General features: G+C 68.5%; 50 protein-coding genes, 1 tRNA gene, 1 other RNA gene and 1 pseudogene (2 of these 53 only partly in view). 24 read left to right on the top strand and 29 right to left on the bottom strand.

Annotated features, from left to right (window positions below; genetic code table 11):
• The 4 genes from KTR9_RS02795 to KTR9_RS02780 form a co-directional block, all read right to left on the bottom strand.
• Positions 1–620: the 5' portion of a hypothetical protein gene (locus KTR9_RS02795; protein ID WP_014925121.1), read on the bottom strand. Its footprint begins 85 nt before the window's first position; the window shows 620 of its 705 coding nt (coding positions 1–620); its start codon is at positions 618–620; its stop codon lies beyond the left edge, outside the window.
• 64 nt (positions 621–684) lie between these two features.
• The gene (locus tag KTR9_RS02790; RefSeq protein ID WP_193363222.1) at positions 685–1,974 is read right to left on the bottom strand and encodes a lipase family protein; all 1,290 of its coding nucleotides are present in this window, start codon (positions 1,972–1,974) and stop codon (positions 685–687) included.
• A 415-nt stretch (positions 1,975–2,389) separates the two neighbouring features.
• The gene (locus KTR9_RS02785; RefSeq protein WP_010844107.1) at positions 2,390–3,784 is read right to left on the bottom strand and encodes a GntP family permease; all 1,395 of its coding nucleotides are present in this window, start codon (positions 3,782–3,784) and stop codon (positions 2,390–2,392) included.
• A 2-nt stretch (positions 3,785–3,786) separates the two neighbouring features.
• The gene (locus KTR9_RS02780) at positions 3,787–4,320 is read right to left on the bottom strand and encodes a gluconokinase (RefSeq protein WP_014925119.1); all 534 of its coding nucleotides are present in this window, start codon (positions 4,318–4,320) and stop codon (positions 3,787–3,789) included.
• 124 nt (positions 4,321–4,444) lie between these two features.
• Between KTR9_RS02780 and KTR9_RS02775 the strand changes: the two genes are divergently transcribed.
• A complete protein-coding gene (locus KTR9_RS02775) occupies positions 4,445–5,167 on the top strand; it encodes a FadR/GntR family transcriptional regulator (RefSeq protein ID WP_014925118.1) in 723 nt (240 codons plus the stop codon).
• A gap of 6 nt (positions 5,168–5,173) precedes the next feature.
• Here KTR9_RS02775 and KTR9_RS02770 read toward each other — a convergent pair whose 3' ends face one another.
• A complete protein-coding gene (locus tag KTR9_RS02770; RefSeq protein WP_010844104.1) occupies positions 5,174–6,199 on the bottom strand; it encodes an aspartate-semialdehyde dehydrogenase in 1,026 nt (341 codons plus the stop codon).
• Between the two features lie 2 nt (positions 6,200–6,201).
• Positions 6,202–7,467, bottom strand: a complete 1,266-nt coding sequence (locus KTR9_RS02765; RefSeq protein ID WP_010844103.1) for an aspartate kinase — start codon at positions 7,465–7,467, stop codon at positions 6,202–6,204.
• A gap of 148 nt (positions 7,468–7,615) precedes the next feature.
• Here KTR9_RS02765 and KTR9_RS02760 point away from each other — a divergent pair, with 148 nt between their 5' ends.
• Positions 7,616–8,965 (top strand): membrane protein, encoded by a 1,350-nt coding sequence (locus KTR9_RS02760; protein WP_044505719.1) that lies wholly within the window; start codon positions 7,616–7,618, stop codon positions 8,963–8,965.
• A gap of 365 nt (positions 8,966–9,330) precedes the next feature.
• Here the strand turns inward: KTR9_RS02760 and KTR9_RS02755 are convergent, their stop codons facing one another.
• Positions 9,331–10,725 carry an IS1380 family transposase gene (locus tag KTR9_RS02755; RefSeq protein WP_014924917.1) on the bottom strand — a complete coding sequence of 465 codons (1,395 nt, stop codon included), beginning with the start codon at positions 10,723–10,725 and terminating at the stop codon, positions 9,331–9,333.
• 241 nt (positions 10,726–10,966) lie between these two features.
• Positions 10,967–11,629 (bottom strand): TetR/AcrR family transcriptional regulator, encoded by a 663-nt coding sequence (locus KTR9_RS02750; RefSeq protein ID WP_014925114.1) that lies wholly within the window; start codon positions 11,627–11,629, stop codon positions 10,967–10,969.
• Between the two features lie 121 nt (positions 11,630–11,750).
• On the opposite strand from KTR9_RS02750, the gene KTR9_RS02745 reads away from it, so the two are divergent.
• Genes KTR9_RS02745 through KTR9_RS02735 form a run of 3 tightly spaced genes read left to right on the top strand, consistent with a single transcriptional unit; the run spans position 11,751 to position 14,889 of the window.
• Positions 11,751–13,328 carry an MFS transporter gene (locus KTR9_RS02745; protein ID WP_014925113.1) on the top strand — a complete coding sequence of 526 codons (1,578 nt, stop codon included), beginning with the start codon at positions 11,751–11,753 and terminating at the stop codon, positions 13,326–13,328.
• A gap of 29 nt (positions 13,329–13,357) precedes the next feature.
• Positions 13,358–13,939, top strand: coding sequence for a nitroreductase family protein (locus KTR9_RS02740; RefSeq protein ID WP_014925112.1), 582 nt, complete (start codon positions 13,358–13,360; stop codon positions 13,937–13,939).
• Positions 13,940–13,998: 59 nt separating this feature from the next.
• Entirely contained in the window at positions 13,999–14,889 is an 891-nt protein-coding gene (locus tag KTR9_RS02735; protein ID WP_014925111.1) for a glycoside hydrolase family 16 protein, read from the top strand.
• A 169-nt stretch (positions 14,890–15,058) separates the two neighbouring features.
• On the opposite strand, the gene KTR9_RS02730 is transcribed toward KTR9_RS02735, so the two are convergent.
• Positions 15,059–16,462, bottom strand: a complete 1,404-nt coding sequence (locus KTR9_RS02730; RefSeq protein WP_044505716.1) for an MFS transporter — start codon at positions 16,460–16,462, stop codon at positions 15,059–15,061.
• A gap of 360 nt (positions 16,463–16,822) precedes the next feature.
• On the opposite strand from KTR9_RS02730, the gene leuA reads away from it, so the two are divergent.
• From leuA to KTR9_RS02700, 6 genes are all read left to right on the top strand, one after another.
• Entirely contained in the window at positions 16,823–18,673 is a 1,851-nt protein-coding gene (gene leuA / locus KTR9_RS02725) for a 2-isopropylmalate synthase (protein WP_014925109.1), read from the top strand.
• 105 nt (positions 18,674–18,778) lie between these two features.
• Positions 18,779–19,798 (top strand): LLM class flavin-dependent oxidoreductase, encoded by a 1,020-nt coding sequence (locus tag KTR9_RS02720; protein WP_010844095.1) that lies wholly within the window; start codon positions 18,779–18,781, stop codon positions 19,796–19,798.
• Positions 19,799–19,944: 146 nt separating this feature from the next.
• Positions 19,945–20,265: a putative quinol monooxygenase gene (locus KTR9_RS02715; RefSeq protein WP_010844094.1), complete on the top strand. Its 321-nt coding sequence runs from the start codon at positions 19,945–19,947 to the stop codon at positions 20,263–20,265.
• Positions 20,266–20,434: 169 nt separating this feature from the next.
• A complete protein-coding gene (locus KTR9_RS02710) occupies positions 20,435–21,628 on the top strand; it encodes a thiolase family protein (protein WP_014925108.1) in 1,194 nt (397 codons plus the stop codon).
• Positions 21,621–22,289, top strand: coding sequence for a TetR/AcrR family transcriptional regulator (locus KTR9_RS02705; protein WP_014925107.1), 669 nt, complete (start codon positions 21,621–21,623; stop codon positions 22,287–22,289). Before KTR9_RS02710 ends, KTR9_RS02705 begins: the two co-directional genes overlap by 8 nt.
• Before the next feature lie 47 nt (positions 22,290–22,336).
• Positions 22,337–23,488, top strand: a complete 1,152-nt coding sequence (locus KTR9_RS02700) for an acyl-CoA dehydrogenase family protein (RefSeq protein WP_014925106.1) — start codon at positions 22,337–22,339, stop codon at positions 23,486–23,488.
• Between the two features lie 99 nt (positions 23,489–23,587).
• On the opposite strand, the gene KTR9_RS02695 is transcribed toward KTR9_RS02700, so the two are convergent.
• On the bottom strand, positions 23,588–24,469 hold the full coding sequence (locus KTR9_RS02695) for a LysR family transcriptional regulator (protein WP_014925105.1): 882 nt from the start codon (positions 24,467–24,469) through the stop codon (positions 23,588–23,590).
• Positions 24,470–24,540: 71 nt separating this feature from the next.
• Here KTR9_RS02695 and trxA point away from each other — a divergent pair, with 71 nt between their 5' ends.
• Entirely contained in the window at positions 24,541–24,903 is a 363-nt protein-coding gene (trxA, locus tag KTR9_RS02690; RefSeq protein ID WP_010844089.1) for a thioredoxin, read from the top strand.
• An 83-nt stretch (positions 24,904–24,986) separates the two neighbouring features.
• Positions 24,987–25,982: an EamA family transporter gene (locus KTR9_RS02685; RefSeq protein WP_014925104.1), complete on the top strand. Its 996-nt coding sequence runs from the start codon at positions 24,987–24,989 to the stop codon at positions 25,980–25,982.
• Here the strand turns inward: KTR9_RS02685 and KTR9_RS02680 are convergent.
• Entirely contained in the window at positions 25,971–27,062 is a 1,092-nt protein-coding gene (locus tag KTR9_RS02680; RefSeq protein WP_014925103.1) for an alpha/beta hydrolase, read from the bottom strand. The two genes, KTR9_RS02685 and KTR9_RS02680, sit on opposite strands and share 12 nt — an antisense overlap.
• 75 nt (positions 27,063–27,137) lie before the next feature.
• On the opposite strand from KTR9_RS02680, the gene KTR9_RS02675 reads away from it, so the two are divergent.
• The 3 genes and pseudogenes from KTR9_RS02675 to KTR9_RS02665 form a co-directional block, all read left to right on the top strand.
• Entirely contained in the window at positions 27,138–28,439 is a 1,302-nt protein-coding gene (locus tag KTR9_RS02675; RefSeq protein WP_044507534.1) for a MurT ligase domain-containing protein, read from the top strand.
• Positions 28,436–29,158 (top strand): type 1 glutamine amidotransferase, encoded by a 723-nt coding sequence (locus KTR9_RS02670; RefSeq protein ID WP_010844085.1) that lies wholly within the window; start codon positions 28,436–28,438, stop codon positions 29,156–29,158. Before KTR9_RS02675 ends, KTR9_RS02670 begins: the two co-directional genes overlap by 4 nt.
• A 262-nt stretch (positions 29,159–29,420) precedes the next feature.
• Positions 29,421–30,572: pseudogene (locus KTR9_RS02665) on the top strand (IS1380 family transposase); the annotation flags it as partial.
• A gap of 180 nt (positions 30,573–30,752) precedes the next feature.
• Here the strand turns inward: KTR9_RS02665 and KTR9_RS02660 are convergent.
• The 8 genes from KTR9_RS02660 to KTR9_RS02625 all read right to left on the bottom strand — a co-directional run bounded on the left by KTR9_RS02660 (position 30,753) and on the right by KTR9_RS02625 (position 36,570).
• Positions 30,753–31,475, bottom strand: a complete 723-nt coding sequence (locus tag KTR9_RS02660) for a uracil-DNA glycosylase (RefSeq protein ID WP_014925100.1) — start codon at positions 31,473–31,475, stop codon at positions 30,753–30,755.
• Positions 31,476–31,488: 13 nt separating this feature from the next.
• Complete coding sequence (locus KTR9_RS02655; RefSeq protein ID WP_010844083.1) at positions 31,489–32,031, bottom strand: uridine kinase family protein; 543 nt, start codon at positions 32,029–32,031, stop codon at positions 31,489–31,491.
• Between the two features lie 14 nt (positions 32,032–32,045).
• Positions 32,046–33,599 carry an alpha/beta fold hydrolase gene (locus tag KTR9_RS02650; RefSeq protein ID WP_231632747.1) on the bottom strand — a complete coding sequence of 518 codons (1,554 nt, stop codon included), beginning with the start codon at positions 33,597–33,599 and terminating at the stop codon, positions 32,046–32,048.
• A 120-nt stretch (positions 33,600–33,719) separates the two neighbouring features.
• Positions 33,720–34,331 (bottom strand): recombination mediator RecR, encoded by a 612-nt coding sequence (recR, locus tag KTR9_RS02645; protein ID WP_010844081.1) that lies wholly within the window; start codon positions 34,329–34,331, stop codon positions 33,720–33,722.
• 67 nt (positions 34,332–34,398) lie between these two features.
• Positions 34,399–34,815, bottom strand: coding sequence for a YbaB/EbfC family nucleoid-associated protein (locus KTR9_RS02640; RefSeq protein WP_193363221.1), 417 nt, complete (start codon positions 34,813–34,815; stop codon positions 34,399–34,401).
• A complete protein-coding gene (locus KTR9_RS02635; RefSeq protein WP_010844079.1) occupies positions 34,793–35,122 on the bottom strand; it encodes a hypothetical protein in 330 nt (109 codons plus the stop codon). Before KTR9_RS02635 ends, KTR9_RS02640 begins: the two co-directional genes overlap by 23 nt.
• A gap of 26 nt (positions 35,123–35,148) precedes the next feature.
• Positions 35,149–36,114 carry a pseudouridine synthase gene (locus KTR9_RS02630; protein WP_238554016.1) on the bottom strand — a complete coding sequence of 322 codons (966 nt, stop codon included), beginning with the start codon at positions 36,112–36,114 and terminating at the stop codon, positions 35,149–35,151.
• Positions 36,115–36,132: 18 nt separating this feature from the next.
• Positions 36,133–36,570, bottom strand: a complete 438-nt coding sequence (locus tag KTR9_RS02625) for an SRPBCC family protein (protein ID WP_010844077.1) — start codon at positions 36,568–36,570, stop codon at positions 36,133–36,135.
• An 81-nt stretch (positions 36,571–36,651) separates the two neighbouring features.
• On the opposite strand from KTR9_RS02625, the gene KTR9_RS02620 reads away from it, so the two are divergent.
• Together KTR9_RS02620 and KTR9_RS02615 are read left to right on the top strand one after the other, a co-directional pair.
• A complete protein-coding gene (locus KTR9_RS02620; RefSeq protein ID WP_044507532.1) occupies positions 36,652–38,034 on the top strand; it encodes an FAD-binding oxidoreductase in 1,383 nt (460 codons plus the stop codon).
• Positions 38,031–39,353: a class I SAM-dependent methyltransferase gene (locus KTR9_RS02615; protein ID WP_014925095.1), complete on the top strand. Its 1,323-nt coding sequence runs from the start codon at positions 38,031–38,033 to the stop codon at positions 39,351–39,353. Before KTR9_RS02620 ends, KTR9_RS02615 begins: the two co-directional genes overlap by 4 nt.
• A gap of 344 nt (positions 39,354–39,697) precedes the next feature.
• On the opposite strand, the gene KTR9_RS02610 is transcribed toward KTR9_RS02615, so the two are convergent.
• The 6 genes from KTR9_RS02610 to KTR9_RS02590 form a co-directional block, all read right to left on the bottom strand.
• Positions 39,698–40,489: a M15 family metallopeptidase gene (locus KTR9_RS02610; RefSeq protein ID WP_014925094.1), complete on the bottom strand. Its 792-nt coding sequence runs from the start codon at positions 40,487–40,489 to the stop codon at positions 39,698–39,700.
• A gap of 54 nt (positions 40,490–40,543) precedes the next feature.
• Entirely contained in the window at positions 40,544–43,066 is a 2,523-nt protein-coding gene (locus KTR9_RS02605) for a DNA polymerase III subunit gamma and tau (RefSeq protein WP_014925093.1), read from the bottom strand.
• Between the two features lie 43 nt (positions 43,067–43,109).
• Positions 43,110–44,603 (bottom strand): glycosyltransferase 87 family protein, encoded by a 1,494-nt coding sequence (locus KTR9_RS02600; RefSeq protein ID WP_014925092.1) that lies wholly within the window; start codon positions 44,601–44,603, stop codon positions 43,110–43,112.
• A gap of 153 nt (positions 44,604–44,756) precedes the next feature.
• Entirely contained in the window at positions 44,757–46,031 is a 1,275-nt protein-coding gene (locus KTR9_RS02595; RefSeq protein ID WP_014925091.1) for an aminotransferase class I/II-fold pyridoxal phosphate-dependent enzyme, read from the bottom strand.
• A 70-nt stretch (positions 46,032–46,101) separates the two neighbouring features.
• Positions 46,102–46,196, bottom strand: an RNA gene (ffs, locus tag KTR9_RS26685) — signal recognition particle sRNA small type.
• 130 nt (positions 46,197–46,326) lie between these two features.
• Positions 46,327–46,415, bottom strand: a tRNA-Ser gene (locus KTR9_RS02590).
• 78 nt (positions 46,416–46,493) lie between these two features.
• Between KTR9_RS02590 and KTR9_RS02585 the strand changes: the two genes are divergently transcribed.
• A complete protein-coding gene (locus KTR9_RS02585; protein ID WP_044505709.1) occupies positions 46,494–47,342 on the top strand; it encodes an NmrA/HSCARG family protein in 849 nt (282 codons plus the stop codon).
• Positions 47,343–47,360: 18 nt separating this feature from the next.
• Here the strand turns inward: KTR9_RS02585 and KTR9_RS02580 are convergent, their stop codons facing one another.
• Together KTR9_RS02580 and KTR9_RS02575 are read right to left on the bottom strand one after the other, a co-directional pair.
• Positions 47,361–48,446, bottom strand: coding sequence for a DNA polymerase domain-containing protein (locus tag KTR9_RS02580; RefSeq protein ID WP_044505707.1), 1,086 nt, complete (start codon positions 48,444–48,446; stop codon positions 47,361–47,363).
• 2 nt (positions 48,447–48,448) lie between these two features.
• On the bottom strand, positions 48,449–49,501 hold the full coding sequence (locus KTR9_RS02575; protein ID WP_044507530.1) for an ATP-dependent DNA ligase: 1,053 nt from the start codon (positions 49,499–49,501) through the stop codon (positions 48,449–48,451).
• Between the two features lie 135 nt (positions 49,502–49,636).
• On the opposite strand from KTR9_RS02575, the gene gluQRS reads away from it, so the two are divergent.
• On the top strand, positions 49,637–50,545 hold the full coding sequence (gene gluQRS, locus KTR9_RS02570; RefSeq protein ID WP_014925087.1) for a tRNA glutamyl-Q(34) synthetase GluQRS: 909 nt from the start codon (positions 49,637–49,639) through the stop codon (positions 50,543–50,545).
• A 114-nt stretch (positions 50,546–50,659) separates the two neighbouring features.
• Here gluQRS and KTR9_RS02565 read toward each other — a convergent pair whose 3' ends face one another.
• Together KTR9_RS02565 and KTR9_RS02560 are read right to left on the bottom strand one after the other, a co-directional pair.
• Entirely contained in the window at positions 50,660–51,673 is a 1,014-nt protein-coding gene (locus KTR9_RS02565; protein ID WP_014925086.1) for a hemolysin family protein, read from the bottom strand.
• A complete protein-coding gene (locus KTR9_RS02560) occupies positions 51,666–53,114 on the bottom strand; it encodes a hemolysin family protein (RefSeq protein ID WP_010844765.1) in 1,449 nt (482 codons plus the stop codon). Before KTR9_RS02560 ends, KTR9_RS02565 begins: the two co-directional genes overlap by 8 nt.
• Positions 53,115–53,379: 265 nt before the next feature.
• Between KTR9_RS02560 and KTR9_RS02555 the strand changes: the two genes are divergently transcribed.
• The 4 genes from KTR9_RS02555 to KTR9_RS02540 form a co-directional block, all read left to right on the top strand.
• Entirely contained in the window at positions 53,380–54,039 is a 660-nt protein-coding gene (locus KTR9_RS02555; RefSeq protein ID WP_443134914.1) for a class II aldolase/adducin family protein, read from the top strand.
• Entirely contained in the window at positions 54,036–54,992 is a 957-nt protein-coding gene (locus KTR9_RS02550) for a carbohydrate kinase family protein (RefSeq protein ID WP_014925084.1), read from the top strand. Before KTR9_RS02555 ends, KTR9_RS02550 begins: the two co-directional genes overlap by 4 nt.
• Before the next feature lie 89 nt (positions 54,993–55,081).
• On the top strand, positions 55,082–55,999 hold the full coding sequence (locus KTR9_RS02545) for an SDR family NAD(P)-dependent oxidoreductase (RefSeq protein WP_014925083.1): 918 nt from the start codon (positions 55,082–55,084) through the stop codon (positions 55,997–55,999).
• Positions 56,000–56,128: 129 nt separating this feature from the next.
• On the top strand, positions 56,129–57,671 hold the 5' portion of the coding sequence (locus KTR9_RS02540) for an HNH endonuclease signature motif containing protein (protein WP_044505705.1). It continues 128 nt past the right edge of the window; 1,543 of the gene's 1,671 nt are visible here — the first part of the coding sequence; the start codon lies at positions 56,129–56,131; its stop codon lies beyond the right edge, outside the window.

Below are 57,671 nucleotides of genomic sequence, written 5' to 3'. Positions count from 1 at the left end.
GCAGCGACGACCAGGAGGCCGAACTGGACGTAGCTGAGGACGACCATGCTCGACGACACGTCCGGGTACCGGAACAGAAGGTCGACGCCTACGGGGATGCACAGCAGATGCACGACGACGGCTGCCAGGAAGAAGTTGCGGAGATGGCGGCTGTGCTGGGTCGCGGCGGCCACCAGACATGCGTACTCGATGGCCAGCACGACGACGATCATCGCCAGCATGAACGGCGGGAAGAATCCGGCGAGTGTGTCGACCTCGCTCTCCGGAGCGGAGTTCGCCGGATCTGCGACCACACCCTCGAGCAGCCGGCCACGCAGATCGTCGGTGATGGTCCCCAGGTTGAAGAAGCCGTAGATCGTCAGCACGAGCCCGATCACGGCAGCGCCCCACCACGCGAGACGCGCATGCACCGCGAGCGCGTCCGGCGGCGGTCCCGGATCACCCGGCCGTGCCGGGTAGAGCGCAGCCAGGTCCCGATCGCGCGAGGATCGTTCGAGGGCGGCCAGGTCCTCGGCGTCCAGCTCGGCCTGGGTCGGGACACGGTCGGGGTCAGGCCCGGCTGGGTCACGGCCGGCTGGGTCGCCGGACGCACCACCGGTCGGGTCCTGCGGATCCGTCATGCCCCGATCCTGCCACTCGCCCCGGCGGGCCTCCAGCGTCGACGACCGTGCGGCACCGTCCGGCCTATTTCCGGAACTCGGTCAGGACGAATTCCATGCCGGGAACGAACGTGCCGAGCATGGGCACGACATGGTTGACGATCGACTTCGTCAGGATGGGCGGGGTGGGATCGGTGACGAAGGTGACGTCGGCACCCTGTGCCCGCCAGTCCGCGGCGAGTTGCGCGACCTGGCCGTACGGGATCACGTCGTCGTGCAGTCCGCCTTCGACGAAGACGGGCGCATTCGGCTTGAGGCGCCCGATCCGCTGGTCCCGGACCACATCCTGCAGACCCGGGGACCGTGCGATGAGGGCCGACAGCGTCTCCCCGGTACGGGTCCACGTCTCGACGCGGCGGAAACCGAACGCCGGGATGATGTCGCCGATGCAGCTGGTCGAGATCTGCTTCAGAGCGGCCTTGCCGGTCGGGTTGGTCTCGCGTCGCACCACGTCGGCGACGTCCGGGTATCGCTCGGTCAATCCGTTGATGGCGAAACCGATCGCCCCGGCGATCGTGGTGCCGTCGATGGCCGGGATGACCTTCTCGAGGTCGGCGGGGGGCGCGCCGGCGTAGGTGGCCCGGACGTTCAGTTCGGGCGCATACGTCTCGGCGAGTTCTGCGGCCGACGCCGCGGCTCCCCCACCCTGCGAGTACCCAGCGAAGCCGACCGGCGCATCGGCGGGCGCACCCGAGATGTCGAGCGCGGCCCGCGCACCGTCGAGCATCGCCTGTCCGGATTCGGCCCGATTGACGTAGGTGTGCACGCCGGGCGTACCCATGCCGACATAGTCGGTGATGAAGACACGGACACCGTGGACGAGCATGTAGTACATCTCCGGCGCGGTGTAGTTCACCCCGATGCTCGGCTTCGTGAGGTCGACCCCCAGCGGCAGACCCATCAGCTTCGACGGAGCGCACTGGTCGCCCTGACCGATCGTCCCCGACCCGACGACCAGCGTCGGTCGCGGACCCTTGCCGCGCCACGGCGCCGTCGGCTCGACGACGGTGCCGGTGACCGGGGTGGGTGTCCCGTCCTGGAGACGCGAGGTGTACATCACCGTGCGGGCCGTCCCCGGCCATTGGCCGGTCATTCCGGGGATCTGGAGCAGCAGCGGACTCGGCTGGCTGCGGATGACCGAACCCGGCTCGGCCGCGAACCGGGCCGGCGGGGTGTAGAAGTTCCCCGCCGCCGCGGCACCGACCGCTGCCGGGATCAATGAGGCCGCGCAGGCCGCCACCAGCGCCCCGGCGATACCGACGATCCGTCTCGAAGTGCTGCGATGAGTCACGATTCTCCCCGACCTCCCGTTCATGGAACTGTAACCTACCGCACAGTAACTTGAGTCAGGTGACTGGCGTCGCCGGGGGGTCGCCGCCGGCCACTGAGCCGTCAACGGCCGACATCTCCGGCCCACCGATCGACGACCCGACACCCCCGTCGAGCCCGTCGGCCGCAACGTCCTCGGCTCCCTCCACGCCCTCGACCTCAGCCCCACCGGACCGCGATCCCGATGTGGGACAAGCCGACCCGGAGACCACGAGTTCGTCCGCGCCGTCGACGGCCGCGGGATACCGCTGAGTCGGTCAGCGGGGTGCCGGTCGGTCCGAGCCCGCGCAGAAATCCGCCCCTGAAATCCACCCTCCACAACCTGCTCGACGACGATATGTCGACGGCCTGGGTCCTGAGGGCGGTTGTCAGGGTCGGATTTCAGGCGCTGCCGCGCACGCTCAGATGACCAGGCCGAGGGCGAGCACCACGATCAGTCCGGACACCGAGAGGACCGTCTCCATCATCGACCAGGTCTTGAAGGTCTGTCCGACGGTCATCCCGAAGTACTCCTTCACCAGCCAGAAACCGGCGTCGTTGACGTGGGACAGGAACACCGAACCGGCGCCGATCGCCAGTACGACCAGTGAGAGCTCTCCCGAACCCATCCCATCGACCAGCCCCAGGATCAACGACGACGCGGTGATGGTCGCAACGGTCGCCGACCCGGTTGCCAGGCGGATCAGTGCCGCGAGGGTCCATGCGAGCAGGAGCACCGAGACGTTCGCGCCGGTCGCCCAGTCCGCCAGCAGTGTGCCGATCCCCGTGTCGACGAGAACCTCTTTGAAGCCGCCGCCCGCGGAGACGATGAGCAGGATTCCCGCGATGGCGGGCAGGGCCGCGCCCGTGCACTTCGAGATCGTCTCGCGGTCCATGCCGGAACCCCGTCCGAGAGTGAACATCGCGACGATGACGGCGATCAGAAGCGCGATGAGCGGCGTGCCGAGGATGTCGAGGACCTTGCGCACGGGCTGATCCTCGTCGGCGATGAAGATCTCGGCCAATGCTTTGCCCAGCATCAACACGACGGGCAGCAGGACGCTGAACATGGTGATCGCGAACGAGGGGCGCTTCGTCGTCGGACCGTCGGCCGGATCGACGTCGAAGGTCGTTGGTGCCTCGACCGTCACCCACCGGCCCGCGAGCACCCCGAACAGGGGCCCGGAGACGATGATGGTCGGAATGGCCACCAGCACACCGAGTCCGAGTGTCGTGCCCAGGTCCGCACCGAGGGCGTCGATCGCCACGAGCGGGCCCGGGTGCGGCGGGACGAAGCCGTGCATCGCCGAGAGACCGGCCAGCGCGGGTATGCCGATCGGGATCAGACCGAGACCCGAGCGCCGGGCCACCAGGTAGATCACCGGCATCAACAGCACGAGACCGATCTCGAAGAACATCGGCAGCCCGATGATGGCGCCGACGAGGGCCATCGCCCACGGCAGCATCCGGGGTGACGCATGACCGACGATCGTGTCGACGATCTCGTCGGCACCGCCCGAATCCGCGAGGAGTTTGGCGAACATGGCGCCGAGTGCGATCAGGATGCCGACACCTGCTGCGGTGGTGCCGAATCCGGCGGTGAACGACTCGAGGACGGTCGGGATGGACTCACCCGCGACGATGCCGACGGTCGCGCCGCCGCCAACCAGCGCGAGGAAGGGGTGGACCTTCGCGATCGTGATCGCGACGACGATGACGGCGATACCGGCCAGCGCCGCGACGATGAGTTGCCAGCCGGGGGCAACGGGTTCGGGTAGATCCGCGCCGGCGGCCAGGATCGTGGTGGTCGGCAACATCGTCAGTTCTCCTCGCCGTCAGGGTGCGGGTCGTTCGAGTTGGGATCGTCCGGGAGGGACGCGACCAGCTCGTCGACGATGGCGTCCACGCTCTGGTCCACGTCGACGGTCAGGCCTCGTTCGTCTCCGGTCAGCTGTTCCAGGGTCTCGAACTGCGACGCGAGGAGCGCCGGGGGCATGAAGTGCCCCGGCCGCGATGCCTGGCGTCGAGCGATGACGTCGACCGAGCCGGCCAGATGCGCGAACAGTGTCGTCGGCGCGTGCTCGCGGAGACGGTCACGGTAGTTCCGTTTGAGGGCGGAACAGCTCATGACCCCGCCGTCGCCGTGCTCGGCAAGCCACTCGCCGATCGATTCGAGCCAGGGTCGACGATCGTCGTCGTCGAGCGGCTGTCCCGCCGACATCTTGGCGATGTTCGCTGCGGGGTGGAAGTCGTCGGCGTCGGCGAACGGCACTCGCAGGCGCTGTGCCAGCGCGGCTCCGACCGTCGACTTCCCGGACCCCGACACCCCCATGACGACTACGGGCGATCGCATGTTCACTCCTCACGACACTGTGCTGCTGATCACGTAGGCTGCCTCAATGATCATACTTTTGCAAGCCCGGTCGTCATTAAGTACGCAGATTCAGCAAGACCTCGACGAATGAGAAGATGAAACAGTGAGTCAGGGCACACGGAACGCGGGCGAGCGGCACGATGGGATCCTCGCCGCCATCGGTAGACGCATCGTCTCGGGAGCACAGCCGGCCGGGAGCGTACTGACCCTCGAGTCCATCAGCGCCGAACACGGCGTCTCCCGGACGGTGTCACGCGAGGTGATCCGAGTTCTCGAGTCGATGGGGCTCGTCGAGTCCAGACGGCGCGTCGGCATCACCATCCAGCCGCGGGTCCGCTGGAGCGTGTTCGACCCCCGGCTGATCCGGTGGCGCCTCGACGGCGCCGACCGCGCCGAGTTCCTGGCGACCCTGTCGGAGTTGCGGCGAGGCTTCGAACCGGTGGCGGCGGCACTGGCGGCCGAACGGGCCGACGAACATCATTGCCGCATTCTCGCGGCGGCGGTGTCGGACATGTCGGTACACGGACGCGACGGCGACCTGGAGTCGTACCTGTTGGCCGACAAGGTCTTCCACCGAACGCTGCTCGAGGCGAGCGGCAACGAGATGTTCCGCTCACTCACAGGTGTGGTGAACGAGATCCTGGCCGGACGCACCCATCACGGGATGATGCCGGCGACCCCCAACCCGGCCGCCATCGCGCTGCACGACGACGTGGCCAGAGCAATACGCCTCCGCGACCCGGAGGTCGCGGAGGCGTCGATGCGAGCGATCATCACCGAGGCGGCGGCGGCCGTCTCCGAGGAGAACGGTCCGCCACCCGGCTGAGCTTCTCTAGACGAGCAGTTCGGCGATCTGGATCGTGTTGAGGGCGGCACCCTTTCGGAGGTTGTCCCCCGAGACGAACAGCGCGAGGCCGCGCCCCTCGGGAACACCCGGGTCCTGCCGGATCCGGCCGACCAGCGAGGCATCCCGGCCCGCTGCGGCGAGCGGCGTCGGCACGTCGGTGAGCTCCACACCGGCTGCCGCAGAGAGGATCTCCTGTGCCCGGGCCACCGACAGCGGGTTCGCGAACTCGGCGTTGATCGACAGGGAGTGACCCGTGAAGACCGGCACGCGCACGCAGGTTCCGCTGACGAGCAACTCGGGGAGACCGAGGATCTTGCGCGACTCGTTGCGCAGCTTCTGATCCTCGTCGGTCTCGCCCGACCCGTCGTCGACGAGCGACCCGGCGAGCGCGATGACGTTGAACGCGATCGGGGCGACGTACTTGTTCGGGGCGGGGAAGTCCACTGCCGAACCGTCGTGGACGAGCTTCTCGGCATCGTCGGCGACCGCCCGCACCTGGCCGGCGAGTTCCTCCACGCCGGCGAGCCCGCTGCCCGAGACGGCCTGGTAGCTGGAGACGATGAGGCGCTGCAGGCCGGCCTCGTCGTGCAGCGGCTTGAGCACCGGCATGGCGGCCATGGTGGTGCAGTTCGGGTTGGCGATGATGCCCTTCGGCGGGTTCTTCGCCAGCTCGCCGTTGACCTCCGAGACCACCAGTGGCACATCGGGGTCCTTACGCCACGCCGAGGAGTTGTCGATGACGGTCACGCCCGCCTCGGCGAACCGGGGTGCCTGCTCGCGCGACATCGTGGCGCCCGCCGAGAAGAGGGCGATGTCGAGCCCGGACGGGTCCGCCGTCGAGGCGTCCTCGACGACGATCTCGCCGTCGCCCCAGGGCAGCTTCTTGCCCGCCGAGCGCGACGATGCGAAGAACCGCACCTCGTCGGCGGGGAAGTTGCGCTCCGCCAACAGGGTTCGCATGACGGCGCCGACCTGACCGGTCGCACCCACGACTCCGATACGTACACCCATCCTCATCGCCCCGTTCCGGCGTAGACGACGGCTTCTTCTTCGCCGCCGAGATCGAAGGCGGCGTGCAGCGCGCGCACCGCGTCGTCGAGTTCGGTGTCGCGGCACAGCACCGAGATGCGGATCTCCGAGGTGGAGATCAGCTCGATGTTGACGCCGGCCTCGCTCAGGGCCTCACAGAACGTGGCCGTGACGCCGGGGTGCGACTTCATACCCGCGCCGACGAGCGACACCTTGCCGATGTGATCGTCGTAGAGCAGGTCGGTGAAGCCGATCTCCTCCTGGAGCTTGGTGAGCTTCTCCACCCCGAGCGGTCCGAGCTCACGCGGGAGGGTGAAGGTGATGTCGGTCTTGCCGGTGTCGACCTTCGAGACGTTCTGGAGCACCATGTCGATGTTGATCTCGGCGTCGGCGACGGCGCGGAACACCCGCGCCGCGTAACCGGGCTTGTCGTCGAGTCCGACGACGGTGATCTTGGCCTCGCTGCGGTCATGTGCGACGCCGGTGAGAATGGCTTCTTCCACGGGGATGTCCTCCATCGATCCGGTCACCACGGTGCCGGGTTTGGTCGAGTACGACGAGCGCACGTGAACGGGAACGTTGTAGCGGCGGGCGTATTCGACGCAGCGCAGCATCAGCACCTTGGCACCACAGGCGGCCAGTTCGAGCATCTCCTCGAAACTGACGGTGTCGAGGCGCCGGGCGTCGGGCACGATGCGCGGGTCCGCCGAGTAGACGCCGTCGACGTCGGTGTAGATCTCGCAGACGTCGGCCTCGAGCGCCGCCGCGAGCGCGACCGCGGTGGTGTCGGAGCCACCACGGCCCAGCGTCGTGACGTCCTTGGTGTCCTGCGAGACGCCCTGGAAGCCGGCGACCAGCACGATCTTGCCCTCGTCGAGGGCGCTGCGGACACGTCCGGGCGTGACGTCGATGATCTTGGCCTTGCCATGGCTGCTCGTCGTGATCACGCCGGCCTGGGAACCGGTGAACGACTGCGCCTGCGCGCCCATCGAGCTGATCGCCATGGCCACCAGTGAGTTCGAGATGCGCTCACCGGAGGTCAGCAGCATGTCCATCTCGCGGGCCGGTGGCGCCGGATTGACCTGCTGGGCGAGGTCGAGCAGTTCGTCGGTGGTGTCGCCCATCGCCGACACGACCACGACGACGTCGTTGCCCTGCTTCTTGGTCTCGACGATGCGCTCGGCGACGCGACGGATGCGTTCGGCCGTTGCGACCGAGGATCCGCCGTACTTCTGCACCACGAGGGCCACGTCGAGTTACCTCCCGCCGGCCAGAGTGCCGGTCGATAGACGTCAACTTGCCGGGACAACCTTACCGGGGAGTCTGAGGATGCCCTGACCTGGTCTCTGTCTGCCCCGTCCGGGCCGCGGCGATCCGATCCGCTCTAGGATCTCTCGCGTGGCCTCCCCTACCGACGTCGGCGATACCGGAGGCGGCGCCGATGGTCGGACCGGACGCCGCACCGACGACGACGTGGCGACAGCCGGAGGCGTGTCCGCCGGGACGGGTCGTCGGCTGAGGGCGGCGACCACCGCGTTCTTCGGTCCGCTGAGCTCGTCGCCCGCCGGACTCCGTAGCTATCGCTGGTGGCTCGACGCACTGGTCGTCTTCCTCGTCATCCGGGCCGTCGGCATCCTGGTCCTGGCCCGGTTCGCCGACCTCCGGGGCACCACGCTGGGCGATTCCCTGGCGGTGTGGGACGGGCAGTGGATGATCGCGATCGCGACCCACGGCTACGACGGCGTGCCCTACGCCCTGACGGACGCACGGGGTCTGCACACGGCCGACACCGCGTACGCGTTCTTTCCGGGCTACCCGTATCTGGTCGGTCTGATAGCGAAGTTGCCGGGCCTGAGCCCCTTCGGTGCCGCGGTCACGGTGAACCTGATCCTCGGGTGCGTGGCCGCGGTCGGCGCGGCACGCCTGGGCATGGTGTGCGCGCGGCTCATGGCGCGCCGGTCACCGATCGGCCCGGCGCCCGAGCGCGGAACCGGTTTGTTCCTGGTGGCGCTCTTCGCGGCGACGCCGATGTCGATCGTGCTGAACATGGCCTACACCGAGGCCCTGTTCTGTGCGCTCGCGGTGTGGGCGCTGGTCGGGGTGCTGGAGAAACGCTGGCTCCTCGCCGGCACCGTGGCGGCGATCTGCGGGCTGTGCCGGCCGACGGCAGCGGTCCTGATCGGGGTCGTGATGCTCGCGGCCGTGGTGTTCCTGTGGCAGGCACGCGGGACCGCCGTGCCGAGAGGCGTGCGGGTCCGCGCGATCGTCGCCATCGTGATCAGCCCACTCGGCTACCTCGCCTACCTGAGTGTGGTGTGGGCGCACACCGGATCACCGACCGGGTGGTTCCGGATCCAGACCGACGGTTGGGACACCCAATTCGACTGGGGCGCGGCCGCGTTCCACTTCGTCAACGAGATGCTCGTGCATTCGGCGGAGATCGCACCGGTGGCCACATCGTGGATCGTCCTGAGCACGCTGGTGATGCTGGGCGTCGCGGTGTGGTCTCGGATGCCGTGGCCGGTCCTGCTGTACGGTTCGCTGCTCGTCGCGCAGATCGTGCTGTCGAGCGGGCTGATGATGAGCCGGCCGCGACTGCTCCTACCCGCGTTCGTCTTGCTGATCCCACTGGCGATGGCGCTCGCCCGGATGCGACCGGTTGCCGCGGGCCTCGTCGTCGTGCCCATCGTGGTGGGTAGCTCGTGGTTCGGCGCGCACATGCTGACGGTCTTCCCGCATGCCATGTGACCCCTCTGCTCCCATACGTGCGCAGCGCCCCCCTGCCCCCTGAGGTGGGAGCGCCCCCCTGCTCCCTGAGGTGCGAGGAGCGATAGCGACGAGCCTCGAAGGGCCTGGTGAGATGCCTTGCGAGACCCTTCGAGGCTCGCTTCGCTCGCACCTCAGGGAGCAGGAGCCGACCCGCTTCGCTCGCACCTCAGGGAGCAGGAGCCGACCCGCTTCGCTCGCACCTCAGCCTGGATCTTTCACGTGAGGTTGGGGCGGGTGGGGTTGTGGTGTGGGCGTGCGGGGGTTCCGGCGTGTGGCCGGTTCTTCGGGTCCTGGGTTTGTCGGGTGTGGGGCTGCAGAGACTGAGTGCGTGGTCGTTGGGGTGCTCAGGTGGTGTGTAGTGCGGTCCAGCCGGTGGTGATGGTCTCCAGGTGGGGCCAGTTGGTCGGTAGTCGCAGGAGTTGGCGTCGTCCGGAGTGGATGATGCGCCCGGCCACGGCGAGGATGCGTAGGCGTAGTTGTTTGGGTTCCCATCGGCGGATTGTGGCGTGAGGGCCCCAACATAGGGTTTGGGTCCATACCAGTAGTTCTGTTGCCAGACAGACTATTTCCAGCCAGATCTGGTTCTTGGTGAACGCCTGGAACGGCAGGTTGGCCAGTCCGGTGTCTTTGAGGTTGCGGATGCGGTCCTCGGCGCGGGCGCGTTGGCGGTGGCGTAGTTCGAGGGTGGGTAGCGTCCAGCCGGTGCCGCGGGTGTTGGTGGCGAACACGGTGTAGCGGCGGCCATCGATATCGGTCAACCGTAGTTGGGCCCCGGAGTGGGGGTACTCGCGGCGGACGATGACGCGCATCCCTGCCGGCCATGAGGGGGCATCAGCGTTGGCCAGGGCGGGAATCGTGCTGGTCAGCTCGGCGACGTGGGCGTCGAGTCGAGGTTCACCGTGGGTGTCGATGGCTGGTTGCCAGGCCTGTTCGGGTAGTCGGGCCAGTGCGGTTTTGATGGTGTCGGAGACGATGTAGCCGATCGAGTACTGCAATCCGGCGTCGGTGATGTGGGCCAGGAACTCTTTGGAACATCCCGCGGCGTCGGTGCGGACGAGTACCTGGCCGCGTTCACCGGCCGGTAGCTGGTCCAACGCGGCGCTCAGCGTGGTGATGTGCAGGTCAGCGCCTTGGGGTGAGGCGCCGCCGCGGCGGAGGTCGCAGATGAGTGGTTCACCGGTGCCGTACTGGCCGTGATCGAGCAGTGCGCACATCGGGGCGTGGCCGTACTGGCGTTTGTAGTTGATTTCGGCGTGTTCTTTGTCCGAGTGCGCGGTCACGGTGGTGGCGTCGAGATCGATGATGACCTGCCCGCCGTCGAAGCTGCCCGGTCGTCCCTCCAGGGGCCGTCGCCGCGCCCACACGCGTTCTCGGCAGTGTGCGCGGGCCTGGCGGATGGCGGCCACGGCTGCGGTGGAGTCCTCGGCGAGTGTGTTGATCAGGCGAGAGGCTGTCGGGTCCGAGGCGACGGTGCCGAACAGGGCGGGTTGGGCGCGCACGATCGCCAGATCAGACACACAGTCACCGCCCACGGCGACCGCGGTCGCGAGGTCGAGCAGCACTTTGGCGGGGTGGTGCACGGTGCGCGAGGTTGTCCACGGCATCAATGCCGCGCTCAGGGCGGTATCGAGACCGGCGATCTGCATGGTCTTGCGTAGCAGGACCGCGCCGGTGGTGCTGGTCAGTGACTCACTGCGGTCGGTATCGACAACCAGATGTGGGTAGCGGTTATGCTTCACGTGCGAAGTGCCTCTCTGCGCCAGGATCATTGTCTTGTGGTGATTCAATAATCCACTGGCAGACAGGCACTTTCGCGTATTCACACGCCGACAACCCCACACGCCCATGAAAGATCCAGGCTCAGGGAGCAGGAGCCGACCCGCTTCGCTCGCACCTCAGGGAGCACGAGACGACCCGCTTCGCTCGCACCCCAGGGAGCACGAGACGACCCGCTTCGCGCGCACCCCAGGGGCGGTTGATTCACACCGCCGACGCCGCGAATCCCAGACAGAGATAATCGATTCCGGCGTCGAGCCGCGCGCGGGGATCGAGGAGCCGGCCGGCGTCGCGCCGGCCGGCCAGACGCGCGAGGTGCGACGGGACCTCGACCTCGGACTCGCCCGAGATCACGTCCGCGAGTCCGGCGGACGGCAGCAGCGAATCGTCGTGGAGCAGTTGATCGCTCACCGCGACGAGTGCGACACCGTGGACGAAACTCCAGACGGACAGCGCCATGTCGGTGGCTCGTTCGATGCCGACACCGAGTTCCAGGAACCCGGCGGCGAGCCAGTCGAGGCACGCCAGTGAATCCTCGCCGTAGCTGTGCCGTGGCGACGAGTAGGCCAGGACGACCCATGGGTGCCGGGTGTAGAGCTCCCAGTCGACGTCGACGGCGACCTGCACCCGGGCGCGCCATCCGGGCTGGGTGTCCACGGGATACGGGAACCGGCGTCCCACCTCGGTCGACATCGCCTGCAACAGGGCGTCCTTGTCCGCGACGTGGCGATACAGCGACATCGCCCCGACCCCCAGTTTCTCGGCGACCCGCCGCATCGACAGCGAGCCGATTCCGTCGTCGTCGGCGACGGCGATCGCGGCGTCCACGATCGTCGCGGTCGACAGTTTCGAGGTGTCGGACGTCACTGCGCGGTTCCTCCTGCTCAGAGCGGGAATAAAGCGATTGCGTACAGCGTACCCATCCCCGTACGCTGATCCGCGTACACCGTACGCGTAGGTAGCAGTCGTTACCGCGAAGGAGGCAATGATGTCCGCCCAGCTCGACCCGTCGAACCGGCTCCACCCGACCACCCCGGGTGCCGCCGACCGACGAACGTGGCTGGGACTGGCCGTGCTGACCCTCCCGGTGTTCCTGGTCTCGATGGACGTCTCGGTGCTGTACCTCGCGATCCCGTCGATCACCGACGCTCTCGCGCCGTCCGCGGCCCAGCAGTTGTGGATTCTCGACATCTACGGGTTCCTCATCGCCGGACTCCTCATCACGATGGGCAATGTCGGTGACCGCATCGGCCGTCGTCGAATCCTGCTCGCCGGCGCCGGCCTGTTCGGCGTCGCCTCGGTCATCGCCGCCTTCGCACCCACGGCCGGGATCCTGATCGCGGCGCGTGCCCTGATGGGCATCGGCGGGGCGACCCTGCTGCCGTCGAGCCTGTCGCTCATCGCCAACATGTTCTCCGACGCCCGTCAGCGCGGTCGCGCGATCGGCGTGTGGACCGCGGCGTTCGCCGGCGGCAGCGCGGTCGGCCCGGTCATCGGAGGCGTTCTGCTGCACCACTTCTGGTGGGGCGTCGTCTTCCTCATCAACGTGCCGGTACTCGTCCTGCTGTTCGTCTTCGGGCCGCGCCTGATCCCCGAGTACCGGGCCGCGACCAACGATCCCTTCGACGTCGTCGGCGTCGTGCTCTCGATGGCCGGAATCCTCCCGCTCGTCTACGCGATCAAGACGGTGGCGAGCGACGGTGCCACGACAGCCGTGGTCCTCGCCGGGGTGGTGGGCGCCGCGCTGCTCATCACGTTCCTGCTCCACCAGCGGCGAGTCGCGTCACCGCTGCTCGATCTCACCTTGTTCCGGAACGCGCAGTTCAGCAGCGCGGTCGCCGTCGCACTCATCGGGATGATGGCACTCGGCGGCATGTCCTACCTGACCGGCGTGTACCTCCAGTCGGTCATGGGCCACGACGTCCTGGCCGCGGCGATCGCCGGCCTCCCGATGGCCGTCGCGGTGGCGGTGTTCTCCATCGGGGCGACCAAGGTCGCCTCGTTCCTGGGCACCCGGCTGGCCTTCGTCGGTTCCGTCGGCCTCGCCGCCGCCGGCAACCTCGGCATGCTGACCCTCGGCACCTCGTCGCCGGTCTGGGTGTACGTGCTGTGCACGACGATCGCGGGCGTCGGCTACGGCATCCAGTTCAGCCTCGTGTCGGTCGTGGTCGTCGGCTCGGTGCCACCGGAACGGTCGGGTGCCGCGTCCGGCATCTCGGAGACGAGCTTCGAGCTCGGTACCGCGATGGGGCTGGCCCTGCTCGGATCGCTGGCCACCCTCGTCTTCCGGGACGGCGACCAGGGCTGGGCGTTCGGCGACACCCTCGGCGAGACGCTGCACCGCTCGACCGACATGGGCCCCGCCGGTGAGGGTCTTGCCGCCGCCGCGAAACAGTCGTTCGTCGACGGCATGCACGCCGCGTCGCTCGCGAGCGGTCTCGCACTCCTCGTCCTGGGTGCCATCCTGCTCGTCGTCATGCGCGACGAGCCCGCCGATCCGCAGGCCGAGGTCGCCGAGGTCCGGCTCCCCGACTCCGAGCTCTCGACGTCGGCACGCGCCGAGTAGGACCACGCGACACCGCTACCCTCGGGCGGATGCACGAACTGATCTCGGGGCGCTGGAGTGCCCGCGGCTACGACCCGTCCGCGACCGTCTCCGTCGAGGACATCACCACGATCGTCGACGCCGGACGCTGGGCGCCCACCTGGGGCCGGGTACAACCGGTGCGATTCATCGTGGGCCTGCGCGACGACCCGACCTTCGCAGCCCTCTGCGGCGTCCTGACCCGGGGGAACTCGGGGTGGGCGCCGCGCTCGGCGGCGCTCGTCCTGGTCTGCACCACCGATGATCCCGACGACGCGAAGGCCGACACCTACGGGGCGGTCGACTGCGGGCTCGCGGTGGCGCAGATGATCCTGCAGGCCGAGGCCCTCGGATTCAACGCGCACCCGATGGCCGGTTTCGACCCCGTGGCCGCCCGCGACAGCTTCGGCATCCCGGCGGACAAGCGGCCGCTGGTGTTGCTCGGCATCGGCGTACTCGCCGCCGACCCGACGTCCCTTCCCGAGGAGATCCGTGCCCGCGACGAAAAGCCCCGGTCACGGCTGCCGCTCGGCGAGGTGGCCTTCGCCGGCCACTGGGGACGTGCGGCGTTTTCCGAACCCCCGAAGGGTTGACCGGGGAATGTGACGAACGAGGCATATGAGGCAGAAGTTACTTGTGGTACTTCTTCTCCATGACTGTCTCACCTCCACGACGAGGATTCTTCCGTCGGCTGGGATCGCACGTCGCTCCCGTCGCCGCCGTCACGGCGCTGTCGGCCGCGGCAGCACTGTCCCTGCCGGCCACCGCCCACGCCGACGAGCCGTTCAGCCTCGAGTTCAACGGCGCGGCCGGCACGTTGCCGTCGGCACTGCAACACGAGACCGGCGCAGGCGGCTGGGGCAACAACGAGGTGCAGAACTACACCGCCGACCGTCTCAACTCGCGCCTGGACGGCAACGGCAACCTGCTCATCGAGGCTCGACGCGCCGCGACGGGCGGCTGGACATCGGCCCGGCTGACCACGAAGGACAGCTTCGAATTCACCTACGGGACGATCTCCGCGCGCATCTCCCTGCCGCAAGGCCGCGGGCTGCACCCGGCGTTCTGGTTGCTGGGGAGCGACATCGACTCCGTCGGTTATCCGGCGGCCGGTGAAGTCGACATCGCGGAGACGATCAACACCTCCGACTGGGTGCACGTGGGCGTACACGGGCCGACGGCCCTCGGAACCGCCACCGGCTCCCTCGACATCTCGCTGACCGACCTCCTCCCCGGGCTCCCGCTGCCGGGCCCCCTCGCCGGTCGCTGGGAGCGGGGCCACGATCTCACCGGCGTCGACCCCGGCGACTTCCACGAGTACGCGGTGACCAAGACGTCGTCGCAGATCCGCTTCACCATCGACGGCAACGCCGTCTACACGATCAACCGGTCCTCGCTCACCGGCGATGAACGATGGGTCTTCGACAAGCCGATGTACGCACTGCTCAACGTCGCCGTCGGTGGCCTCTGGCCCGGCCCGCCGTCGTCGACGACCCCGAGCCCGGCGACGATGACCGTCGACTGGCTGCGCTACACCCCGTGAGCCGCCGGCGCGCCTGATCCGAAGGGACCGCAGACCCACCGCTCCCTGAGGAGCGCCCGAAGCTTGCGGAGGGCGCGTCACGAAGGGTCCGGCCGCTGCGCCCATCCAACTCCGCCCCGAGCCGATTCGGCTCGGGGCGGAGTGGCGTGTGGGGTTGTGGGACAGTCGGTTACGCGACCAACACCTGCTCGTCATCGGTGGCCGACGCGCGCATCGTCTTGTCCTTGGTCTCGACGATCATGATCGTGCACACCACGCTGAGTGCCGACAGACCGGCGAGCAGGACACCGACCCAGATCGCACCGGGACCGGCGATCAGCGGGGCGGCGATCAGCGGCGGGATCGCCCCGCCGAGGATGCCGGCCAGGTTGTAGCCCATCCCCGCACCGGTGTAGCGGTACCGCGCCTCGAACAGCTCGGGCAGGAGCGCACCGGCGGGTCCGTAGGCGATGCCGAAGATGAGCAGCGTGCCGAGGAGCCCGATGACGAACGCGAGACCGCCGCCGATCTCGAGGATCGGGAACAGCACCAGCGACCACGGGATCGCGACGGCGCACGAGGTGAGGATGACGCGGCGACGCCCCACGCGGTCCGACCACACCGCCGACGCCGCGGTCGACAGTCCGAACACCACGGCCGCGCCCATGCCCGCGGTCAGCACGAAGGTCCGGGACAGCTCCAGCGACTTCGTGCCGTAGTTCGTGAGGAACGCCGTGCCCATGTAGAACAGCGAGAACAGGCTCGCCAGCGCGCCGCCGGCGATGAGGATCTCGCGCCACTGGTGGCGGAAGGCATCGAGGAACGGCAGGGCGGGGCCGTCGGCCGCGGCGTCGCCGGTCGCCTTGCGCTGCTGAGCCTCCCGGAACACCGGGGTCTCCGCGACGGCGAGTCGGACCCACAGCCCCACCGCGACCAGCGCGAAGGACAGGATGAACGGGATACGCCAGCCGAAGTCGAGGAATGCCGAACTGGTCTCGCCGAGGGTCAGGCTCGCGATGAGGAACGTGAGGCTCGACAGGAAGAAGGCGAAGGCGGGGCCGAGTTGCGGGAACATCGCGTAGAGCCCGCGCTTGCCGGGCGGGGCGTACTCGGCGGTGAGGAGTGTCGCGCCCGCCCACTCGCCGCCGACGGCGAAGCCCTGCAGGAACCGCAGGAACACCAGCGCGATCGGTGCGGCGATGCCGATACCGGATTCGGCGAAGCCGAACACGCCGGTCTCGTACCCGGGCAGGAGCCCGATCGCGACCGTCGCCAGCCCCATGATCAACAGGGTCCAGACCAGGGTGCGCTTGCGGCCGATCCGGTCACCGAAATGCCCGAAGAGCATCGCGCCGACCGGCCGTGCGAAGAAGGCCACGGCGAAGGTCGCGAAGGAGGCGATCGTCCCGGTGACCTCGTCGGCGGATGGGAAGAAGACCGTCGGGAAGACCAGGGCGGCGGCGGTGCCGTAGATGAAGAAGTCGTAGAACTCGATGGTCGTACCGATGGAACTCGCGGCGGCCACTCGTCGAAGGCTCGTACGCTTGCCCTCCGGCGGATCGGTCACCGGGGGCTCGGCGGGGATGGTCGTCACTGGCGTTCGTCCCTTTCTGCTGACGGCCGCGTCGGGGTGGGCGGCACGTATCCCGGACGGCGAGACCTCCGGGTCGCCCCTGTCGGCCGCCTGGATGAATTGGGTCACTCCGGCTGCCGACTGAGAGGCATGTCATAGTCTGGGACGTGGTCGGACGAGGCGGCACCCTCCGAAGAGGGGGAGCCGTTTTCCGTCTTCACCTGCAGCTTTGGCCGCTTCGTCGCCGGGGAGTACAGTCAAGCGCATGCAGCGCGCACTCCTCCTCGGTTGCCGCGGCGGGGTCTGAACCGACCGGCCCTCCGTCGCGGGGCCCGATCACGCGCCGGTCACTTTCCTTCCACACACGGAGAATGACCACCGATGGCACCAGCAGACACCTTCACATCCGGCGCGAGCCGAATCGTCGAGCCCGCGGGCCCGATTCCCGCCGGACAGCCCGTATGGAACCCGCAGCGCAGTTCGGCGATGCCGGTTCACCGTTACCGCCAGTTCGCCGACGAGGTCGAGACGATCTCGGTTCCCGACCGCACCTGGCCCGACAAGGTGATCACCACCGCCCCGATGTGGTGCGCGGTCGACCTGCGAGACGGTAACCAGGCACTGATCGACCCGATGAGCCCGGCTCGCAAGCGCCGCATGTTCGACCTCCTGGTCCGGATGGGCTACAAGGAGATCGAGGTCGGCTTCCCGTCGGCCAGTCAGACCGACTACGACTTCGTCCGCGAGATCATCGAGGACGGCGCCATCCCCGACGACGTGACGATCCAGGTGCTGACCCAGTGCCGCGACGAGCTGATCGAGCGCACCTTCGACGCCTGCCGCGGCGCGGCCAACGTCATCGTGCACTTCTACAACTCGACATCGGTCCTGCAGCGTCGGGTCGTGTTCCGCGCGGACAAGGCGGCCATCACCAAGATCGCCACCGACGCCGCGCGCAAGGTCCTCGAGGTACAGCAGAACTACCCCGACACCAACTGGCGCTACGAGTACTCCCCGGAGTCCTACACGGGCACCGAGCTGAGCTTCGCCAAGGAGGTGTGCGACGCGGTCACCGAGATCATCGCTCCCACGCCCGAACGGCCCATGATCCTCAACCTGCCGGCCACCGTCGAGATGGCCACCCCGAACGTCTACGCCGACTCGATCGAGTGGATGCACCGCAACCTGGCCCGCCGCGATTCGGTCATCCTGAGCCTGCATCCCCACAACGATCGCGGAACCGCCGTCGCGGCAGCCGAACTCGGCTATCAGGCGGGCGCCGACCGAATCGAGGGATGCCTGTTCGGCAACGGCGAGCGCACCGGCAACGTCTGTCTGGTGACCCTGGGCATGAACATGTTCAGCCGCGGCGTCGACCCCCAGATCAGCTTCTCCGACATCGACGAGATCCGGCGCACGGTCGAGTACTGCAACCAGCTCAACGTGCCCGAGCGTCACCCCTACGGCGGCGACCTAGTCTACACGGCATTCTCGGGCAGCCATCAGGACGCCATCAACAAGGGCCTCGACCAGATGAAGGTCGACGCGGACAACGCCGATGCCGACGTCGACGACATCACTTGGGCCGTACCGTATCTGCCGATCGATCCCAAGGACGTGGGCCGCAGCTACGAAGCGGTCATCCGGGTCAACAGCCAGTCCGGCAAGGGCGGCGTGGCCTACATCATGAAGGCCGACCACGGCATGAACCTGCCGCGTCGCCTGCAGATCGAGTTCAGTCGCGAGATCCAGAAGATCACCGACGGCGAGGGCGGCGAGGTCAATCCGAAGGAGATGTGGGATGTCTTCGCGGAGAACTACCTGCATCCGATCTGGCCGCTGGAGCGGATTCGCCAGAAGGTCGACGCCGCCGAGGTCGACGGCGGCGACGACCACATCACCGCGGTGGTGAAGGTCGAGGGCACCGAGCGCGAGATCTCCGGTTCGGGCAACGGTCCGCTGGCGGCGTTCGTCGACGCGCTGAGCAACGTGGGTTACGAGGTCCGGGTCCTCGACTACAGCGAGCACGCACTGACCGCGGGCGGCGATGCCAGCGCCGCGGCGTACGTGGAGACCGAGGTCAACGGCGAGACCGTGTGGGGCGTCGGTGTCGCGTCGTCGATCACCACCGCCAGCCTGCGGGCGGTCGTGTCGGCGGTCAACCGCGCATACCGGGTCACCTCGACACCGGTTGCCGAGGACGAGACCGCCCCCGGCACCTGGGCTCCCTGAGCTCACACTCCCGCCACGCCGTTTCCTTCCCGCTGATCGGATCTCATCGGCGGGAAGGAAACAGCGCCGCCGGAACAAAACGGACCCGAGTATCATTTACCGATCATGAAGAACATCGGTTTCCTGTCGTTCGGCCACTGGTCGGACGCCCACGGGTCCCAGGTGCGGTCCGGCGCTGACACCCTGCTCCAGTCGATCGACCTGGCGGTCGCCGCCGAAGAGCTCGGCGCCGACGGCGCGTACTTCCGCGTCCACCACTTCGCACGGCAACTCGCCTCGCCGTTCCCGCTGCTGGCAGCAGTGGGAGCCAAGACCAGCCGGATCGAGATCGGCACCGGGGTCATCGACATGCGCTACGAGAACCCGCTGTACATGGCCGAGGACGCCGGGTCCGCCGATCTGATCTCGGAGGGCAGGCTCCAGCTCGGCATCAGCCGGGGATCGCCCGAGCAGGTCATCGACGGCTACAAGTACTTCGGGTACGTCCCGCCGGAGGGTTCGACCGACGCCGACATGGCGCGCCAGCACACCGAGGTGTTCCTGCGGGTCATCGAGGGCGGCGGTTTCGCCACCCCGAATCCGCGACCGATGTTCCCCAATCCCCCGGGCCTGCTGCCCATCGAGCCGCAGTCACCCGGTCTCCGGGATCGCATCTGGTGGGGCGCCGGCAGCCGGGCGACCGCCGAGTGGACGGCACAGCAGGGCATGAACCTGATGAGCTCGACGCTCCTGACCGAGGACACCGGGGTGCCCTTCCATCAGTTGCAGGCCGAACAGATCCAGCGGTTCCGCAAGGCCTGGGCCGACGCCGGACATCCGCGTGAGCCGCGGGTGTCGGTGAGCCGCAGCATCTTCGCGATCGTCGACGACCGCGACCGCGCCTACTTCGGACGCGGTGGCTCCGAATCCGATCAGGTCGGCGTCATCGACAACACCGTCGCCCGATTCGGACGGAGCTACGCCGACGAGCCGGACAAGCTGATCGAGCAGTTGCGCGAGGACGAGGCGATCGCCGCGGCCGACACCCTGCTGCTGACCGTGCCGAATCAGCTGGGCGTGGACTACAACGCGCACGTCCTCGAGTCGATCCTGACTCACGTCGCGCCGGCACTCGGCTGGCGCTGAGTCGGCGGCTCCGCTTTCGGCCTGACGAAACCGCCACATCGGACGACTCGCTGACCTAGCGTCACCGGAGTGCCCGATTCCGCCGTCCGCCACCGACGTACGGTCGAAGTGCACACCCCGTTGCCACCCGAAATGGAGTCACCCGAATGTCCGAAGTCATCGTCGTCGCCACCATCTCCCCCAAGCCCGGCGAGGAGCAAGCCGTCCGCGATGCCGTCCTCAAGGCCATCCCCCAGGTGCACGACGAGCCCGGATGCGGGAAGTACGCGCTGCACGAGGCCACCGGCGACTCGACCGATCTGGTGATGATCGAGCGCTGGGAATCCACGGAGGCCCTGGCGACCCACGGCTCCGCACCTGCGCTCACCGAGCTCGGCAAGGCGATCGGCGGCCTGCTGGCCGGACCCCTCGACGTCCGTACGTTCACCGCCGTTCCCGCAGGTCAGGACGACAAAGGCGCGATCTGACACACGATGGCGACGCCCTCACCCGGACCCCGGGTGGGGGCTTCGTGCATTTTCGCCCGTCCGTCCTGTTGATTCCGCAGCCGATCGCGTGCTACACCGGGTATAACGATCGTTAGATAAGTGACGCGAGCCATGCACACGCCGCGTCACGCACCCGAGAGGAAATCCCATGCCCGAAGCCGTCATCGTCGACGTCGTCCGTCTCGCGTCTGGAAAGGGCAAGCCCGGCGGCGCGCTGTCGGAGACCAAGCCCGTCGAGTTGCTCGCGCATGTGCTGCGCTCACTGGTCGAGCGTAACGACATCGACCCGGCCCTCGTCGACGACGTGATCGGCGGCTGCGTCGGCCAGGCCGGCGAGCAGGCGCTGAACATCTCGCGGACCGCCCTGCTGTCCGCGGGCTTTCCCGAATCGATGCCCGCCACCACCGTCGACCGCCAGTGCGGATCAAGCCAGCAGGCTGCCCACTTCGCCGCGCAGGGCATCATCGCCGGCGCCTACGACGTGGTCATCGCCGCCGGCGTCGAATCGATGAGCCGCGTCCCGATGGGCTTCACCACCGCCGGACGCAGCCCCTACGGTCCGAGCATCGCCGAGCGTTACCCGGACGGTCTTGTCGGACAGGGCATCTCGGCCGAGCTCGTCGCCGCCAAGTGGAAGTTCGACCGCGAGGCGCTCGACGCCTTCGCCGCCCGCTCCCACCAGCGCGCTGCCGCAGCGGCCGCCGAGGGCTTCTTCGACCGAGAGATCCTGCCCATCGACGTCGCCGACGCCGACGGCAAGACGTTCACCCACAACACCGACGAGACCGTCCGTGCCACCACCACCCCAGAGGGCCTGTCCGGCCTGAAGTCCTCGTTCTACAGCGAGGACTTTGCCAACCGCTTCCCGGAGATCAACTGGCACATCACCCCCGGCAACTCGTCGCCGCTGACCGATGGCGCATCGGGCGCCCTCATCATGAGCGATGTCATGGCGTCGAAGCTCGGCCTGACCCCGCGCGCACGGTTCCATTCGTTCTCGGTCGCCGGTGACGACCCGATCTTCATGCTGACCGCACCGATCCCGGCCACGCACAAGATCCTCGCGCGTTCGGGCCTGTCCATCGACGACATCGACGCCTACGAGGTCAACGAGGCCTTCGCCTCGGTGCCGATGGCCTGGGCCCACGAGTTCGGCGCCGATCCGGCCAAGCTGAACCCACGCGGCGGCGCGATCGCACTGGGCCACGCGCTCGGGTCGTCGGGTACCCGCCTGCTGGGCACCCTCGTCAACCATCTCGAGGCGACCGGCGGTCGCTACGGCCTCCAGACCATGTGCGAGGGCGCGGGCATGGCCAACGCCACCATCATCGAACGTGTCTGAGCCGGCCCGGACGGCTCCCACCAGGAAGCTGACGATCGAGACCGAGGGCCTGGACTGGCGGCGACGCGAACCGGTGCCGCTGCCGACCACCCTCGTCGCGGCGAAGCACGCCTTCTACGAGCGCGGCTATCACGGCACATCGATCCGTGACATCGCCTCGCGGGCCGGGGTCTCGCTGCCGACGCTGTACTACCACCACGACAACAAGCTCGGCATCCTCGTCGAGTTGCTTGAGGCGGCGATGACCTCGGTGCTCGCCTGGGTCGGCGCGGCGATCGACGAGGGCAGGACTCCGAGCGAGCAGTTGTCCAATGCCATCGAATCGATCGTCCTGCACATGACCAGCGACGTCGAGCTGGCCAGTGTGGCAAGCGAGTTCCGCCATCTCGATTCCGACGACCCCCGACGCGAGACCTACGTCGCGATGCGGACGGAGACCGAGGACCTGCTCGCCGACGTCATCGCACGCGGCGTCGAATCGGGCGAGTTCTCGTTCGAGGAGGACGTGAAAGACGTCCTGCGCTACCTCTTCGGCGCGTGCCAGGCGGTCACCACCTGGTATCGCCCCTCGGGTGCCCGGACACCTGCCGAGGTCGCGGCGTCGTATGCCCTGATCTCGCTGCGCGTCGTGGGCGCGCACGGGCACACCGACGACGACTGATCATCGACCGACATCGAGTACAGACTCACTCACGAAAGGGAGAAGCCATGAAACGCACCATCTTCGAAGACGAGCACGAGGCCCTGCGGGAAACCGCACGCCAGTTCCTGCAGCGCGAGTGCGCCCCGTACACCGAGGAGTGGACGCGGGCCGGTCAGGTCGATCGCATCGCGTTCAAGAAGGCCGGCGACGCAGGCCTTCTCGGCTTCAACATCCCCGAGGAGTACGGCGGCGGCGGCGCGATGGACGACTTCCGGTTCAACGCCGTGGTGGTCGAGGAGTTCGCGAAGTTCGATGGCGCGGCACCCGGCCTCAGCCTCCAGAACGACGTCGTCGCACCGTACTTTGTGCATCTCGCCAACGACGAGCAGAAGAAGCGCTGGATGCCCGGGATCGCCACCGGGGAGACGATTCTCGCGGTCGCGATGACCGAACCGGGTGCCGGCTCCGACCTCGCCGGTATCAAGACCTCGGCGAAGCTCGACGGCGATCACTACGTCCTCAACGGCAACAAGACGTTCATCTCGTCGGGCATCAACTCCGACCTCGTCGTCGTGGTGTGCCGGACCAATCCGGATCCCGAGGCCGGCCACAAGGCGTTCTCCCTGCTGGTCGTCGAGCGCGGCATGGAAGGCTTCGAGCGCGGTCGCAAGCTCGACAAGATGGGCCTCAAGGCGCAGGACACCGCCGAGTTGCACTTCAACGACGTGCGCGTACCCGTCGAGAACCTGCTCGGACAGGAAGGCATGGGCTTCTACCACCTCATGCAGAACCTGCCGTCGGAGCGGCTGTCGATCGGCATCGGCGCCATCGCCGGCGCACGCGCGATCTTCGACGAGACGCTGCAGTACACCAAGGACCGCAACGCCTTCGGTCGTCCCATCGGCACCTTCCAGGCGAATCGCTTCACCCTCGCCGAGATGGCGACCGAACTCGACATCGCCGAGGTGTACATCGATCGCTGCCTGCAGGGCGTTCTCGACGGCGAACTGAACGCCGTCGACGCCTCCAAGAACAAGTGGTGGTGTACCGAGCTAGCCAAGCGGGTCATCGACAGCTGCCTGCAGCTGCACGGCGGCTACGGCTACATGAACGAGTACCGGGTCGCCCGGGCCTACACCGACTCTCGTATCCAGACGATCTTCGGTGGCACCACCGAGATCATGAAGGACATCGTCGGCAAGAGCCTGGGCGTCTGAGTTTCCCGACGACGTTCTCCGACAACCGCCGACAGCCCGGGGCACACGCCCCGGGCTGTCGGCGTTTGCGGGCCGGGGACCGGAGACGGGCGGCGGCCGTCAGCCCTGGTCCACACCCACGGCCCGCAGGTGGTCGACGACCTGCTGCACGGCCCCACGCGAACGCGGCCGGGCGAGTGCCTCGTACACCCGGGCGGCGCGAACCCCTTTGAGTACCAACCGTTTCACGTCGGGGTGGCGTACCGCGAAGCGCGGCATCAGCGCGATGCCGTGCCCGTGGGCCACGAGCGCCTCGATCGTGGTGAAGTCCAGCATCCGCTGGGTCACCCGTGGCGCCACTCCGGTCGCCGCCGAGATCGACAGCAGCACATCGTCGACCGGGAACCCGCCTTCGACACTGATCCAGTCGTGGTCGGCGAGTTCGGTGACCGCGACCTGGTCTCGCAAGGCCAGCTCGTTGTCGGCGGCGACGATCACGTCGACCGGTTCGCGCATCAACTCGGTGACCCGGACCCGGGGCTCGTCGATCGCCGGGGTGCGTTCGTCACGGTGCGTGACCACGATGTCGTGATCCGCTAGAGCCGGTGCGGCATCGTGATATCCGACGTCGAGATGCACCGCGTGCACGTCGATGCCCGACGCCGCGGCCCGCTCCAGGACCGACGGCAGCAGCAGGGTCGCACCGGACGGGAACATCGCCAGCCGGACACGCGCCTTGCCGGACCGGTACGACGCCATCTCCTCCTGCGCCCGATCCACTGCCGCGATCACGTCGTCGGCGCGCAGCACGAGTGCCCGCCCGGCCTCGGTCAGGCGGATTCGCCTGCCGTCGGGTTCGAACAGCGCTACCCCTGCCTCCTCGGCCAGCACCTTGAGTTGCTGCGACACTGCCGACGGGGTCATGTGCATCGCCTCGGCCACCGCGCCGATCGATTCGCGGTCGGCGAACTCGCGCAGCAGCCGTAGACGCCGGACCTCCATGGGACAACGGTACTCATCCCGACCCTGAGCCTGTCCGGAATGTCTGGGACCCCGCCACCGTTGTGGAGTGCATGGCATCGCAAGAAATCACCCTGGAAACCTTCGAGGACACCATCGCCTCGGACGGCATCGTCCTGCTCGACTTCTGGGCCGGCTGGTGCGGTCCGTGCCGACAGTTCGCGCCCGTCTTCGAGAAGGCGTCCGAAGCGCATTCCGACATCGTGTTCGGCAAGATCGACACCGAGGCCGAGCAGCAGCTGTCCGGCAGCCTGGGCATCCGGTCCATCCCGACACTCATGGCGTTCCGCGACGGCATCCTGGTCTTCAACCAGCCCGGCGCACTCCCCGCGGCACAACTCGAGGAACTGATCGGCGCCGTCGAAGGTCTCGACATGGACGACGTACGCGCGAAGGTCGCCGCCGCGCAGGAGTGACGCGGCGATTATTCAGTAAAACTGAATAATCCGTCCGTCTAAATTCGATTGTTCTTCAATTCTCCACGACCGACGATGGGGCCATGTCCACTCGTGATCGCCTCCTCGCGTTGTTCGTCGTCGTCCTCTGGGGACTGAACTTCATCGCGATCCGTCTCGGACTGGACCACTTCCCGCCGTTCTTCCTCGCCGCGTTGCGTTTCGCGGTGCTCGCGATACCGGTGATGCTCTTCGTCAGGTTCCCGAAGGTGCGTCTCCGGTGGTTCCTGCTGTACGTGGCCGGCTTCGGCAGCATGCAGTTCATCCTGCTGTTCCTGGCGATGGATCTGGGTATGCCCACCGGCCTCGCGTCCCTGGTGCTGCAGACGTCGGCGCCCTTCACCGTCGTGCTCGGCGTGCTGTTCCTCCGGGAACGGATGACCCTCGGTCAGGTCCTCGGACTCGCGATCGCGGTCGCCGGCATGGCGGTGATCGCGCTGGACCGGGTCCGCGGGAGCGACCTCGGTGCGGCTGCGCTGCTCCCGATCGGTCTCACCGTCCTCGGTGGTCTGAGCTGGGCCGCCGGCAACATCGGGGGCAGACTCGCCCGTCCCGACGATTCTCTTCGGATGACGTTGTGGATGGCCGTCGTCGCGACACCGCCGCTGTACCTGGTCAGTCTCATCGTCGAGGGTCCGGCCGCGGGGTTCGCGGCGCTGTCCACACTCGGTACCGACAGCGGCCTCCGGGCGCTCGGTGGCCTGGTCTACCTCGCGATCTTCGGGACCGTCATCGGCGCGGGACTGTGGACCACCCTGCTCGGGCGCAACGACGCCAGCCGGGTGTCGCCGATGTCGCTGCTCGTGCCGGTGGTCGGGATCACCACGGCCTATCTCGTCCTCGGCGAGGTCCCGACCGTCGGAGAGATCGTCGGCGCGATCATCGTCGTCGCCGGGTGCGCCGCCGGGGTGATGGCGCGGCCGCGGGGTCCCCGACATTCGGCGGCCGACGCCCAATCGACGACGGTCTCACCCGATTCCGAGCCGGGCGACGTGTCTGAACTCAGCGGCGGGAAGACCCCGGTGCGTTCAGGCCGGTGACGTCGTCCCCGGCGGCGGCGTCGCGGCCAGCGCATCGCGCACCACCGCGCACAGGCGATCGACAGCGGCGCGGGCCCCTGGACTGATGAGGGTCATGTTGACGAACCCGTGGATCATCGCGCCCTCGCGCCGGACCGTGACCGGAACGCCGGCCTCCTCGAGCCTGCGCGCGTACGCGAGGCCCTCATCGCGCAGCGGGTCGAAGCCGGCGACCATGACATGAGCAGGCGGGAGACCGGAGAGATCGTCGGCGAGCAGCGGCGAGCACCGCGGATCGCTCCGCTGCGCCACGTCGGGCAGGTAGCGGTCGGTGAACCAGGCGATGCCGTCGGCGGTGAGGAAGTACCCGGACGCGAACTCTCGCCGGGAGGGGGTGTCGGCGGACTGGTCGGTCACCGGATAGATGAGCAGCTGGAAGACAGGGGTCACGGAGTCGTCTCGGACCTCCCGGGCGACGACGGTCGCGAGGTTCCCGCCCGCGCTGTCCCCGGCGACGACGATCCGGTGGGGATCGAGACCCCACCGCGGCGCGACCTCGACGGCGAAGCGCCAGGCCGCCAGCGCGTCCTCGACAGCCGCCGGAAACGGCGCCTCCGGGGCGAGGCGGTACTCGACGGACAGGACGTCGAGTCCGGTGCCGTGCGCGAGGCGACGGACGAACGCGTCGTGGCTGATCCGGCTGCCGGTGACGAAGCCGCCGCCGTGGTAGTAGACGAGCAGCCCCTCCGACTCGGTCGAGGAGCGGTACCGGGTGGCCGGGATCGGGCCGGCGGGCCCGTCGATCACGAGGTCCTCCTCCACTGCCATCGGCGGCAACACCTCCGCCATGGAGGCGCCGCTCTCGTCGGTCTGCGCCCGCGACTGCGCCACCTCGCCCTGGAAGGGATTCAGGCCCGGCACGTGGTCGTTCGCCCAGCCGATCGCCGCGAGTTCGGGGGCAACCCGCTCCCCGTCGGAGTTGACCGGTGCCCGACGCCCCAGAACGGCCAGCGCGCCCGCTGGGATTCGCGCGGCGGCGAGCAACACTCCGCGTTGCACTCGAGCGGGCAGGGACAGACGCAGTTGGGTGTCGCGGCTCACAGGCGCAGAGCCTACGCGGCACCGGCGGATGGCACGACCACTCCCGCCGGATCGGCCTGTGACACACTCGTGCGCATGCCCGACCGACTCTCTTCCGCCGGTTCCGCAACCCGCACGAACACCCGCGTTCCCGCCCGCACCGCCGTCGCCCTGGGCGCTGCCGCGGCCGCCCGGTGGGCGTCACGAACCGCGGGACGAGGCAAGGGGTCGATGATCGGCGGTCTGGTCGCCGCGAAGATCGACCCCCAGATCATGGGCCGGCTCGCGGCGGGCAAGCGCACCGCGATCGTCACCGGAACCAACGGCAAGTCCACGACCACCCGGATGACCGCGGCCGCGATGGCCGAACTCGGCGAGGTCGCGACGCAGGCCGACGGCGCCAATATGGACGCCGGGATCATCGCGACCCTCACCCTCAGCCGGACGGCGCCGTTCTGCGCGCTCGAGGTCGACGAACTACATGTCCCCCATGTCAGCGACGCCGTCGACCCCGAGGTCCTCGTCCTGCTGAACCTCTCTCGGGATCAGCTCGACCGGGTCGGCGAGATCAACATGATCGAACGCCGGCTCCGCGCGGGCATCGCGCGGCACCCCGAGACCACAGTGGTCGCCAACTGCGACGACGTCCTGGTGACCTCCGCCGCCTTCGACGCCCCCGACGTGGTCTGGGTCGCGGCCGGCGCGAGTTGGGTCGGCGACTCCGTCAGCTGTCCGCGGACCGGCGAGCCCATCGTCCGTTCCGCGGACGGGTGGCGTTCGACCGGTGACGACAACTTCCGCCGTCCTGCGCCCGACTGGTGGTTCGACGACGAGAACATCTACGGCCCAGACGGTTTCAGCGCTCCACTGGAGCTCGCGGTGCCGGGCAGGGCAAACCGCGGCAACGCGACCCAGGCGGTGGCCGCGGCCGTCGCGATGGGTGCCGACCCGCGCAACGCGGTGGCTGCCGTCGGCACGGTGGGCGAGGTCGCCGGCCGCTACGGCATCCACCAGGTCGGCAATCACTCGGTCCGAACACTTCTCGCGAAGAACCCGGCCGGATGGCAAGAGGCGATGTCCATGATCGACCAGGACGCCGACGGGCTGGTCATCGCGGTCAACGGTCAGGTTCCCGACGGCGAGGACCTGTCCTGGTTGTGGGACGTGCGATTCGAGGCCTTCGAGACCATGCAGGTCGTCGCCGCCGGTGAGCGTGCCGCCGACCTGTCCGTGCGCCTGCTCTACGCCGGCGCCGAGCACACCACCGTCCCCGACCCCATGGCCGCCATCGCGTCCTGCCCGCCGGGACGCGTGGAGGTCCTGGCCAACTACACGGCGTTCCGCGACCTCGGCACCGCCCTGGAACGCGCGGCACGATCGCGGAAGGCAGAGCAGTGAGCGAATCGACCCTGCGGATCGGCCTCGTCCTGCCCGACGTGATGGGCACCTACGGGGACGGCGGGAACGCCCTCGTCCTGAAACGTCGTGCACTGATGCGCGGCATCGACGCCGAGGTCGTCCACATCACGCTCGACGACCCCGTCCCCGACTCGCTCGACGTCTACACCCTCGGCGGCGCCGAGGATTACGCGCAGCGACTCGCCACCCGGCATCTCACGCGCTATCCCGGCCTGCAGCAGGCGGCGGCCGCTGGACGTCCGGTGCTGGCCATCTGCGCCGCCATCCAGGTGCTCGGCCACTGGTACGAGACGTCGGCGGGTGAACGCGTCGACGGCATCTCCCTCTTCGACCTCACCACGGCCCCCCAGGCGACGCGGAGCATCGGCGAGCTGCTCGTCGACCCGGCCCTCCCGGGACTGTCACAACCCCTCACCGGTTTCGAGAACCACCGCGGGGGAACGACTCTCGGCTCCGATGCCGCGCCGCTGGGGCGGGTGCGGCACGGCGTGGGCAACGGAGTCGGCGACGGCACGGAGGGTGTCGTGCAGGGAAGCGTTCTCGGCACCTACATGCATGGTCCGGCCCTGGCCCGCAATCCCGAACTCGCCGACCACCTCCTGGCCACCGCGCTGGGCGTGGAATCCCTTGCCCCGTTGGATCTTCCCGAGGTCGACCGGCTTCGTCGGGAGCGCCTCGCCGCCGGCCGCCGGCGGTAGTCCCTCCGCCCCCTAATCCGAAAGAACGACCTGCTTCCTGCTCCCTGAGGAGCGCCCGGAGCTTGCGGAGGGCGCGTCACGAAGGGTCTTCGCAACCCGACTCGCCAAGACCCTTCGTGACGCTCGCAAGCTCGCTCCTCAGCCTGGATCTTTCATGGGCGTGTGGGGTTGTCGGCGTGTGAATACGCGAAAGTGCCTGTCTGCCAGTGGATTATTGAATCACCACAAGACAATGATCCTGGCGCAGAGAGGCACTTCGCACGTGAAGCATAACCGCTACCCACATCTGGTTGTCGATACCGACCGCAGTGAGTCACTGACCAGCACCACCGGCGCGGTCCTGCTACGCAAGACCATGCAGATCGCCGGTCTCGATACCGCCCTGAGCGCGGCATTGATGCCGTGGACAACCTCGCGCACCGTGCACCACCCCGCCAAAGTGCTGCTCGACCTCGCGACCGCGGTCGCCGTGGGCGGTGACTGTGTGTCTGATCTGGCGATCGTGCGCGCCCAACCCGCCCTGTTCGGCACCGTCGCCTCGGACCCGACAGCCTCTCGCCTGATCAACACACTCGCCGAGGACTCCACCGCAGCCGTGGCCGCCATCCGCCAGGCCCGCGCACACTGCCGAGAACGCGTGTGGGCGCGGCGACGGCCCCTGGAGGGACGACCGGGCAGCTTCGACGGCGGGCAGGTCATCATCGATCTCGACGCCACCACCGTGACCGCGCACTCGGACAAAGAACACGCCGAAATCAACTACAAACGCCAGTACGGCCACGCCCCGATGTGCGCACTGCTCGATCACGGCCAGTACGGCACCGGTGAACCACTCATCTGCGACCTCCGCCGCGGCGGCGCCTCACCCCAAGGCGCTGACCTGCACATCACCACGCTGAGCGCCGCGTTGGACCAGCTACCGGCCGGTGAACGCGGCCAGGTACTCGTCCGCACCGACGCCGCGGGATGTTCCAAAGAGTTCCTGGCCCACATCACCGACGCCGGATTGCAGTACTCGATCGGCTACATCGTCTCCGACACCATCAAAACCGCACTGGCCCGACTACCCGAACAGGCCTGGCAACCAGCCATCGACACCCACGGTGAACCTCGACTCGACGCCCACGTCGCCGAGCTGACCAGCACGATTCCCGCCCTGGCCAACGCTGATGCCCCCTCATGGCCGGCAGGGATGCGCGTCATCGTCCGCCGCGAGTACCCCCACTCCGGGGCCCAACTACGGTTGACCGATATCGATGGCCGCCGCTACACCGTGTTCGCCACCAACACCCGCGGCACCGGCTGGACGCTACCCACCCTCGAACTACGCCACCGCCAACGCGCCCGCGCCGAGGACCGCATCCGCAACCTCAAAGACACCGGACTGGCCAACCTGCCGTTCCAGGCGTTCACCAACGCACGCCCACACCACAACCCCACCCGCCCCAACCTCACGTGAAAGATCCAGGCTCAGGGAGCAGGGGCTTTCGTAGTCCACGACGGCCGCCAGGCCGCAGATACTGAGGCGCGAGGAGCAACGGCCGCCTCCGCTCCCTGAGGTGCGAGGAGCGCTAGCGACGAGCCTCGAAGGGTCTCACCCACTCTCGATCCCCGCCGACCCCGCCGCCGCCGTCAGCACGTCCACGACCATGTCCACCGTGAGCCGCCCGGTGAAGGTGTTCTGCTGGCTCACGTGGTAGCACCCGAACACCTCGAGTTCGGCACCGTCGCGGACGAGCGTCGTGGAGGCGCCGTGCCCGAACTTCGGCAGGGGCCTGGGCACCGTCCAGCCGAGCTTCGCGAACGTTCGAAGCGTTGACTGCCAACCGAATCCACCGAGTGTGACCACCGCGCGGACCGTCGGTGCGAGGAGTTCCAGTTCGGCGTGCAGCCAGTACGAACAGGTGTCGCGTTCGGCGACCGTCGGTTTGTTCTGGGGCGGCGCACAGTGCACCGGCGCGGTGATCCGCGTGTCGAAGAGCTCCAGGCCGTCACCGATGGCCACCGAATGAGGTTGGCTCGCAAGGCCGGCGAGATACAGCGCGGAGAACAGGACGTCGCCGCTGCGGTCACCGGTGAACATGCGTCCGGTGCGGTTCCCGCCATGCGCCGCGGGCGCGAGCCCGACGATCAGCAGTCGCGCGTCGGACGGGCCTATGCCGGCCACCGGCCGACCCCAGTACTCCTCGTCGGCGTACGCGCGACGCTTCTCGCGGGCGACGAGTTCGCGCCATTCGACGAGGCGCGGGCATGCGCGACACTCGATCAGCTGCGCGTCGAGCTCCGCCAGATCGCGGAAGCGTCGTCGGGTGGCCATACCTCGACACTAATCAGTCGAGGACCACACACCGTTCCCGCGTGCGATCCACGCCGAACCAGCCGCGCTCGAACTCCTGCCACGCCTCCAGATGTGCCCGCGCGTCCTCCCCGTCGCGGGCGACCGTCCGCTCGAGCCGTTCGCCGGGGGTTCCGCCGTCGAGCCAGAGCGCGTGGGAGAGGCGGTCGGCGATGCGTCGTCGTGCCGAGGACACCCCTTCGATGATGAGCAGCGGCTGCCACTCGATCCACACGCGGGGCCCGGGTGTCGGGATGCCGTCCTGCCAGACACGTGGCCGGTACCGGTAGTCGCGGCGTCGCGTGAAGGGATGCAGCACATCTGCTTCCAGCTCCGGCCACCACGCGACGGGGTCGTCCCACGTCGCGAAGTCGTCGGTGCGGACCAGGGTCACACCGACTCCCCGGGCGCGCAGGTCCGCGACCAGGAGGTCGGCGACCGTCGACTTCCCCGCGCCGGACGGTCCGTCGACGGCGACGATCCCCGTGTCGAGTCGATCGGCCAGTTCGGTGATTCGAGCCCGGGTCTGCGGGTTCACCCCATCAGGATGGGTCACCGACCGGCCACACCAGACGCCAACGCCGGCGGCAACTGTGTCAGCGGGGCCGTGATCGGTGCCTCGGCGACGCGCTGCACGCTGGTCCGGCCGGTGCGGAGGTACTCGACGATCGCGTCGTCGAGAGGTTTGTTGCCCCGGCCGAGCTGCGCGTGATCGCCGCCGCCGACCGTGATGAGGTGACTGCGCATGAGTGACCGCATCGTCAGAGCACCGCGGTAGGGGGTCTGCGGGTCGCCGACGCTCTGGATCTGCAACGGGGTCACCGCCAGTCCGCGATTGCGGATCTCGACCGGACGGGCCAGGGCCGGCGCACCTGCGCAGGCGAGTCCGGACTCGTAGGCGAGACCGGGCGCCTCGAACGGATCCCCGGTGACATAGTTCGCGATGAACGCCTGGAAACCGAGCGACGGCTGCGCGGGCACCCGATTCTCGTTGCACAGGATCGTGGCCTGCATGTCCTGTGAGACCTGCGCGGCTTCGAGTACGGCGGGCGCGGGCTTGGGCAGCGCCAGGCGGGGCTTCGCGGTCATCAACGCGACCGTGGGCCAGGAGTTCCGGTCGGGGGCGAAGGCGCGGGTCAGTGCCAGCAACGGCGAAGTCAGTTGCAGTGACCCGGGAGTGAGCAGGGTGGCGACGAAATTCTCGAACCTCGCCCGTGCGTCGGCGGTGAGGTCGGTGCCGGCGATGTACAGATCGGCGAACGCCCGCAGCCCCGGGGGCACGTCCCCCACCTGGGCGGGCGGCGCCAGGAGCGAGGGCGGCACGCCCGCCTCCGCGCTGACCCGGTCGCTCCACTTCCGGTACACCGCGAGCGGCGTCTTCCCGAGATGGTAGATCCGGTCATGGCGCGCGATCCACGCCATCATCGCGTGAACTCGGGCCTTGTAACCGGGTGTCTGAGCGGAGAGGAGGCTGTTCCACACCAGCCCGGGGTCGAAGCCGGAATCGAGGACCATGCGGTCGACCCGCTGCGGGAACAGCGTCGCGTAGGTCGACATCAACAGGGTGCCGTAGGAGATGCCGTAGAGACTGACCTTCGATTCGCCGAGAAGGCCGCGGACGACTTCCATGTCGCGGGCGGTGTTCTCGGTGGTGAGCGTCGCGCCCAGGCCCGGTGTGCGGGCCTCGCAGCGATCGCGGTTCACCTTGCCGAGCGCCGTCATCAGTTCGGGTTCGTCGCCGGTGATCGGTTCGCAGCGCAGCGGGGTGCCCGACACCAGACCGCGCGGCTGCACAGCCACCAGGTCCCATTCGTCGAGCATCGCCGCGGGCGGGGGCACCTGGCTGAACATCGCGATGCCGTCGCCACCCGGCCCTCCCGGGTTGCCCATCACGACACCGCGTCGGCGGGACTGGTCTCGCGCCTGGATACGGCTGACGCCGATCTCGATCGTCTGTCCATCCGGCTTGCGGTGGTCGAGCGGGACCTCGACCGTCGCGCACCGGACCGTCGCCGGGACGCCGTGGACCGCGGGACAGGCCCCCCACTCGAGTGCAGGCGCCGCCGACGCCGCCGGCGTCGACGCGACGTGACCCGCGGTCACCATCCCGGCCACGACCACCGCCGTCAGGCCCGCTGCCACACCCCGAATCCGACGACGCCACCGACTACGCGAGTTCACCACCTGACAGTAGCCGTCCGGTTTGCCGGGTCCGACGGCCGGACCTCACGCCAAGATGCGACGACCCGACAGAGCGCGGCCGAGGGTGAGTTCGTCGGCGAACTCGAGGTCGCCGCCCATCGGCAGCCCCGACGCGAGCCGGGTGACCGACAGACCCGGGAAGTCCCTGAGCATGCGCTGGAGGTAGGTCGCGGTCGCTTCGCCCTCGGTGTTCGGATCGGTGGCGACGATCACCTCGGAGACGTCGACCCCGTCCTCCTGGTTGGCCAGCCGGCGCAGCAGTTCGCGGATGCGCAACTGGTCGGGTCCGATTCCCGACAACGGGTCGAGCGCACCCCCGAGCACGTGATACCGACCGGTGAACTCCTTGGTCCGTTCGATCGCGTGCACGTCCTTCGGCTCCTCGACGACGCAGATCTTGCTGGCGTCGCGACGCGAGTCCGAACAGATCCGGCAGAGGCGGTTCGCCGACACGTTCCCGCACTCGGCACAGAACACGACGTCGTCGCGGACCCGGCCGAGCGCGGCGATGAGGCGATCGATGTCGGACTTCTCCCCGGCCAGCAGGTGGAAGGCGATCCGCTGCGCGCCCTTCGGACCGAGCCCCGGCTGTTTGGCCAGTTGGTCGATCAGGTCCTGGATCGGTCCCTCATACATGGTGATCTGCGTCCACGGTGTCCGGGGTTTCTACTAGTCGGTCGGCGTCGTGCGGGTGCGCTGGGGCTCAGCCGCCGAGTCCGGGGAGGCCACCGCCGAGACCACCGGCGAGCGGGCCCATCTTCTCGCTGGCCAGCTGCTCCCGTTTCTCCGACAGGTCGGCGAGCGCCCCGAGCAGCAGGTCCTGCAGGGTTTCCACGTCGTCGGGATCGACGACCTTCGGATCGATCGTCACCGCGGTCACCTCGCCCGTGCCGTTGCCGGTCACGGTGACGAGTCCGTTGCCCGCGCTGCCGACCACCTCCGTCGCCGCGATCTCGTTCTGCGCGGACAGGAGCTTCTCCTGCATCTGCTGCGCCTGAGCAAGCAGTCCGGCCATCGGGTTCTCCCCGCCCTGACCGCCGCCGAACAGCGCGCTGGGATCGAATGGTTGCGTCACCCGGCCCAGGGTAGTCGCCGTGTCAGCGCAGCAGCCGATCGACATGCGCGGCGATGTCGTCGACGGTCGACTCGTCGGCGGCCGCGACCTCGAAGGACAGGACATCGTCGCCGAACAGCCGACCCGCTCGCGCCGTCAGCGCGAACTCGAACCGGTCGTCGACGCGGCGCCACTGCGTGATCGCACCGTAGACCGGCGCACTCGCCCCCGTCGTGACGCAGTACTCGTCGGCGCGCGGTCCCCCGACGAGGTCGCGCTGGATCTGGAAACACGCCAGCGACTCGTCGTCGATGAAGACCACGGCCTCGCAACCCAGGTCGGGATGCCGCTCGTAGGACGCTCGGATGGTCATGCGGCCAGGGTAGATCGCGGGACTTCCTACCCCTTCGACACCGTCCGCATGCTCTCGAACCTGCGGTGCTCACCGGTCAGCGGGTCGGTGAACTCCAGGACCCGCGCCAGAAGGCGCAACGGCCGCGAGAAATCCCCGTGATCGGGGCGCGCCGCGAGATCCGGACGCACGTCGGGGTACAGCGGGTCGTCGACGATGGGTACTCCGAGCGACGCCATGTGCAGCCGGAGCTGATGCGTGCGGCCGGTGTGCGGCACCAGACGGTAGACGCCGTGGCGGCCTGCAGCATCGACGAGCGTGATGTCACTGATGGCGTTGACGGGCCCGTCGACGACGAGAGCACGCAGGTCGCCCGCGGTCTTCTCGATCCGGTCCCGGACGGTCACGCTCGTGCCGAGCGCCTCGTCGGCCGGTGCGAGCGCGAGGTATTCCTTGCGAGCGGCCCGGGCTGCGAACAGGTGCTGATAGGCCGCCCGCACTTCCGGCCGGAGGGTGAACAGCAGCACTCCGGCCGTGAGCCGGTCCAGCCGGTGGGCCGGCGACACGGTGTCGGAGCCCAACTCCCGGCGCAGCCGGACGAGCGCGGTCTCGGTCACGTGCCGACCCCGGGGCATCGTGGCGAGAAAATGCGGTTTGTCGACGACGACGATGTTCTCGTCGCGGTAGAGCACCGGCAGGTCGAACGGAACCGGCACCTCGTCGTCGAGATCCCGGTAGAGGTACAGCGAGATGTTGGGCCGCGACGGCGAATCGAGATCCGCGGGGCGGCCGTCGGCGTCGACGATCTCACCGGCGGCGGACCGTCGACGCAGGTCCTCGGTGGTCAGTCCGGCCAGACTGGGCGCTGCCAGCAGCGCCTGCCCCACCGTCACCTCCGGGCCCGACCGCAGGACCACGCGCGTTGCGTCGACTCCGTCGCGGATGGGCAAGGGCGACGGTCGCGCCCGGCCACGGCGGCGGCGGGCCCGATCCGGGCGCCCCGCATCGTTCATCGGTCCGGCCGGGACGCGTCAGCTCTCGAGGCGCTTCTTCAGGTTGCCGAGCACCTCGGCCTGAATTCGATTGAGACCCTTCGGCGCAAACGTCTTTTCGAAGAAGCCGCCGATACCCCCGGCACCCTGCCACGTGGTGGTGGTCGTGACGCGCGAACCGCTTCCCGACGCCGCGACGGTGTACGTGGTCACCATCGTCGAGTTGGCGTCGCGCTCGGTGACGGTGTCCGGGGTGACACTGACGGTTGCCTGCACGTCGCGTTGCCGCTTCGACGTGGCCTGCAGAATCCAGTGCACGACGGTGCCGTCGCCGTTGCCGCCGCTGATCACCCGGTAGTCGCGGTACTGCTCCGGGAGAATCGCCGGGCGCACCTCGTTGTAGTCGGCAAGAGCTCCGACCACGGCGTCCGGGGCGGCGGCGATGTCGAGCGACTGCGATGCGGAAACCTGACCCACGATTGGACACTCCTCAGTACGAAACGATTGGCGGGCGAACTGATCAGGTCCTAGGCTAACCGGGTGAGCAACCGGCTGGAGATGGGGGGAGCGGCATTCGACCAGGGGGTGTCCGACCTTCTGGCCAGCTATCGTGCCATTCCACCGCAGGCAACCGTGCGCCTTGCGAAGAAGACGTCCAACCTCTTCCGCAAGCGCGCCGCCAATCCACATCCCGGACTGGACGTCTCCGGACTCGACCGGGTCATCTCGGTGAACCCGGACGCGCGGACCGCCGATGTCGCCGGGATGTGCACCTACGAGAACCTCGTCGCGGCCACCCTGCCGTACGGTCTCGCACCCCTGGTCGTCCCGCAGCTCAAGACGATCACCCTCGGCGGCGCGGTCACCGGGCTCGGCATCGAGAGCACATCGTTCCGCTCGGGCCTGCCCCACGAGTCGGTACTCGAGATCGACATCCTCACCGGCGACGGCGAGATCCTGACCGCGACGCCGACCAACGAACACGCCGATCTCTTCTTCGGTTTCCCGAATTCCTATGGCACGCTCGGATATTCGGTCCGCCTCCGCATCGAGCTGGAGCCGGTGAAGCCCTACGTGGCGTTGCGTCACATCCGGTTCTCGTCGATCGCCGAGCTGCAGTCGACGATGGACGCGATCGTCACCACGAGAAACCACGACGGCGAACCGGTCGACTATCTCGACGGAGTCGTGTTCTCCGCCAACGAGTCCTACCTCACGCTCGGTCGCCAGACCGATGACGAGGGTCCGGTCAGCGACTACACCGGGATGGACGTCTTCTACCGATCCATCCAACAGAAGACGACCGACCGGCTCACGATCCACGACTATCTCTGGCGCTGGGACACCGACTGGTTCTGGTGCTCACGCGCATTCGGCGCGCAGAATCCCAAGATCCGGCGCTGGTGGCCGAAGCGGTACCTGCGCAGCAGTTTCTATTGGAAGCTGATCGGCCTCGACCAGCGGTTCGACATCGGCGACCGGCTCAACGCCCGCAAGGGTCTGCCTCCGGGCGAGCGGGTCGTACAGGACATCGAGGTGCCCATCGAACGCACCGCCGAGTACGTGGAATGGTTCCTCACCGACATCCCCATCGAGCCGATCTGGCTGTGCCCACTGAGACTTCGGGAGCCGGCGCTTCCGGGTGCCGATCCGGTACGCCCCTGGCCGCTGTATCCCCTTGCTCCGCAACGCACCTACGTCAACGTCGGCTTCTGGTCGGCCGTGCCGGCCTCCCCGGGCGATCCCGGGCACACCAACAAGATCATCGAACGCAAGGTCGCCGAACTCGACGGCCACAAGTCGTTGTACTCAGAGAGTTTCTACACGCCGGAGGAGTTCGACGAACTCTACGGCGGAGAGAGTTATCGGCTCCTCAAGAAGCGGTACGACCCGCGCGGCCGTCTGCTGGACCTCTATGCGAAAGCGGTGAAACGCCAATGACCACGTTCAAGGACAGCACGCCGTCGAGTGTGGACTCACACGCCGGCAGGATGACCCTGGCGGAGATCTTCGAGACACTCCTCGGCGGGAATCTCTCGATCCGGGTCACCGCTTATGACGGCAGCACCGCCGGACCTGCCGACGCACAGTACGGCCTCAACCTGAAGACCCCGCGCGGGACGACCTACCTCGTCACCGCGCCCGGCGACCTCGGGCTCGCGCGCGCCTACATCGCAGGCGATCTCGAACTCATCGGCGCGCACCCGGGCGACCCGTATCCCGCGCTGAAGGCCATCGCCAGCAATCTGCAGTTCCACCGCCCGTCCCCGCTGGCACTCGCGCACATCGCCCGCTCACTCGGCATCGACCACTTCAAGCCGATCGCGCCGCCTCCGCAGGAGGCCGTGCCGCGTTGGCGTCGATTCGCGGAGGGACTGCGGCACAGCAAGTCTCGCGATGCCGAGGTCATCCACCACCACTACGACGTCTCGAATACGTTCTACGAGTGGGTCCTCGGGCCGTCGATGACCTACACGTGCGCGGTGTACCCGGAGCGCGAGGCATCGCTGGAGACCGCGCAGGAGAACAAGTACCGCCTCATCTTCGAGAAGCTCCGCCTCAAACCCGGCGACCGTCTCCTCGACATCGGTTGCGGTTGGGGTGGAATGGTCCGTTATGCCGCACGGCGTGGCGTCCACGCGATCGGCGCGACGCTGTCCGCCGAGCAGGCGCAATGGGCACAGAAGGCCATCGCCGACGAGGGGCTCGGTGAGTTCGCCGAGGTCCGCCACAGCGACTACCGCGACGTCACCGAGAGCGGATTCGACGCGGTGTCGTCCATCGGCCTCACCGAACACATCGGCGTCCACAACTACCCGGCGTACTTCGGTTTCATGCGCGACAAGCTCCGCCCCGGCGGCATGCTGCTGAACCACTGCATCACTCGGCCCGACAACGCGAGCCGCACCAAGGCGGGATCGTTCATCGACCGCTACGTGTTCCCCGACGGCGAGCTCACCGGCTCGGGCAAGATCATCTCCAAGCTGCAGGACATCGGCGGCATGGAGGTCATCCACGAGGAGAACTTCCGCGAGCACTACGCGATGACGCTGCGCGACTGGAACGTCAACCTCGTCGAGCACTGGGACGAAGCAGTCGCCGAGGTCGGCGAGGGCACCGCGCTGCTCTGGGGCCTCTACATGGCCGGTTGCCGAATCGGCTTCGACCGCAACATCATCCAGCTCCACCACGTCCTCGCCACCAAGCTCGACGAGGACGGCAGTCATCAGGTCCCGCTGCGCCCGTGGTGGGACGCCTGACGGAGAGCCCGACCCCGACAACCGCCCTCCCTCTGCTACCTGAAGGAGCGCAGGCGACAGCCCCCGCTCCCTGAGGAGCGAGGAGCGCAAGCGACAGCCCCCGCTCCCTAATCCGAAAGAACCGCATAACCCCTGGTCCCTGAGGTGCGAGGAGCGATAGCGACGAGCCTCGAAGGGCCTGGTGAGGCACGTTGCGATGCCCTTCGTGGCTCGCTTCGCTCGCACCTCAGGGAGCCGAGAATTCGGACGCTCACCAAGGTTCTTTCGGAGTCTACGACGGCCGCCAGGCCGCAGTTACTGAGGTGCGAGGAGCGCAAGCGACGAGCCTCGAAGGGGCCCGACGCTCAGGCGACTGGCACGTCGATGACCGGGCTGCGCACGTCGGCGCCGGGGCCGTCGAAGTGCCACCACTCCCCCGCGTAGACCGTCAGCCCACCGGCAGCCATCGCGTCGCGCAGGCGGGCTCGCGCGGCCCGCGCCGGCGCCGCCACCCCGTCCGTCGCATACGCGGTGGCCCGCGGGGTGAACGAGTCGAAGTCGGTCCCCATGTCGAGTCGACAATGATCGCCGACGACGCGCTGCGGCGGGCAATTCGGGCGGCGCGCGGCCAGTGTCACGTCGACCGAACGCCCGGCCTCGTGACTGGTCGAATACGGCCCCGGCCGGGCCACCCACGCCGGATCGGGCACCTTCTCGAACATCCTCTGCTGCACCGAGTGCGGTCGATAGCAGTCCCAGAACACCAAGACTTCGCCGCCGGCCCGCAGCATCCGCGCGGCGATCCGGAGACCCGGGATCATCGATTCGTGGACGAGGCAGCGTGCGTTCGGCGGGTACAGCCGCTCACCGACGAAGTTGTCGGTCGTCGCATACCGCAGGTCGAGTACGGCATCGGGAACCGCGGTCCGCACATCGACGAAACCGACCGCGCTGACCCGCCGGTCGACGGGCATCCGTACCGACGGGGCGGGCCCGGGCGCGGGTGCATCGACCACCGATCCCGGTGTGCCGCCGCCGGGCGACGCACCATCCACAGGTGTCCCGGTCGGGGTCGCCGCAGCGCACGCCATCGACATCGTGAGCGCCGCCGCCACCGACATCAGTGACAATCCGATGCGTACCGCTACTCGTCGCATCTGTGCGTTCTACCACGATGAGCAGTGCACGAGCGTCGTGTGCCGAGCTCCCGCTCACTCGAGCGGCCGGGCCCCCAGCTCCGACTTGAGCAGTTCCAGCGCCACCTGGTCCGGGTCGAGCCGCTGCTCGGGGTTACCGGTACGCGCATCGGCCACCATCTCCGCGCGCTCGTCGGGCGGGATGTCCTCGTCGGCACGTGGCGGCTCGGGCTCCTCCGGTTCGGCAACCGGTTCCGGCGCGGGCGCCGGCGTCGCCGACTGGTCTCGTGCGCGACTCGGACGTGAGTACGACTGCCGTGCCTTGGCCGGCTGCTTCGACGGCGGCGCGGTGGCCGTACCCGTGGGAGCGGCGGCACCCGGCGCCTGGTGCACCGTCCGTACGTCGAGTTCGGTACCGAATACCTCGGTCAGCGCCTCTCGGATGATCGTGACCGCGTGCGGCGCGGACAACCGCCCGACCAGCACCTCCACCGGGTGCGAGAGCACCACGGTCGTTCCGTCGACGTCGGCGATGACCGCCGCCGACAGCATCGGCTCCAGGCTCTTGGAACGTTCCCGCACCGCGGCCCGGAATTCCTGATACCGCTTGCGAACGGAGTCGGCGTCGAGTCCCGCGGGCGCCTCGGGTTCGGGCTCCGGTTCCGGCGTGGGTTCGGGCGGGCGGGCGCGGACCGGCGTCACGTCCGGCGGCGGGACCTCGTACTCGTCGACGGGCTCGTCGGGCAGCGGGATGTCGTCATACGGGGACGTCGACGCGGGTTCGGCGGCCGGTTCCGGCGAGGGCGCCTCCCGGGGGCGCGACGGTGGCTCGGGGGCGGATGGAGTCCGCTCGGCCCGCGAACGAGGCTGCGCGGGCGTCTCCTGGGCCGGGACCTCGACCAGGGTCGGCGCCTCCTCGTCTGACGTGATGCCGTCGGCCGCCGCCGGATCGACCTCGACCGCCTCGTCAGACGGCGGTTCGGCGATCAGCTCGTCGAACATCGATTCGTCGTCGGCAGGGCCTTCGGCCGATTCACCGACCGCCAGGTCCTCGGTGGGAACCGTGGAGTCGACGACCTCACCGTCGAGGGACGTTCCCTCGTCCGCCACCGGTTCGGATGGTTCAGGTTCCGATGCAACAGGCTCCGCTGTAACCGGCTCCGGGACAACCGCTTCTGCGGCAACCGGTTCCGGGACAACCGGTTCCGGGACAACCGGTTCCGGGACCTCGGGCTCCTCGACGACAGGAGCGGCCACCGCAGCCGGCGCGTCCTCCTCGCGACGGGACGCGGGCTGAGCGGTGTCGGCCTCCACTGCCTCGGCAGCCGCGCGGTCGGAGTTCTCTGCGGCCTTGGCGTCTTCGATCGCCTTGCGTTGCGACGGCCGCACGAACTTCGGCTCCGGTTCCGGCTCAGCCGGTTTCGCGGGTATCGGGATCGACGTCGTACCGATTCCCGATTCGAGCCGTTCGAGTCGCTGCAGCAGCGCCGCGTCGTCGGCGGAGACCGCGGGTAGCAACATCCGCGCGCACATCACCTCGAGCAGCAGTCGTGGCGACGTGGTGCCCCGCATCTCCCCGAGCGCGTTGTGCACGATCTCGGCGAATCTGGTCAACGACGCCGGGCCGAGGGTCTCGATCTGGGTGCGCATCCGGGCGAGCTGGTCACCTGGCGCTTCGACGAGCCCGCGGTCCGCGGCATCCGTAACCGCTTGCAGCAGAATCAGATCGCGGAGACGCTCGAGCAGGTCGACGGCGAACCGCCGCGGGTCGTGTCCGGCGTCGACCACCTTCTCCACGGTGCCGAACAACGCCGACCCGTCGGCGTCGGCGAGTGCGTCGACGGCGGTGTCGATCAGCGCGACGTCGGTGACGCCGAGCAGGGCCAGAGCGCGCTCGTAGGCGACCCCCTGATCGTCGGCCCCGGCCAGCAGTTGATCGAGGATCGACAGCGAGTCGCGCGGTGACCCGCCGCCCGCACGGATGACGAGCGGGTACACCTCGGGGGCCACCGTCACGCCCTCTTGCTCGCAGATCTTCTCCAACAGGCCGCGCATGACCGGCGGCGCGAGCAGCCGGAACGGGTAGTGGTGGGTCCGCGACCTGATGGTCGGGAGCACCTTCTCGGGTTCAGTGGTCGCGAAGACGAAGATCAGATGCTCGGGCGGCTCCTCGACGATCTTGAGGAGCGCGTTGAAGCCCGCGTTCGTCACCATGTGCGCCTCGTCGACGATGAAGACGCGGTAGCGCGACTCGGCGGGTGCATAGAACGCGCGGTCGCGGAGCTCGCGGGTGTCGTCGACACCGCCGTGACTCGCGGCGTCGAGTTCGATGACGTCGAGGTTGCCCGGGCCGCCCGGCGCGAGGGCCACGCACGAGATGCAGGTTCCGCACGGCGTGGAGGTGGGCCCCTCCACACAGTTCAGCGACCGAGCCAGGATTCGCGCCGACGACGTCTTGCCACACCCCCGGGGACCGGAGAAGAGATACGCGTGATTGATGCGTCCGGAATCCAGGGCGCGGCTCAACGGATCGGTGACATGCTCCTGCCCCACGACGTCGGCGAAGGTAGCCGGGCGATAGGTGCGATACAGAGCCACGCGTCGAGACTACCGGCGACCAGTGACACCCGATGAGTGTGCCTCACACTGGCGGAGGGGGCCCCTGATCCGGTGTCTCGTTGACGGGTTCGCCATCGGTTCCGACCAGGTCATCGGCCATGCCGTGGGCGTGGCCGGTTCGGCCGGACGCACCCTCGACCTCGTGTGGTCCGGACCCGTCCCCGTCTGCCTCGGCCTGCCGCCGGTCCTCGCCCCCGGAGCTGCCCGCGTCGCCGGTCGGCAGGCCGCCGTCGGCGATGACAGCGGCCGCCACGCCGGCCGGGATGATCGGGTCGGAGGACGCCGACGACGTCTCGCGGCTGCCGACCATCCGCAGGCCGACGATCGTGGCGACCAGCACCCCGAGATACGCCCAGAGATACGGGCTGACGGTGAACCAGTTGAGCCACGTGATGTGCGTCTTGACGTACAACCCCGTGTAGTAGCCGTCGGGGATCAGGGCGGGCACATGCGTCGGCCACGGGAACGCGAGGAGCACCAGCGCCGCCACACCCGCGCCTGCCCACAGCCTCGGCGCGCGCGGGCGCCGTACGTCGAGGACCAGGTGGACCCCGATGACCAGGATCGGGATGAACCAGACCCAGTGATGGCCCCACGACATCGGCGACACCACGCACGCGGTCATGCCGACGATGCTGACGGCCAGGAGTTCGTGGCCATGTCGATGTGCGTACGTCGCCACCGCGAAGCCGACCGCGAGCACCGCCAGCACCACCACGAGCCACAGCAGCGTCGGCGGACTGTCGGTGTCGAGATGGTTGGCGAGCATGCCCCGGAGGGACTGGTTGCCGCGCAACTGCGCCGACCCCACCCGGTCGGACTCGAACAGTTTGCCCGTCCAGTACGACCACGAGTCCCCCGGCAACACCACGAACCCGACGAGCACGGTGGTCGCGAAACCGCCGACGACACCGGCAAGAGCACGCCAGTTCCGCTGCACGAGGAAGTACCCGGCGAAGATCAGCGGGGTGAGCTTGATACCGGCCGCGACGCCGGTCCAGAACCCCTTGAGGCGTCCACCGTCCGGACGCGTCAGGTCGGCCAGGATCACGAGCATCAGGAAGACGTTGATCTGGCCGTACCAGATGGTGGTGCGCACCGGCTCGAAGAGCATCGCCACCGCCACCAGCGACGCCGCGATCACCCGCAGCGGCCAGGTCACCGGCCGGCCCAGGCTGCGGAAGCTCAGCATGATCACGAGGTAGAGCGCCACGACGACGCCCGCGGTCCACAGCGGCCGCGCGAGGTCGAAGGACATCCAGGCCAGTGGAGTGAAGAGCAGTGCCGAGAACGGCGAGTAGGTGTAATCCAGGTCGCCGACCATCTTGACGTCGTACAGGCTGACGCCGTTGGTCACCGACCGCGCGCCCGCCTGGTACACGGCGAGGTCGATCTGATTCTTCAGCAAACCCCAGAATTGGGCGCCCAAGGGTACGACGACATCCTGGAGTGCCAGTGCGATGACCCCCACGACGGCGAAACCGGTTGCGAGAAGAACCGGCCTGGGCAGATTCACGATTTGAAAGCCTGTCACAAAGTGGCGTGCACGCCAGCGCACTCGCCGGAGAATGAGAGCAATCTAACGCCGCAGTCGGCGCGTTGCCGGTGTGTCGGCGTCGTCCGCGCCGCCCGCGGCCGCGATGTCGGCGGCCGCGGTGCGGGCGAGAGGTCAGCTGGACCGGGCGAGCAGGGTCTCCGCGGCGGCCAGCAGGACACAGGTGGACACCCCGTCCATGGCGGCACGCAGGTCGTCGGTGTTCGGGAACGTCGGCGCGAGGCGGATGTTCTGATCGCGCGGATCGGTCTTGTACGGGAACGCCGAGCCGGCACCGGTGAGCGCGATACCCGCCTCTTTCGCCAGCTCGATGGTGCGTCGCGCAGCGCCGTCGACGACGTCGAGGCTGATGAAGTAGCCGCCCTCCGGCTCCGACCACGACGCGACCTTCGACTCCGAGAGCCGGTCCTCGAGGATGTCGAGGACGAGCTGGAACTTCGGGGCCAGGATCTCCCGGTGGCGGGCCATGTGCGCCCGCACGCCATCGGCGTCGCCGAAGAATTTGAGGTGACGAAGCTGATTGACCTTGTCGGGCCCGATGGTCTTCAGCGACAGGTACTTGCTGAACCAGGCCAGGTTCTCCGGCGACGATCCGAAGAAGGAGACTCCCGCGCCCGCGAAGGTGATCTTCGACGTCGAGCCGAGGACGTACACGCGGTTCGGGTGCCCGGCGTCCGCCGCCATGTCGAGGATCGGCAGGGCCGTCGGCGGGGTCTCCACCAGGGTGTGGACGACGTAGGCGTTGTCCCAGTAGATCCGGAAGTCCGGCGCCGCGGACATCTCGAGCAATCCCCGCGTGACCTCCTCGGAGAAGGTGACACCGGTCGGGTTGGAGTAGGTCGGCACGGCCCACATGCCCTTGATGCTCGGATCGGCGGCCACGAGTTCGGCGCACACCCGGACGTCGGGACCGTCGGGCAGCATCGGCACCGGGATCATCTCGACGCTGAGGCTCTCGGTGATCGCGAAGTGGCGGTCGTAACCGGGCGAGGGACACAGGAACTTGATCGGCTGACGTCCCCACGGCTCGTCGGAGTCGGCCGTGCCGTGGAGCATCCCGAACACGGTGAGGTCGTGCATGATCTCGAGGCTCGAGTTGCCGAGCGCGATGAGGTTGTCAGGGTCGACGGCGAGGAGTTCGCCGAAGATCCCGCGCAGCTCGGGGAGTCCGTTGAGCCCGCCGTAGTTGCGGGTGTCGGTGCCCGCGCCATCGCGGTACTCGTCGCCGGGCAGGGACAGCAGTCCGTTGGAGAGGTCGAGCTGCTCGGGGGCCGGCTTGCCGCGGGTGAGGTCGAGCTTGAGGCCCAGAGCACGCAGCGACTCGTACTGCTTGGTCAGATCCGCCTGGGTGTCGCGGAGCTGGTCGGCACTCATCGAGTGGAAGTTCAACGTTGGCCCTCTCGCGGCTCGACGCCGGTGCGGGTGGCCGACGCCGCAGACCTAGAAAAAGTGAATCGGATATAGGGGACCCCGCGCACCCGAGAGAGCCCGTTGACCCTTGCTGCCTTCCGGCCCTGGGGGAGTTCACAGGATGCACGCCGCGCGGGATCCGTCGTCCAGTGTAGCGAGGGGTTCCGGCGGCATGAGCAGGGGTCCTCGAAGCCGTTCCGGAGGCCGGTCGGGTCATGGAAACGACGAAGGTCCGCGGTGCACCCGGCGTGCGGGCGTCACTGCGGACCTTCGGTGGCGGAGGATAGGGGATTCGAACCCCTGAGGGCTGTTAACCCAACCCGCGTTCCAGGCGAGCGCCATAGGCCACTAGGCGAATCCTCCAACGTCGAGATGATAGCCGCCGAGCGTGCGCACACCCAAACCGTCCGGCGGGCGTAGGCGACCGCTAGGGTCGACGACATGGCGGATTCCTCTCCCATCGTCGTCGTCGGAGCCACCGGAGGGCAGGGCGGTGCCGTGCTCGACGCGCTGCTCGAGGCAGGTTTCCCCGTCCGCGCGGTGGTGCGCGACGCGGTCTCGTCGAAGGCCGCCCGTCTCGCCGACCGTGGTGTCGAACTCGCGGTCGGCGACATCGTGAGCGGCGCCGGTCTCGCCGAGGCCTTCGCCGGTTCGGCCGGAGCCTTCGCCCTCACCACACCGTTCGAGTCCGGCGTGGAGGCGGAGATCGCTCAGGGCACGGCGCTGATCCAGGCCGCCACGTCCGCGTCGATCCCGTACCTGGTGTTCTCCTCGGTCGCCTCGGCCGATCGGCAGAGTGGCGTGCCGCATTTCGATTCCAAGTTCGAGGTCGAGAAGATGCTCGCGGACACCGACATCCCGCACACCATCGTCGGTCCGGCCTACTTCTTCGACAATCTGCTCGGCGGGGCGGACGCGCTCGCGGCGGGCGTGATGCCGATCGCGATGCCCGCGGACAAGCCGCTGCAGCAGCTCTCGCGGCGCGACCTCGGCCGGCTGGTCGCCGAGCTGTTCGCCGCCCCCGACGTCCACGTCGGCCAACGAATCGACCTCGCGTCCGATCAGCCGACGCCGGCCGAGATGGCGCGCATCATCGGCGAGGTCCTCGGCACCGCGGTCACGGCGGAGTCCTACGACCCCGAACGCATCGAGTCCGAGGACATGCGGGCGATGTTCACGTTCCTGAGCGAGCGCGGTTACGAGGTCGACATCCCCACCCTGCACCGCCGCTTCCCCGATGTCGGCTGGCAGAGCTTCGCCACCTGGGCCGCCGAGGCGCTGCGCCGCTGAGCTGACCGCACCCGTCCTTCACCCGTCGCTGCGCCGGTTGCCCTTCTCGTCCCAGTGCTCGGCGACCTTCTTGCTCGGCTGTACGCGCGGCGGCTCGCCCGGCATCTTGGGGTAGCTGGGCGGATAGGGCATGTCGCCCAGGCCATTTGCGTCATCGGCCTGCACCATCTCCAGCAGCTTCTCGATGCCGCGCCGATGATCGGCGATGTCGGCCCACGGGTCGCCGCGATCCGCCAGGAGCTTCGGGACGGTCGCGATGGTGCAGTCGTCCGGGTCGACGTCGGCGAGTTCGTCCCAGGTGACCGGCGTCGAGACCCGCGCACGGGCGCTGCGTCGCACCGAATACGGTGACGCCATCGTGCGGTCGCGGGCATTCTGGTTGAAGTCGATGAAGATCCGTTCTCCCCGTTCCTCTTTCCACCACGACGGGGTGACCGCGTCCGGGTCGCGGCGTTCGAGTTCGCGGGCGATCGCGATGACGCAGCGCCGGGTGGCGATGAAATCCCACAGTGGTTCGATGGGCACGTACACGTGCACTCCGCGCCCGCCGGAGGTCTTGACGAAACCGGTGAACCCGAGCTCGTCGAGCAACGGTTTCAGTCCCTCGATCGCCACACGCCGAACGTCGTCGAAGGTCGTGCCGGGCTGCGGATCGAGGTCGATGCGGAGCTGGTCGGGGTGATCGTTGTCGGGATGCAGCGTGGGCCAGGTGTGAAATGTGACGGTCCCCAGGTTGGCGCCCCACACCAGGTCGGCGGGCACCGTCGGCCGGATCGCGTCACCGGTTCGCTTGGAGGGGAACACGATCGGGGTCGACTGCACATGCTCGGGACGCTTCTTCGCGATGTGCTTCTGATAGATCTCCTCGCCCTCGACACCGTCGGGGAAGCGCTGCAGAAACGTCGGCCGGTCGCGGGCCGCACGCATCAACGGCCCCTCACTGTCTTCGCCGACCCCGAGCGCCACGGTGCGGTAGTACCCCACGAGGTCGCGCTTGCGGCCACCGTTTTCCCCGAGTTCGGGGAAATAGATCTTGTCCGGGTTGCTCATCCGGACGGCGACGCCGTCGACGTCGAGTTCTTCGGCGGGAGAACGAGATGCCATGGTCATTCCCCTTCGAGGACGTCGTGGAGGTCGTAGGTCAGCGGGACGTCGAGCTGGTCGTAGCCGCAACTGCGTGGCTCCCGATCGGGTCGCCATCGGAGGAACTTCACCGTGTGCCGGAACCGGTGGTTCTCCATCTGGTCGTAGGCGAACTCCGCGACCAGTTCGGGTCGGATCGGGATCCACTCCCCCGACTTCTCCGACCGCCACCGCGTCGGTTCACCCGGTGATGCATTCTCCGGGTCCAGCCGCATCGGCTCGAACATCTGCTGCAGCTCGATCCGCTTGGCGTCGGAGAAGGCACCCGCCCCGCCGACCATCCGCAATTCGCCGTCGTCGCCGTACAATCCGAGCAGCATCGAGCCGATCCCGGTTCCCGACTTGTGGATTCGATACCCGAAGATCACACAGTCCGCGGTCCGCTTGTGTTTGATCTTCAGCATCTCGCGCTTGTTCTCGACGTACACGCCGTCGAGTCGTTTGGCGACGACACCGTCGAGTCCGGCCCCTTCGAAGGCGGAGAACCAGTCCTCGGCGACCGCCGGGTCGCTCGTCACCCGGCTGACATGCACCCGACGATCCCGCCCGCCCGGACCGACGGCCCGCAGCAGGGCCTCCCGCCGCACCTCGAAGGGCTCGGCCATCACGTTCGTCGACTCCAACGCCAGCGCATCGAATCCGATGAAGATCGCCGGGGTCTTCTCCGCGAGCATGGTGACGCGCGACTCCGCCGGATGAATCCGCTGCGCGAGCGAGTCCCAGTCGAGCCGATGGGTGTCGCCGATGAGCGCGGGTACCCCGATCTCGCCGTCGAGGACCACCTTCTCGGGCAGTTCCTCCTTCACCGCCGCGACGATCTCGGGGAAGTACCGTGCGAGGTCCTTCCCGCCACGCGATCCGATCGAGACCTCGTCGCCGTCGCGGAAGATCAACGCGCGAAATCCATCCCACTTCGGTTCATACGACCACGCCACCGAGCCGTCCGGCTGTGGCGGCACGCTGGTCACCGCCTTGGCCAGCATCGGCGCAACAGGCGGCATGACCGGGAGATCCATGAAACTCATCGTTCCTCACTCGTCGACGCGACCGCAACGCCAACGCGCCGCCGCGTACCCGGCGGTCGTCGTCCGGGCCGCACAGGCAGACCGGTCCCGGCGCCGATTCTCATCGCCGGCGGTAATCTCGACGCGATGTCGACGCAGCGAGCGGGCCGGTATGCGCCCTCCCCCTCCGGGGACCTCCACGTCGGCAACCTGCGGACCGCCCTGCTCGCCTGGCTCTTCGCGCGCACCACCGGCCGGCGGTTCCTGATCCGCATGGAGGATCTCGACCGGGCGGCTCCGGGCGCCGACTCCCGGCAGCTCGCCGACCTCGAGGCCCTGGGCATCGACTGGGATCCGCCTGTCGTCCACCAGACCGACCGGATCGGCACGTACCGCTCGGTCATCGACGGACTGCGCGAGGACGGTCGCACCTTCGAGTGCTTCTGTACCCGCCGCGAGATCCTCGAGGCGCCGTCCGCGCCGCACGCACCACAGGGCGCCTACCCCGGCACGTGCCGCGATCTCACCGCGGCCGAGCGCGACGAACGCCGTGCCGTCCGGCCGCCGGCCATCCGGCTCCGCGCCGACGTCGAGGTCTTCGGCGTCGACGACCTTCTGCACGGTGCATATTCGGGCACGGTCGACGACTTCGTACTGCAGCGCAACGACGGCACCCCGGCCTACAACCTCGCGGTCGTCGTCGACGACGCCGCGCAGGGAGTCGACCAGGTCGTCCGCGGTGACGACCTCTTGTCGTCGGCGCCCCGGCAGGCCTACCTGGCGACGCTGCTCGGGGCGATCCCGCCGACGTACGCGCACGTCCCGATGGTGCTCAACGCCAACGGGATACGACTCAGCAAGCGGGACGGGGCGGTGACGCTGGCCGACCTCGCCGCCGACGGCGTACCGACGTCGACGGTGCTGTCCCGCATCGCCCATTCCCTCGGCATCGCGGATCGCGACGAGCCCGTGCGCGCAGAGCAACTGGCGAAGCGGTTCGATCCCGCCGCGCTGCCGACCGAACCGTGGTTCCTGACGGCCGACGAGTGGACTTAGCGGCCCACTTCCCCGCTCCCTAATTCGAAATAACGCATAACCCCTGCTCCCTGAGGTGCGAGGAGCGCAAGCGACGAGCCACGAAGGGCCAGCGACGCACGCTCGTCAACCCTCCTACGCCGTGGTGGCCAGCAACCGCTGCAGCACGTCGTTGAGGGTGATGAGCCCGACCGCACGGCCGCCGTCGGTGACCAGCGCGAGGTGGGCGCGCTGTTCCCGCATGGCGGTGAGCGTCTCGTACACCGGCTGGGTCGACTCGACGCTCAGGACCGGGCGCATGAGATCGGCCGCGGTGGCGCCCGGCGACGCACTCAGACTGTCGCGCACGTGCACGACGCCGCGGACGGGCGCACCGGCCGCATCGTCACGCACGAGCAGTCGTAGGTGCCCGGACGTCCGGCCGGCCGTCTGGATCCGATCGGCGTCCGCGGTCGGATCGACGACGGCCAGATGGTCGTTGGGTGTCACGACATCGCCGACGGTCAGCGACTCCAGTTCCAGCGCGCTCGTCAGGTGAGCGTGATACCGCTCGTCGAGCGTGCCCACGGTGGCCGAGTGCTCCACCAGGTGTCGAAGGGCGTCGCTGTCCTGTCCGGTCGCGACCTGATCCACAGGTTCGACACCGACGCGCTTGAGGCACCAGTTGGCGAGGTGGTTGAGCTGCACGATGAGCGGGCGCGTGACCCACATGAAGGCGCGCATCGGCAGGGCGAGCATGATCGCCGACTTCTCGGGGTGTGCGATGGCCCACGACTTCGGCGCCATCTCGCCGACGACGAGGTGCAGGAACGTGACGAGGATGAGGGCCAGGACGAAGCCGATCACGTCGGCCGACCAGTACGGCAGGCCCCAGCCCGCGAACAGCGGTGTGAGCCAATGGTGCACGGCGGGTTTCGTGATCGAGCCCAGTGCGAGCGTGCACACCGTGATGCCGAGCTGCGACCCGGCAAGCAGTACGGACAGTTCCGACGCGCTGCGGAGCGCCGCACGGGCGCTGCCGCTGGTCGCGGCCGCATCCTCGAGCCGGTGCCGGCGGGCCGCGATCAGGGCGAATTCGACCGCGACGAAGAAGGCGCTGGACACGATCAGGGCGGCGGTGACGGCCGCGACGACCCACGGGTTATCCATTGTCGCCCTCCTGTCCGTTCTCGGCCGGATGCTCGGCGCCGGTGGTCTTCCCGTCTGTGACCTTCTCTGTTGGCGCAACGCTCATCGACAACAGCGCGGGCACTCGCTTGTCCACCTCGAGCACCGTGGCCCGGACGGTGCGGGGTTCCGCCTCGTCGTCGTCGAGCAGGGTCGACGGGTCGGGGTCGATCGTGATGGTCACCGTGTCGCCGACCTCGGGGAGCCCGACGAACTCGGCGATCACCAGTCCGGCCATCGTCTCGTAGTCGCCTTCGGGGAGATCCCAGCCGACGGTCCGCGAGACCTCGTCGACGTGTGCGTCACCTCGCACGCGCCAGCCCTCGGGGCTCTCCTCGATCGCGACGGTCGCCTCGGAGTCGTGTTCGTCGTCGATCTCGCCGACGAGTTCTTCGGCGATGTCCTCGGCGGTCACGACGCCGGCGAAGCCGCCGTATTCGTCGATGACCACGGCCATCTCGTCGTGTGCGGCCGCGAGGTTCTCCAACACCTCGGGCAGCGGGAGCGTCGAGGGCACCACGACGGCGGGACGACTGAGGTCGACTGCGGTGGCCTTCGGATCAGCCTGCGGGGGTTGTTTTTTCAGCGCGTAGCTCCACTCGAGGAGGTCTTGCAGGTGGATCACGCCCCGCACCTCGCCGTCACCACCTGCGAGCACGGGGTAACGCGTGTGGCCGGTACTCATCAGCGTCAGCACGTCACCGGCCGGCAGATCCGCGTCGACGTGATCGGTGTTGGGGCGCGGGATCATCGCGTGTTCGGCTGTGCGCGTGGGGAACTCGAGCACACGGTCGAGCAGGACGGACAGATCGTCGGGCAGGTCGCCCGCGTCCCGGGACTCGGCGACGATGTGCTCGAGGTCGCGCACCGACGCCGAATGCTCGACATCGTGGACGGGTTCGATGCGCAACGCGCGGAGCAACACGTTCGACGACTTGTCGAACAGGGCGATGAGCCAGCCGAACACGGCGAGGTAGATCGTGGTCGATCGCGCGAGCGACCGTGCGACCGGCTCGGGCCGTGCGATGGCGAGGTTCTTGGGGAACAGCTCGCCGAAGACCATCTGGACGACGGTGGAGAAGATGATCGCGATGATCGTGCCGATCGCGACACCCACGCCCACCGGGATGCCCACGCCGCCGAGCAACTCGCCGACGCCGGAACCGATCAGGGGTTCGGCGACGTAGCCGACGAGAAGGCCGGTGACGGTGATGCCCAGCTGCGCGCCGGAGAGCATGAAGGACGTGCGGCGGGTGACGGCGAGCGCGCGTTTCGCGGCGGCGTCGCCTGCTTCGGCACGGGCTTTGAGGCGGGACCGGTCGACCGCCATGTAGCCGAATTCCTGGGCCACGAAGTAACCGGTGAGGGCGGTGATCAGGAAGACCACCAGAATTCCGAGTCCGATTCCGAGTACGGTCAGCATGTGACCGCCCCGGTGTCGGCGCCGGGCGGAACACCCGGATGATTCAGTTCACAACAGGGGGCCGACTGGTGTCGTCGGCGTTTTCGGCGCTTTCCGCGTCTCATCGTCTCTCTCGCTGGTGCTCGGGTGTTCCATACCGGGTGCCGAGCGCTGAGGCATGTGGGTAAATGTCCGGTATGAGGTCCCAACGTACCCAATGCGTCGCGAGTTCCGCGAGACGGCCGGCGGCGTCTGGGGTCGGCCGGGGGGTCGATACGCGATGCCGATGAGTGCCCCGTCGCTGCGCGACCAGGTCGCCGATGTCGCTCGACGGCTGGCCGCCGAAGGCCTGCTGATCGGCACCGCCGGAAACGTCTCGGTACGCGTAGACGACCACCTCGCGATCACCGGAACGGGGGTCGTTCTCGCGGACTGTTCGGCGTACGACGTCACCGTCGTGTCCCTCTCCGGCGACGTCGTGGACGGGTCGGTTGCGCCGTCCTCGGAGCTCGACCTGCACTGTCGTGTGTACGAGCGGACGGATGCGCAGGCGATCGTGCACACCCACGCACCCTTCGGCACCGCGGTCGCCTGCGTCAGCGGGCTGACGTCGCTGCCGGTGCTGCACTATCAGCAGCTCGGCCTCGGCGGCGCGATCCCGATCGCGCCGTATGCGACATTCGGCAGCCCCGAACTGGCCGACATCGTCGCCGACGCACTGGTCGACACCCAGGTCGCGCTGATGGCGAATCATGGTTCGGTGGCACGAGGCTCGAGCCTGGCCGACGCCGTGGAGAATGCGCTGCTGCTGGAGTGGCTGGCCACTCTCTTCCACCGGACCTGCAGCATGGGCCGGCCCCGTGAGCTGACCGCCGACGAGCAACAGTCCACCGTCGCCCAGGCGGTCCGACTGGACTACGGGACGCCCCAGGAGAAACGCACGTGACACCCCCCTCGCCGTCGACCGTCCCGCTCACGATCGCGACCGTGGGCGTCCACGTGCTCGACATCCACGTCGTCGGGATCGAGGCCATCCCCCAGAACTCCGACGGCGCGCTCGTCGAGTCCATCGGCTTCTCGGCAGCCGGTACCGCGGGCGGCACCGCGCTCGTCCTCGCCCGGCTCGGCGCCGCCGTCCGAACCCACGGTGCGATCGGCGCCGACTCGATCGGGCGTTCGCTGACCGCATTGCTCGACGCCGAAGGCGTCCACACACGCGGGCTCGTTCCGAAGGCGGAGGTCCAGACGTCGTCGTCGGTCATTCCCGTGCGGCCCAACGGGGACCGTCCCGCCTGGCACTGCATCGGCGCCAACGCGCAGTTCGTACTCGACGACCTCGATCCCGGCGCGTTCGACGGGCTGGATCACCTGCACCTCGGCGGCCCCGAGTTCCTCGGCGGTCCGGTGGCCGCCGAGCTCCTGGGCCGAGCCCGCGACCGCGGGATCACGACGTCGGCGGACCTGCTGTCGGGTGGCGACCCCGGGCTTCTCGAATGGATCGCCGACGCGCTTCCCCACATCGACTACCTGATGCCCAACGACGAACAGACCCGTGGGCTGACCGGTTCGGACGACCTCGCGGACGGTGCACGCACGCTCGTGGACCGTGGCGTCGGATGCGTCGCGCTCACCCGCGGCGCCGACGGCGCACTGGTCGTGACCGGCGACGACACGATCGCAGTACCGGCGTACTCAGTGGACGTGGTCGACACCACCGGCTGCGGCGACGCGTTCTCCGCCGGTTTCATCACCGGCCGGCTCCGCGGGCTCGGCCTCGCCGACTCCGCCGAACTCGGTTGCGCGGTCGCCGCGCACGTCGCCCAGGGCATCGGGACCGCCGCCAACTCCTACGACCTCGACGCGATCGAGACATTTCGGCGGGCCCACGCCGTCGGTTGAACTCTCGCCCGACCGACCGCCGGTTTGGCCGACTCGCCCTCGGGTAGGCGATCACCACTGTTGCCGACAGGACGGGAGAGGTGCTCGCCATGACCGACAAGAAATCGATCGACGGTTCCACCGTCGTCATCGCCGGTGCGTCCAGCGGATTCGGCCGCGGCGCCGCGGTGCGACTGGCCGAACTCGGCGCGAACGTGGTGGTCGCGGCGCGGCGAACGGCGGTTCTCGACGAGGTCGTCGCGGAGATCACCGCCCAGGGCGGGTCCGCGCTGGCGGTGACCACCGATGTCAGCGACCCTCGAGCGGTCGTCCATCTCGCATCCGCCGCGATCGACCGGTTCGGCTCCATCGACGTATGGGTGAACAACGTCGGTGTGGGAGCGGTCGGATACTTCTGGGACATCCCGATCGAGGACCACGCCCGCCTCGTCGACGTGAACCTCAAGGGGTTGATCTACGGCGCGCACGCGGCGCTACGCGTCTTCCGGTCGCAGGGTCGCGGCACGCTGGTGAACGTCGGTTCGGTCGACAGCGCGGTGCCCATCGCGCTCCAGAACACCTATGCGGCAACCAAAGCGGCGGTCCGCAGCCTCGGACACTCGTTGAGCGAAGAGCTCCGTATGGCCGGCGACGACGACATCAAGGTGGGCACCATCATGCCGTGGGCGGTGGACACCCCGTGGTGGGTCCACGCCGCCAATTACACGGGGCACGAACCGCGCATGTCCGCGATGGACGATCCGCAGATCGTCGTCGATGCGATCGTCGCCGCCTGCACCGACCCGAAGCTCGACCAGCCTGTCGGCTACAAGGCCAAGGCCGCCAACGCTTCTCACCAGGTCATGCCGGGACTCACCGAACGGTTCTCGGCGGTGGTCGCGAAATCGGAGACCGAGAAAGGAACCCCCGTCGCGCCGCATCCGGGAGCGATCCACGACCCGAACCCGGACAGCACGGGTGTCTCCGGCGGCATCCGCGAACGGATGGTCGCCGAGGACGCCCGCTGAGACCAGCCGCCGACACCACCGACCTCGAACTCGTTGGCCTGTCAGTACGTCGTGGTTCGATTTGTAGGCCGCCCGAGAACAGGGCAGATCAACCCTTGACTCGAACGTATGTTCGAGTAATATGGAGGTATGTCATCGGGGGCGGGGGCGGAATCCACCACATCGGTGGATACATCGCGCGATTCTGTCGAGCCGCGCCTGCGTGCTGACGATGAACTCTCTGCCGCCGAACTAGTCGAGGTCCTGAATCATTGTGCGGGACTGGCTGCTTCGGCGGCGCATCAGATGATGACCGTGGCCAGCCTCATTCACGACGAACGTGCGATGGACTACGCGCAGCGACGCGCCCAGGTGCACAGCGGTGAACTCGACTCCCTCGAAGCGTTCGCCGCGTTGTCGGCGCGGGTGGCCGCCGGTGAGGACCCCTACGAACAGTTCGGGCCCGACGGGCTCGAGCAGGCCATCGCCGAAGTCGGCGCCACCCTCACAGTGACCCCGGCCGAGGCGAAAGACCTCATCATGGCCGGTGACGCCCTGCGCTACCGACTGTCCTTCACCGGCCACGCCTTGGCCTGCGGACGAATCGACAAGCGCCGCTTCCTCATCGCACTCAAACGCACCGACCTGATCACCGACGCCGACGAGATGCAAACAGTGGACGCCCACCTCGCCGAGGCCATCTTCGCCCGCGCACCCATGTCCACAGCACGGTTCACCGCCATGATCGACGCCATCGTCGCCGCCTGGGCACCTGATGCGCTCCGGCGACGCAAAGAGCGGGTGACCGCCGACCGCAACGTGACCATCGCCCCCGACCGGTTCACCCCCGGCCAATCCCGGATCTCGGGTACCTTGCCCGACGCCGACGCCGCCGAGTTCGACGCCCGCCTGTCGGCGATGGCCACCGCCGTCCACGCCGGTGACCCACGGACCCTGCCGATGCGGCGTGCCGACGCGCTCAAAGCACTCGCTCGCGGCGAAGTCGCCCTGACATGCCACTGCGCTGACTGCGACGCTGCCGCAGCCGAACCCGACACCACTGCGGGACAGGAGCTCGACGAAACCAGGGGCGACACCGACACTCCCGCCGACGCACCAGCCGTCGACGCGATCGTCGCCGAGCCGCTGGACTCGCACGCCTCGCCGTCGTCCCCGAATGCGCCGCGCGCGACCTTCCACATCGTGGTGAACCTGTCGACGTTGATCGGCCTCGACAACGACCCCGCGTTCCTCGACCGGCACGGCATCATCGACGCCGACACCGCCCGCCGGCTGCTCGCCGAAGCCCGACGCACCTACATCCAGCCCGCATCCACTGCAGCCGACGCGGCCCCAGGGCCCGACGCGGACCCCTCGACAACGAAGTACGCCCCGTCGAGAAAGCTCCAGGCTTTGGTGCGGGCGGGCGAGTTGTGCTGCACCTTCCCGGGCTGCAATGCGCCGGTGTGGCAGATCGATCTCGACCACACCGACCCGTTCGACCACTCCGACCCACGTCGCGGTGGCCGCACCGAAGCGCGCAACCTCAAACCGCTGTGCCGGTTTCACCACCGGATCAAGACCTTCACCAGCTGGCAGGACCACCAGGACGAGTTCCTGACGGCCTGGTTCACCACACCCACCGGCCACATGTTCGTCGGCAACGCCTACAACGGACGCGACCTGTTCAACC

It is taken from the genome of Gordonia sp. KTR9, assembly GCF_000143885.2.
GTDB lineage: Bacteria > Actinomycetota > Actinomycetes > Mycobacteriales > Mycobacteriaceae > Gordonia.
This window is presented reverse-complemented; position numbering and strand designations above follow the sequence as displayed.

Excerpts from the sequence above, each read along its gene's own strand:
- KTR9_RS02695 (WP_014925105.1), bottom strand. The coding sequence starts at position 24,469 with ATGGAGGTCCGGCGTCTACGGCTGCTGCGCGAGTTCGCCGACCGCGAA.
- KTR9_RS02560 (WP_010844765.1), bottom strand. The coding sequence starts at position 53,114 with ATGCTGACCGTACTCGGAATCGGACTCGGAATTCTGGTGGTCTTCCTG.
- KTR9_RS02630 (WP_238554016.1), bottom strand. The coding sequence starts at position 36,114 with ATGAACGATGCGGGGCGCCCGGATCGGGCCCGCCGCCGCCGTGGCCGG.
- leuA (WP_014925109.1), top strand. The coding sequence starts at position 16,823 with ATGGCACCAGCAGACACCTTCACATCCGGCGCGAGCCGAATCGTCGAG.
- KTR9_RS02640 (WP_193363221.1), bottom strand. The coding sequence starts at position 34,815 with ATGTCGATCGGCTGCTGCGCTGACACGGCGACTACCCTGGGCCGGGTG.
- KTR9_RS02545 (WP_014925083.1), top strand. The coding sequence starts at position 55,082 with ATGACCGACAAGAAATCGATCGACGGTTCCACCGTCGTCATCGCCGGT.
- gluQRS (WP_014925087.1), top strand. The coding sequence starts at position 49,637 with ATGTCGACGCAGCGAGCGGGCCGGTATGCGCCCTCCCCCTCCGGGGAC.
- KTR9_RS02615 (WP_014925095.1), top strand. The coding sequence starts at position 38,031 with ATGACCACGTTCAAGGACAGCACGCCGTCGAGTGTGGACTCACACGCC.
- recR (WP_010844081.1), bottom strand. The coding sequence starts at position 34,331 with ATGTATGAGGGACCGATCCAGGACCTGATCGACCAACTGGCCAAACAG.
- KTR9_RS02620 (WP_044507532.1), top strand. The coding sequence starts at position 36,652 with ATGGGGGGAGCGGCATTCGACCAGGGGGTGTCCGACCTTCTGGCCAGC.
- KTR9_RS02675 (WP_044507534.1), top strand. The coding sequence starts at position 27,138 with ATGCCCGACCGACTCTCTTCCGCCGGTTCCGCAACCCGCACGAACACC.
- KTR9_RS02790 (WP_193363222.1), bottom strand. The coding sequence starts at position 1,974 with ATGAACGGGAGGTCGGGGAGAATCGTGACTCATCGCAGCACTTCGAGA.
- KTR9_RS02715 (WP_010844094.1), top strand. The coding sequence starts at position 19,945 with ATGTCCGAAGTCATCGTCGTCGCCACCATCTCCCCCAAGCCCGGCGAG.
- KTR9_RS02555 (WP_443134914.1), top strand. The coding sequence starts at position 53,380 with ATGAGTGCCCCGTCGCTGCGCGACCAGGTCGCCGATGTCGCTCGACGG.
- KTR9_RS02635 (WP_010844079.1), bottom strand. The coding sequence starts at position 35,122 with ATGACCATCCGAGCGTCCTACGAGCGGCATCCCGACCTGGGTTGCGAG.
- KTR9_RS02740 (WP_014925112.1), top strand. The coding sequence starts at position 13,358 with ATGCACGAACTGATCTCGGGGCGCTGGAGTGCCCGCGGCTACGACCCG.
- trxA (WP_010844089.1), top strand. The coding sequence starts at position 24,541 with ATGGCATCGCAAGAAATCACCCTGGAAACCTTCGAGGACACCATCGCC.
- KTR9_RS02585 (WP_044505709.1), top strand. The coding sequence starts at position 46,494 with ATGGCGGATTCCTCTCCCATCGTCGTCGTCGGAGCCACCGGAGGGCAG.
- KTR9_RS02685 (WP_014925104.1), top strand. The coding sequence starts at position 24,987 with ATGTCCACTCGTGATCGCCTCCTCGCGTTGTTCGTCGTCGTCCTCTGG.
- KTR9_RS02700 (WP_014925106.1), top strand. The coding sequence starts at position 22,337 with ATGAAACGCACCATCTTCGAAGACGAGCACGAGGCCCTGCGGGAAACC.
- KTR9_RS02735 (WP_014925111.1), top strand. The coding sequence starts at position 13,999 with ATGACTGTCTCACCTCCACGACGAGGATTCTTCCGTCGGCTGGGATCG.
- KTR9_RS02710 (WP_014925108.1), top strand. The coding sequence starts at position 20,435 with ATGCCCGAAGCCGTCATCGTCGACGTCGTCCGTCTCGCGTCTGGAAAG.
- KTR9_RS02650 (WP_231632747.1), bottom strand. The coding sequence starts at position 33,599 with ATGGTGACCGCGGGTCACGTCGCGTCGACGCCGGCGGCGTCGGCGGCG.
- KTR9_RS02610 (WP_014925094.1), bottom strand. The coding sequence starts at position 40,489 with ATGCGACGAGTAGCGGTACGCATCGGATTGTCACTGATGTCGGTGGCG.
- KTR9_RS02720 (WP_010844095.1), top strand. The coding sequence starts at position 18,779 with ATGAAGAACATCGGTTTCCTGTCGTTCGGCCACTGGTCGGACGCCCAC.
- KTR9_RS02780 (WP_014925119.1), bottom strand. The coding sequence starts at position 4,320 with ATGCGATCGCCCGTAGTCGTCATGGGGGTGTCGGGGTCCGGGAAGTCG.
- KTR9_RS02770 (WP_010844104.1), bottom strand. The coding sequence starts at position 6,199 with ATGGGTGTACGTATCGGAGTCGTGGGTGCGACCGGTCAGGTCGGCGCC.
- KTR9_RS02580 (WP_044505707.1), bottom strand. The coding sequence starts at position 48,446 with ATGGCATCTCGTTCTCCCGCCGAAGAACTCGACGTCGACGGCGTCGCC.
- KTR9_RS02575 (WP_044507530.1), bottom strand. The coding sequence starts at position 49,501 with ATGGATCTCCCGGTCATGCCGCCTGTTGCGCCGATGCTGGCCAAGGCG.
- KTR9_RS02660 (WP_014925100.1), bottom strand. The coding sequence starts at position 31,475 with ATGGCCACCCGACGACGCTTCCGCGATCTGGCGGAGCTCGACGCGCAG.
- KTR9_RS02785 (WP_010844107.1), bottom strand. The coding sequence starts at position 3,784 with ATGTTGCCGACCACCACGATCCTGGCCGCCGGCGCGGATCTACCCGAA.
- KTR9_RS02565 (WP_014925086.1), bottom strand. The coding sequence starts at position 51,673 with ATGGATAACCCGTGGGTCGTCGCGGCCGTCACCGCCGCCCTGATCGTG.
- KTR9_RS02745 (WP_014925113.1), top strand. The coding sequence starts at position 11,751 with ATGTCCGCCCAGCTCGACCCGTCGAACCGGCTCCACCCGACCACCCCG.